The 57,671-nt window shown below is 48.7% G+C and carries 46 protein-coding genes (2 of these 46 only partly in view); 31 read left to right on the plus strand and 15 right to left on the minus strand.

What is annotated here, in order from left to right; translation table 11 throughout:
• The 5 genes from HC229_RS02255 to HC229_RS02275 form a co-directional block, all read left to right on the plus strand.
• Window positions 1–1,827, plus strand: partial view of an Ig-like domain-containing protein gene (locus HC229_RS02255; protein WP_191018807.1) — the 3' portion only. Its footprint begins 5,199 nt before the window's first position; the window shows 1,827 of its 7,026 coding nt (coding positions 5,200–7,026); the start codon falls outside the window, past its left edge; its stop codon occupies window positions 1,825–1,827.
• A gap of 33 nt (window positions 1,828–1,860) precedes the next feature.
• Complete coding sequence (locus tag HC229_RS02260) at window positions 1,861–2,784, plus strand: PorP/SprF family type IX secretion system membrane protein (RefSeq protein ID WP_191018808.1); 924 nt, start codon at window positions 1,861–1,863, stop codon at window positions 2,782–2,784.
• Window positions 2,785–2,795: 11 nt separating this feature from the next.
• Window positions 2,796–4,736 carry an OmpA family protein gene (locus tag HC229_RS16690; RefSeq protein WP_191018809.1) on the plus strand — a complete coding sequence of 647 codons (1,941 nt, stop codon included), beginning with the start codon at window positions 2,796–2,798 and terminating at the stop codon, window positions 4,734–4,736.
• A 217-nt stretch (window positions 4,737–4,953) separates the two neighbouring features.
• Window positions 4,954–6,504: a T9SS type A sorting domain-containing protein gene (locus HC229_RS02270; RefSeq protein ID WP_191018810.1), complete on the plus strand. Its 1,551-nt coding sequence runs from the start codon at window positions 4,954–4,956 to the stop codon at window positions 6,502–6,504.
• 310 nt (window positions 6,505–6,814) lie between these two features.
• Entirely contained in the window at window positions 6,815–7,621 is an 807-nt protein-coding gene (locus HC229_RS02275; RefSeq protein WP_191018811.1) for a hypothetical protein, read from the plus strand.
• Between the two features lie 56 nt (window positions 7,622–7,677).
• Here the strand turns inward: HC229_RS02275 and HC229_RS02280 are convergent, their stop codons facing one another.
• From HC229_RS02280 to HC229_RS02305, 6 genes are all read right to left on the minus strand, one after another.
• Complete coding sequence (locus HC229_RS02280) at window positions 7,678–8,184, minus strand: hypothetical protein (protein WP_191018812.1); 507 nt, start codon at window positions 8,182–8,184, stop codon at window positions 7,678–7,680.
• Window positions 8,185–8,189: 5 nt separating this feature from the next.
• Window positions 8,190–11,798 (minus strand): DUF6443 domain-containing protein, encoded by a 3,609-nt coding sequence (locus HC229_RS02285; RefSeq protein WP_191018813.1) that lies wholly within the window; start codon window positions 11,796–11,798, stop codon window positions 8,190–8,192.
• 9 nt (window positions 11,799–11,807) lie between these two features.
• Window positions 11,808–15,242: a hypothetical protein gene (locus tag HC229_RS02290; protein ID WP_191018814.1), complete on the minus strand. Its 3,435-nt coding sequence runs from the start codon at window positions 15,240–15,242 to the stop codon at window positions 11,808–11,810.
• 12 nt (window positions 15,243–15,254) lie between these two features.
• Window positions 15,255–17,177, minus strand: a complete 1,923-nt coding sequence (locus tag HC229_RS02295; RefSeq protein ID WP_191018815.1) for a T9SS type A sorting domain-containing protein — start codon at window positions 17,175–17,177, stop codon at window positions 15,255–15,257.
• 1,180 nt (window positions 17,178–18,357) lie between these two features.
• Window positions 18,358–19,404, minus strand: coding sequence for an NAD(P)-dependent alcohol dehydrogenase (locus tag HC229_RS02300; protein ID WP_191018816.1), 1,047 nt, complete (start codon window positions 19,402–19,404; stop codon window positions 18,358–18,360).
• Between the two features lie 319 nt (window positions 19,405–19,723).
• The gene (locus HC229_RS02305) at window positions 19,724–20,695 is read right to left on the minus strand and encodes a sugar phosphate isomerase/epimerase family protein (protein WP_191018817.1); all 972 of its coding nucleotides are present in this window, start codon (window positions 20,693–20,695) and stop codon (window positions 19,724–19,726) included.
• An 85-nt stretch (window positions 20,696–20,780) separates the two neighbouring features.
• Here HC229_RS02305 and HC229_RS02310 point away from each other — a divergent pair, with 85 nt between their 5' ends.
• The 8 genes from HC229_RS02310 to HC229_RS02345 all read left to right on the plus strand — a co-directional run bounded on the left by HC229_RS02310 (window position 20,781) and on the right by HC229_RS02345 (window position 27,241).
• Entirely contained in the window at window positions 20,781–20,978 is a 198-nt protein-coding gene (locus HC229_RS02310; protein ID WP_191018818.1) for a hypothetical protein, read from the plus strand.
• Window positions 20,975–21,769, plus strand: coding sequence for a prohibitin family protein (locus HC229_RS02315; RefSeq protein WP_191018819.1), 795 nt, complete (start codon window positions 20,975–20,977; stop codon window positions 21,767–21,769). Before HC229_RS02310 ends, HC229_RS02315 begins: the two co-directional genes overlap by 4 nt.
• A 1-nt stretch (window position 21,770) precedes the next feature.
• On the plus strand, window positions 21,771–22,919 hold the full coding sequence (locus HC229_RS02320) for a DUF1624 domain-containing protein (RefSeq protein WP_191018820.1): 1,149 nt from the start codon (window positions 21,771–21,773) through the stop codon (window positions 22,917–22,919).
• Between the two features lie 85 nt (window positions 22,920–23,004).
• Window positions 23,005–24,096: a sensor histidine kinase gene (locus HC229_RS02325; RefSeq protein ID WP_191018821.1), complete on the plus strand. Its 1,092-nt coding sequence runs from the start codon at window positions 23,005–23,007 to the stop codon at window positions 24,094–24,096.
• Window positions 24,093–24,815 (plus strand): LytR/AlgR family response regulator transcription factor, encoded by a 723-nt coding sequence (locus HC229_RS02330; protein WP_191018822.1) that lies wholly within the window; start codon window positions 24,093–24,095, stop codon window positions 24,813–24,815. The genes HC229_RS02325 and HC229_RS02330 overlap by 4 nt, the downstream gene beginning before the upstream one ends.
• A gap of 18 nt (window positions 24,816–24,833) precedes the next feature.
• Entirely contained in the window at window positions 24,834–25,814 is a 981-nt protein-coding gene (locus tag HC229_RS02335) for a hypothetical protein (RefSeq protein ID WP_191018823.1), read from the plus strand.
• A gap of 4 nt (window positions 25,815–25,818) precedes the next feature.
• Window positions 25,819–26,040, plus strand: a complete 222-nt coding sequence (locus HC229_RS02340) for a hypothetical protein (protein WP_191018824.1) — start codon at window positions 25,819–25,821, stop codon at window positions 26,038–26,040.
• 55 nt (window positions 26,041–26,095) lie between these two features.
• Complete coding sequence (locus HC229_RS02345) at window positions 26,096–27,241, plus strand: DmpA family aminopeptidase (protein ID WP_191018825.1); 1,146 nt, start codon at window positions 26,096–26,098, stop codon at window positions 27,239–27,241.
• Between the two features lie 33 nt (window positions 27,242–27,274).
• On the opposite strand, the gene HC229_RS02350 is transcribed toward HC229_RS02345, so the two are convergent.
• Entirely contained in the window at window positions 27,275–27,739 is a 465-nt protein-coding gene (locus HC229_RS02350; protein WP_191018826.1) for an anthrone oxygenase family protein, read from the minus strand.
• 140 nt (window positions 27,740–27,879) lie between these two features.
• Here HC229_RS02350 and HC229_RS02355 point away from each other — a divergent pair, with 140 nt between their 5' ends.
• From HC229_RS02355 to fabF, 4 genes are read left to right on the plus strand one after another with little or no spacing between them, the layout of a single operon-like run.
• Window positions 27,880–28,464, plus strand: coding sequence for a TetR/AcrR family transcriptional regulator (locus HC229_RS02355; RefSeq protein ID WP_191018827.1), 585 nt, complete (start codon window positions 27,880–27,882; stop codon window positions 28,462–28,464).
• Between the two features lie 48 nt (window positions 28,465–28,512).
• Window positions 28,513–29,256 (plus strand): SDR family oxidoreductase, encoded by a 744-nt coding sequence (locus HC229_RS02360; protein ID WP_191018828.1) that lies wholly within the window; start codon window positions 28,513–28,515, stop codon window positions 29,254–29,256.
• Entirely contained in the window at window positions 29,256–29,690 is a 435-nt protein-coding gene (locus HC229_RS02365; protein ID WP_223845496.1) for a PaaI family thioesterase, read from the plus strand. Before HC229_RS02360 ends, HC229_RS02365 begins: the two co-directional genes overlap by 1 nt.
• Window positions 29,687–30,946: a beta-ketoacyl-ACP synthase II gene (gene fabF, locus HC229_RS02370; protein ID WP_191018829.1), complete on the plus strand. Its 1,260-nt coding sequence runs from the start codon at window positions 29,687–29,689 to the stop codon at window positions 30,944–30,946. The genes HC229_RS02365 and fabF overlap by 4 nt, the downstream gene beginning before the upstream one ends.
• A gap of 142 nt (window positions 30,947–31,088) precedes the next feature.
• On the opposite strand, the gene HC229_RS02375 is transcribed toward fabF, so the two are convergent.
• Window positions 31,089–31,391 carry a hypothetical protein gene (locus tag HC229_RS02375; protein ID WP_191018830.1) on the minus strand — a complete coding sequence of 101 codons (303 nt, stop codon included), beginning with the start codon at window positions 31,389–31,391 and terminating at the stop codon, window positions 31,089–31,091.
• A gap of 33 nt (window positions 31,392–31,424) precedes the next feature.
• A complete protein-coding gene (locus HC229_RS02380) occupies window positions 31,425–31,937 on the minus strand; it encodes an O-acetyl-ADP-ribose deacetylase (protein WP_191018831.1) in 513 nt (170 codons plus the stop codon).
• Between the two features lie 112 nt (window positions 31,938–32,049).
• Here HC229_RS02380 and HC229_RS16705 point away from each other — a divergent pair, with 112 nt between their 5' ends.
• Window positions 32,050–33,174 carry a peptidoglycan DD-metalloendopeptidase family protein gene (locus HC229_RS16705; RefSeq protein ID WP_191018832.1) on the plus strand — a complete coding sequence of 375 codons (1,125 nt, stop codon included), beginning with the start codon at window positions 32,050–32,052 and terminating at the stop codon, window positions 33,172–33,174.
• Window positions 33,175–33,189: 15 nt separating this feature from the next.
• Here HC229_RS16705 and HC229_RS02390 read toward each other — a convergent pair whose 3' ends face one another.
• Complete coding sequence (locus tag HC229_RS02390) at window positions 33,190–33,573, minus strand: VOC family protein (RefSeq protein ID WP_191018833.1); 384 nt, start codon at window positions 33,571–33,573, stop codon at window positions 33,190–33,192.
• Between the two features lie 113 nt (window positions 33,574–33,686).
• On the opposite strand from HC229_RS02390, the gene HC229_RS02395 reads away from it, so the two are divergent.
• Together HC229_RS02395 and HC229_RS02400 are read left to right on the plus strand one after the other, a co-directional pair.
• A complete protein-coding gene (locus tag HC229_RS02395; RefSeq protein ID WP_191018834.1) occupies window positions 33,687–34,655 on the plus strand; it encodes a GlxA family transcriptional regulator in 969 nt (322 codons plus the stop codon).
• Window positions 34,656–34,921: 266 nt separating this feature from the next.
• Window positions 34,922–35,113 (plus strand): cold-shock protein, encoded by a 192-nt coding sequence (locus tag HC229_RS02400; protein WP_191018835.1) that lies wholly within the window; start codon window positions 34,922–34,924, stop codon window positions 35,111–35,113.
• A gap of 51 nt (window positions 35,114–35,164) precedes the next feature.
• Here HC229_RS02400 and HC229_RS02405 read toward each other — a convergent pair whose 3' ends face one another.
• Window positions 35,165–36,142 (minus strand): S66 peptidase family protein, encoded by a 978-nt coding sequence (locus HC229_RS02405; protein ID WP_191018836.1) that lies wholly within the window; start codon window positions 36,140–36,142, stop codon window positions 35,165–35,167.
• A 39-nt stretch (window positions 36,143–36,181) separates the two neighbouring features.
• On the opposite strand from HC229_RS02405, the gene HC229_RS02410 reads away from it, so the two are divergent.
• Complete coding sequence (locus HC229_RS02410) at window positions 36,182–36,664, plus strand: hypothetical protein (RefSeq protein ID WP_191018837.1); 483 nt, start codon at window positions 36,182–36,184, stop codon at window positions 36,662–36,664.
• On the opposite strand, the gene HC229_RS02415 is transcribed toward HC229_RS02410, so the two are convergent.
• The 4 genes from HC229_RS02415 to HC229_RS02430 form a co-directional block, all read right to left on the minus strand.
• On the minus strand, window positions 36,665–37,396 hold the full coding sequence (locus HC229_RS02415; protein WP_191018838.1) for a DNA-formamidopyrimidine glycosylase family protein: 732 nt from the start codon (window positions 37,394–37,396) through the stop codon (window positions 36,665–36,667). It abuts the gene before it with no gap.
• 21 nt (window positions 37,397–37,417) lie between these two features.
• Window positions 37,418–38,188 (minus strand): SDR family NAD(P)-dependent oxidoreductase, encoded by a 771-nt coding sequence (locus HC229_RS02420; RefSeq protein WP_191018839.1) that lies wholly within the window; start codon window positions 38,186–38,188, stop codon window positions 37,418–37,420.
• 66 nt (window positions 38,189–38,254) lie between these two features.
• On the minus strand, window positions 38,255–38,737 hold the full coding sequence (locus HC229_RS02425) for a hypothetical protein (protein WP_191018840.1): 483 nt from the start codon (window positions 38,735–38,737) through the stop codon (window positions 38,255–38,257).
• A 194-nt stretch (window positions 38,738–38,931) separates the two neighbouring features.
• On the minus strand, window positions 38,932–40,464 hold the full coding sequence (locus HC229_RS02430) for a T9SS type A sorting domain-containing protein (RefSeq protein ID WP_191018841.1): 1,533 nt from the start codon (window positions 40,462–40,464) through the stop codon (window positions 38,932–38,934).
• Between the two features lie 246 nt (window positions 40,465–40,710).
• On the opposite strand from HC229_RS02430, the gene HC229_RS02435 reads away from it, so the two are divergent.
• The 10 genes from HC229_RS02435 to tamL form a co-directional block, all read left to right on the plus strand.
• On the plus strand, window positions 40,711–41,829 hold the full coding sequence (locus tag HC229_RS02435) for a ligase-associated DNA damage response exonuclease (RefSeq protein ID WP_191018842.1): 1,119 nt from the start codon (window positions 40,711–40,713) through the stop codon (window positions 41,827–41,829).
• A gap of 172 nt (window positions 41,830–42,001) precedes the next feature.
• The gene (locus HC229_RS02440) at window positions 42,002–43,603 is read left to right on the plus strand and encodes an ATP-dependent DNA ligase (RefSeq protein WP_191018843.1); all 1,602 of its coding nucleotides are present in this window, start codon (window positions 42,002–42,004) and stop codon (window positions 43,601–43,603) included.
• 110 nt (window positions 43,604–43,713) lie between these two features.
• The gene (locus HC229_RS02445) at window positions 43,714–46,200 is read left to right on the plus strand and encodes a ligase-associated DNA damage response DEXH box helicase (RefSeq protein WP_191018844.1); all 2,487 of its coding nucleotides are present in this window, start codon (window positions 43,714–43,716) and stop codon (window positions 46,198–46,200) included.
• Window positions 46,197–46,859 (plus strand): ligase-associated DNA damage response endonuclease PdeM, encoded by a 663-nt coding sequence (pdeM, locus tag HC229_RS02450; RefSeq protein WP_191018845.1) that lies wholly within the window; start codon window positions 46,197–46,199, stop codon window positions 46,857–46,859. Before HC229_RS02445 ends, pdeM begins: the two co-directional genes overlap by 4 nt.
• Window positions 46,860–47,056: 197 nt before the next feature.
• Window positions 47,057–47,836: a HipA family kinase gene (locus tag HC229_RS02455; protein WP_191018846.1), complete on the plus strand. Its 780-nt coding sequence runs from the start codon at window positions 47,057–47,059 to the stop codon at window positions 47,834–47,836.
• The gene (locus HC229_RS02460) at window positions 47,817–48,197 is read left to right on the plus strand and encodes a DUF3037 domain-containing protein (protein WP_191018847.1); all 381 of its coding nucleotides are present in this window, start codon (window positions 47,817–47,819) and stop codon (window positions 48,195–48,197) included. Before HC229_RS02455 ends, HC229_RS02460 begins: the two co-directional genes overlap by 20 nt.
• Window positions 48,198–48,263: 66 nt before the next feature.
• Window positions 48,264–49,811: a sensor histidine kinase gene (locus tag HC229_RS02465; protein WP_191018848.1), complete on the plus strand. Its 1,548-nt coding sequence runs from the start codon at window positions 48,264–48,266 to the stop codon at window positions 49,809–49,811.
• Window positions 49,812–49,870: 59 nt separating this feature from the next.
• Window positions 49,871–50,323 carry a response regulator gene (locus tag HC229_RS02470; RefSeq protein ID WP_191018849.1) on the plus strand — a complete coding sequence of 151 codons (453 nt, stop codon included), beginning with the start codon at window positions 49,871–49,873 and terminating at the stop codon, window positions 50,321–50,323.
• 234 nt (window positions 50,324–50,557) lie between these two features.
• Window positions 50,558–55,672: a translocation/assembly module TamB domain-containing protein gene (locus tag HC229_RS02475; protein ID WP_191018850.1), complete on the plus strand. Its 5,115-nt coding sequence runs from the start codon at window positions 50,558–50,560 to the stop codon at window positions 55,670–55,672.
• Between the two features lie 33 nt (window positions 55,673–55,705).
• Window positions 55,706–57,671 carry the 5' portion of a translocation and assembly module lipoprotein TamL gene (gene tamL, locus HC229_RS02480; protein ID WP_191018851.1) on the plus strand. 410 nt of this gene lie beyond the right edge of the window, so the window shows 1,966 of its 2,376 coding nt (coding positions 1–1,966); its start codon is at window positions 55,706–55,708; its stop codon lies off the right edge, out of view.

Consider the following 57,671-nt stretch of genomic DNA (forward strand, 5'->3'; position numbering starts at 1 on the left):
CCAGGCACGCCGACGACGAACGACGCTACACAAAATTTCTGTGCCTCGGGCAATCCGACGGTAGCCGATATCCAGGTCAACGAAACCGGAGTCGTGTTCTTTGACGCGGCATCTGGCGGCAACCAACTTGATCCGTCGACGCCACTCGTTGCGGGCATTTACTATGCTGCTTTCGGAAACGTGACGTGTTCGAACACGACGCGTCTCGAAGTGACCGTAACCATCGGAAACCCACTTACGCCGACGACAAATTCCGCTTCGCAGACATTCTGTGCTACACAAAATCCGACGGTAGCGAACATTCAGGTCAACGAAACTGGCATTGTGTTCTATACGACGGCAACCGGTGGAACACCTTTGGATACGACCACACCGCTTGTCACGGGAACTTATTTCGCGGCCATTTCAGACGGGGCATGTGAAAGCGGAACCCGTCTTGAAATTGCGGTAACCGTGAGCGATCCGGCTACGCCCACCACGACAGACTCTACCCAGGATTTCTGTCTTTCGGACAATCCAACGGTGGCGGACCTGCAGGTCAACGAGACCGGTGTTGTATTTTTCAGTTCAGCAACCGGGGGAACGCCTCTTGAGGCCTCGACGACTTTAGTGAACGGCGTGTACTACGCCTCGCTTTCCGTCGGTGATTGCCAAAGTGCAATCCGACTCGAAATCGCCGTCAATATCGTCGATCCGGCCACGCCAACGACGACTGACGACACCCAAATGTTCTGCCTGGCCGACAATCCAACAGTGGCAGATATACAGGTCAATGAACTGGACGTCGTCTTCTACACTGAAGCGACCGGAGGCACGCCTCTATCGGCTTCGACGCCTCTTGTAACAGGAACATACTATGTGGCATTGGTCGTGGGAGACTGCGAAAGCGCCGTGAGACTTGCGATCGAGGTCATGGTTTCCGGTTCGGACACCGCGGTAATTACCGGTGGAGGCGACACAACCTGCGTTTCACAATCGGTAACCTATTCCACTACGCCAGGCATGACCAACTATGTCTGGACCGTTACAGGCGGGCAAATCACTGCCGGAGGCGGAACCAACGATAGTTCGGTAACCGTAGAATGGCTGTCAATAGGGACGGGTAACATTTCAGTTGTCTTTACCGATGTGAACTGCGGCAATACGACGTCGGCTTCGCTGAATGTGAACGTCAATGTCTGCTCAGATCTCACGATCTCCAAAGTGGTCGACATCTTCAATCCTACGATTGGCCAGCACGTCACGTTTACCATTACCGTCAATAACGAAGGCATCAGCAACTTTACGGATGTCATCGTAAACGAGATGCTTCCGTCAGGATATACGTTGGTGAATTTCAGCGCTTCGGCCGGAACCTACCTCCCGTTGACCGGATGGTGGACGATCCCGGTCCTGGTAGCAAATGATTCGGCTACGCTTACGATCACGGTCATTGTGAATCCTTCAGGAAATTACCTGAACAGCGTCACGATCGATGATTCCGTGCCGGATGATTCCACGGTGCTCAACAACGGAGCTGAAGCATGGGTAGAACCACTCTGCTTGATTGTCTACAACGAATTCACTCCGAATGGCGATGGCGACAACGAGACGTTCCGCATCGATTGCATCGAGAATTATCCGAACAATATGCTGCAGGTCTTCAACCGATACGGCGTAATGGTGTACAAAACGCGCGGTTACCAGAACAACTGGGACGGTATCGCCAACCAGAATTCACCTATCAACGAAGACAAGATGCTTCCCGCCGGAACCTATTACTACACGCTCGAATTGGGCGATGGTAGCGGTGTTACCAAGTCGGGATGGTTATACATCATGCGATAACCGGAATCAGCCATTAACTAAAACTTTGACGCAATGAAATTCAATATATATGCAATCAGTGTGGCATTTCTCGTGATGTTTTCCATTAGCGGGAATGCCCAACAGGATCCGGGTTACACACAATACATGTACAACCCGCTTGTAATCAATTCCGGATATACCGGCTCGACGGGAGCTCTTGAAGCCGTGCTGATCCACCGCTCCCAATGGGTTGGTATCGAAGGCGCGCCCGAAACCCAGTCATTTACGGTCCACAGCCCGCTTTCAAATGAAAAACTTGGGCTTGGCTTCTCGGCCGTCCAGGACAAATTAGGCCCGTCAAGGGAGATTTACCTCGACGGTAACTTCTCGTACACCATCGATTTGAACTACAATACCAAACTCGCCTTCGGACTCAAAGCCGGGGCGAGAATCCTCAACATCGATTGGTCGAAAGGACGTTTTTACGATGAGGACGATGCGTTGCTGAACCAGAACATCGACAACAAATTCATCCCGCAGATCGGTGCCGGTGCGTATTTGTACGGCGATAAATGGTATGTGGGCGCGTCTGTCCCGAGCTTTATCAAAAGCGATTATTATGACGATATAGCCGAGGAGGTCGATCCCGATCGCCTTCACTTCTACCTTATCGGAGGTTACGTTTTCGATCTTACCGACAACCTGAAATTCAAGCCGGCCGTTTTGGCAAGGGCAGTTTCGGGCGCTCCGGTTGAGTTCGATGTCTCGGCGAACTTTATGTTCATGGAAAAATTCGTGCTCGGGGCCGGATACCGTTTCGACGATTCGGTTTCTGCTTTGGCCGGGTTCCAGATCTCCCGCGATTTCTTCATCGGATACGCTTACGATTTCACTACGAGTGAACTCAACAAGTACAACAACGGTACGCACGAAATACTGTTGCGCTTCCAGATGAACAAGAAAACCAGCCAGATCAAATCACCGCGATTCTTCTAAAACCTCCAAACATGAACAAGTTTTATATCATCATAGCGTGCCTGGTCATTTCGGTGGCCTCGGCACAGACCAAGCTCAAGCGAGCCGAGAAACTTTACAAGCAGTATTCGTTTACCGAAGCTGCCAAACTGTACGACGAAGCGCTTTCCGAAAAGGAAAATCCGGGAGCCGAAATTTTGAAGATGGCCGGGGATTCCCATTACAACATCGGCCAGAAGCGAGAGGCGCTGAAATATTACCAGATGCTTTACGAGGTCCAGGGAAGCACGATGCCCGGCGAGTATTTCATCCGGTACACCGAATCGATAAAGGCGACGCTTGATTACGCCAAAGCAGACAAGGTCACTAAGGAATTCCTCGAGGCAAAAGGCGACAATGCCCTCATGGCCAAATATGCATTGCAGAAAAAGCAAATGGACAGCCTCGCAAAGGAAAAACCGTTGTACACGGTAAAAGTATTGGATGCAAATTCCAACAAGTCCGATTTTGGGACCGCGTTTTACGGACAGAAAATTGTCTATGCTTCGGCAAAGGATACGACGAAGTACAACGAGAAGCTTTACAACTGGAACAAGCAGCCGTTTCTCGATTTGTACGTGGCCGAACGCAATGTTTCGGATGGTTCCCTGATCAACGTCCAACCCTTTTTGCCTCAGGCCATGACGCGCTATCACGATGCGGCGGCCACTTTTAGCCCGGATCTCAAATGGGTCTATTACACGCGCAACATCGTCAAGAACAACAAAAAGCTCGTCAACGACAAGACGGGAACAAACCAGTTCAAGATCGTGCGCGCGCCTCTTCAGGAAGAGTCAAAAATCGGCAAACTCGAAGATCTTCATTTCAACAATAACGCCTATTCTACCGGGCACCCGGCTGTTAGTAGCGACGGCAAATGGTTGTTTTTCGCTTCGGATATGCCCGGCGGACAAGGCGGTTCGGATATCTACGTAGCCGAAATCGACGCGGCAGGAACCGTTGGGCCGGCCAAAAATCTTGGTCCTACGGTCAACACTCCCGGAGAAGACATGTTTCCGTATTTCAGCAACGGTATGTTGTATTTCGCTTCCGACGGCCATTTCGGTTGGGGCGGACTCGACATATACGAAACGAAAATGAGCGAAAACATGGCTTTTTCCGAACCTAAAAACCTCGGATCACCCATCAATTCCAACAAAGACGATTTCGCTTATATCGTGGATGCCGAAGACAAATTCGGGTACTTTTCCTCAAACCGTGAAATGGGAAAAGGCGACGACGACATTTACTACTTTACCAAGGTCAAAGCGCCTTGCGACGAACTGATTTCCGGTAAGGTCACCAACGCGAAGTCGAAGTTGCCGATCGCCGGGGCAACCGTTAGCGTTACCGATTTGATGGACACCGACGTCTCTTCGGCCACGACCGATGGGAACGGCGATTACGTCGTCAAGGTACCTTGTGGCAAAACCTACAAAGTCGCCGCTACCAAAGCCAACCACAGCCGTGAAGAAAAACAGCTTGAGATCGGCAAAAAGAACGGCAACCAGACCAAAGATGTGAATTTCGAACTTACGAACTACGATGATCTAATCACCAAAAAAGACAATGTCGAGAAGATCACCGTGAACCCGATCTATTTCGAATACGACAAATGGGACATCACGGATGTTGCCGCGGTGGAGCTCGACAAAGTGGTCTTCGCGATGACCAAATTCCCTGTCTTAAAAATCAAGATCGAGTCGCATACGGACTCGAGAGGAAAGGACGCTTACAACCTGAAGTTGTCCGACAACCGCGCCAAATCTACCAGAGACTATATCATTTCAAAAGGAATTGATGCCACGCGCATCGAAAGTGCTATCGGATACGGCGAAAGCCGCTTGACGAACCGATGCAGGAACGGCGTCAAATGTACGGAGGCCCAGCATTTGGCCAACCGCCGCTCTGATTTCATCGTGATCGATAAGTAAGTTAGGTTACTTAAGTTTGGGTGTTTTGAAAGCCGTCCGGGGGGGCGGCTTTCTTTGTTACAATCGGTAAGATATCGCGAATTCTAACCGAGGCCGATCCAATTCTCAATTGCGTCAGATCGGAACACACCTCCTTGCGTACATTCGCATCTCATCATCAAATCAACATCCGCACGCTGTCCCGAATGGGGGCGAAAGCTCGAAAAACGCACTGTTTATGCAGAAAATCGTATTCTTTACGTGGCTTGCACTCGCCTTTCAGTGCGTGGCGGCCCAATCATCATTCGAATGGATCAGGACGCCGGCCATCGACCTGAGCTCAAATGGTAACCTGGTGGGTTATTCCGTCGCCTGCGATGCCGTGGGAAATGTATGTTACGCCGGTTATGAATCGGACGGGATCGCGTACGGTTCGGATATTTTTGGAACAGTGTTCATCAAAAAGTATGACGTACAGGGCAATTTGCTGTTTTCAACGAATATCACGGGCCAGGCTGCAATCCGGAATATGGTCTGCGACGGCCAGGGAAACCTTCTGCTTGCGATAGGGTTTCGCCAAAGTATGACGATTGATGGACAGGCGTTTTCCACTTCAAACCAAGGCGTCGAGCCCATGCTCGTAAAATTAGGTGCCGATGGAACGCTGCTGTGGCAAATGATCCCGACTATAGGCGAATCGGTAATAGAACATTTCAACGCAATCGCCGTCGACGCGTCCGGCAACGTCTACATCGGATACGGGAATTACGACGATTCCTATCTCGTCAAACTTTCGCCTTCCGGAACGCATCAGATGACGCTTTTGCAGCACAAGGTCAAGATGCTTACCTCGATAAGCGTTGACAACCTGGGAAATATTTACACGGCCGGGTCATGTGCGGAAAATACGGCCAGTTTCAATGGCATCTCCGCTCCTACCGATCTCACTTATAATGTTTACGTTTCCAAGTATGACGGATCCGGAATCTTCCAGTGGGTGAACTATGTCGAGGACATCACTTGCCCGTTTCCGATCGTAAAGGCTAAAAGTCCGGACGCGATTTACTTTAGTTCTGCCCTTTCGGATGCGTTTGCGCTTGGTAATTTGTCTTCCGAAGGCCCGATTTCGGGTGCCGAGGATTTTTTCGTATCCGAACTGGATTCGGAAGGCATTTTTCAGTGGATAAGAGAAGTTCCGGGAGAAGGACAGGCCGGTCCCGGCAATCGCAATGCGCTGGAACTCGACGAAAATGGTAATGTGTACTTCACAGGAAGCACGCGTGGCGCAATCGCCTGGAGCGGTTCACACCTGACCGAAGCCATGGGCTTTCACGCCGACGCCCTGGTTCTCAAGTACAATTCACAGGGTGAGGTTTTACTGGCCAAAACGGTTTTGGGAGCGTCTGAAAATCGATTTGATGCTGTGGCTGTCAACGGACAGGGCGAGATTTTCCTTAGCGGATTTTCATACGGCTCCGTCTCGCTCGACGACATCCACCACGAATCGGAAGAACGGTTCACCTTCCTTACCAAACTCTCCGGTCCAGGTCTCGGACAGCCTTCTCACCAAACTTCCGAAATCGGCCTATATCCCAATCCTGCAAAGGATTACATACAAGTAAGCGGAATTTCTTCCGACAACAACGCTACTTTTTACAACGCCCTCGGGCAAAAAATCAAAACGGCAACACTTTCTCCCGACGTGAAGTTCCCGGTAGGCGATCTCTCCCAAGGCGTCTATCTGCTAAAGGCGGAAGGCATGCCCACAAAACGGTTCATTAAGCTATAAATGTGAATTTGTTTGAAATTATAAAACCGTCAGCGCTTAACTGGCGGTTTTTTTTTGATGTTTTCGGCTTGTATAATTTCAAGGCTCACGGTATCAGAAGTTTCAAAAAGTGACGGCCCGGACGTAAGTATTGAACATTGATCTGGGATCCTTATAATAGGGTTAAGTCAGTTTTCCGAACATTCAGCTCGAACAGGTCATTGTGTGTATCTAAATAAAGTGACGCTATTACGGTTTTACAAAGGGGTTTGCTGGCGGTTTGCAGTCGCCAGATTCCGTTACCCCGAGAATAAAAAACGGAATATCTAAAATGGAATTCAAATCCTTAAACGATGCTTTTGCTACCAGCTTTATCAAATCACTACCACAACTTACCAGACTTGACCTAACGGGCAACGAAATCAAAATCCTTGAATTGGTCTTATCCTATACGCGGAACGGTCAAAACTTTTATATGAACCACACAACGCTTGCGGATTATCTTGTCATGGGTCAGACCAAGACCAAAGCTAAGTCAGTCGGCAACATAATCGCCAACCTAAAGAAAAAAGGATATGTTTCCACCGTGACCACACCCAACTACAACGGTAAGAACGGTGGCTCATCGACCTCCATTACCGTAAACGAGGCGTTCCTCCAAGCGCAGCTCCACGCCGTCTTTAACACAGAAATGCCGCTCACGGAAAATCCTCCGCAAGCCGCGCCAGTATTGGAATTAGAGGAAAATAATTTACACGGTCAAAACCTAACCGCGCCAGCCTCTACGGATGCAGAAACCTCATCATCCAACACCGAAACCGACGAGGATTTTATAGCCTTCATGCATGCCGACAGCGATGAGCCGAGGCCGATACCAGACTTACCTTGTCTGGCCAAACCCGATAACCTTATCGACGAACCAAACGACGAGCGCAACGAGGAGTTAGAAGGTCTGGCCGAGGTCGCAAATGAAATCGAAAGCGTTGACACGTTCAGGTTCTTTCTCCAAGAGCTGCTAACCCGTAGGCTCATGACCAGAAAGAAAGATAAGTTGCAGTTCATCATAAACCAACAAGGGTATGACTTGGAAAAGATGAAGGGAGCTTTCGAGGCGTTGATATTGCGAGCGGCGGCGTAATGGCTCGTGTGCTTAGATTATAAAAGAAAACCCTCGCCGATCCGGCGAGGGTTTTCTTATTTTGCTTTTTTGATAAAATCCTTTATGTCAACCGCTGGACGAGGTAAAGGCATGTATGGATATGCAAAATCCTGCTTAGTAATAGTCAGTTTACCGAAACTATCTTTTACAGTCCAAATAACAGTCTTACTGTTATCTATCTCACTTCTTTTTAATCCTTTCCTTCGCTTGTCCGTATTATTAAAGTAATGCTCTATGCCTGTATAAACATCAAAAGAAGTTCCATTAGCAGCATCTACCGAATATTGCGACTCCTGATTATTATCCACGTTTTCTTGACCAGTTAACGATTGTTCGCCAACGTAAAGTGTTGTCAAGTACGTATGCGGGTCTTGTTTATCAATATACATTTCATAAGTGCAATCCTTACAGGGATTACTTTTTGCAAAACTATCTAACACTTTAGACATGTCGCTCCGAACAATCATCCTATTGGTTTCGACAGATTTATTGCACGAACAGAATATAATAATTGAAATTACAAAAACAGAACTTACTTTCATCAATCTTAGTTTTTAAGCATTCCTTTCCAATCAACAGACTTTGCAAAATTCCTCAAGCTTGTTTTACCTGTCTGTATATTGTCAGCGTTAATATTCGGCATTGTCTTAGTTAAGTCCATAATTCGATAATTAACGGGAGTTCCCTTTGAATACGCAGAAGCAAAAATAACACTTAATCCGTCGGTACCCTTTTCATTCTGCATAACAAAGACTGGTTTGTTAGGTGTCGCATTGCGAGCAAAATCCAAATCTCCCCAACCATCGCCTGTATATGTTGATGGGCCGAGACCGCTTAAATGAGCATGAACGCTGCCAACAGTATTGAACTGCTTACCAGTCAATGGGTCTTGTAGATTTCCATTCTTGAAAGTATATCCCAAATCTGAAGCATTCCCTTCCGAACCAGAATTTTTATAGTCTGGAAGAACTAAGGCACTCGTCTCGCCTATAACAGCAAGTTGTTCTCTACCTGTGGCCTTTGTATTGTCCATTACTCTTGAATAAGCATCTTGTTCTTTCGAGTACATTATGCTTCCGTCTTTTCTAAAATCTGCTGTTCCGCCGCTCGCTGTTGTTTGCTTGTCGGTTGCGCCTACATACGTTCCCTTATTTCCGAGGTCGGCTTGAGACTTTACATTAGGGTCAAATTGCATAATCCCCTTTTTGTCCTTGTACCAATCCGTTGCGGACATTCCGTCAGGGTCGATAAAGAAGACAGGATTATTCATCGCATAAGTATAAGGCGACCACCGTCTACTTTCTTCCGCCAACGGGTCAATATTCATCCACCGCCCAATTGCAGGGTCGTAATTTCTCGCCCCATAGTCATACAAGTTAAGCCCCAGCTCATCCTGCCACTCCTTCCCATTGTATTTATAATTATACGGCAAAGGGCTTTGGACCGGCGGGAAAACCGGGAAACTTTGTAACAGCGCCACGCTCAAATTCTCCTCCCTGAATTCCAGAACGTCGCTGGAGTAGTTGGCATGTTTAAGTCCAAAAGGGTAATAATGGTTTTCCTCGAGTACCTTGAGCTGGCCATCGTCCGGGTCGAGTGCGTAATTAACGCGTATATTGCCCAGGTGGTCTTTGTATTGGTAAACGTAGTTGAAGTTGTTGATTGAGGTCGGCGTCATTTTCACGTACCCCTCTGCGTGCGGGAAGAATTCGAGTACACCATTCTTGTATTGGAAGCCATTCATGTAACTCACGTTGAAGGAGAATCCGCCGAAAACATCTGGGATGTTCTTTAATATTTTACGTCCAGTCGCATCGTAGACGTACTGGATATAATTACCGGCAGAAAAGTCAATCCTCAAAGGCAGATTTAGATGATTGTAGCTAATATTAGTAATACTTTTGTTCAAGTCCGACTTTAAATTTCCATATGCATCATAGTTATAATCGTCTAACGCGCTGGAATAGTCGCTATCGTTGTAGCCTGAAGGATTCTGTTCGTGGTCGATAACCTTGGTAAGCCTGTTAGAATCTACGGGATAAACGTATTGGAGATCGTCTATCATTATAGCGGCAAGAGGAGCGTCAAGGTCGCCGTACCGTTTTAGCAGCCTTATATTGCCGTTTTTGTCATACTGCAGTTTTTCATCATAGTTGCCGTTAGGCATATTTTCAGAAACTTTTTGGTAATGGGATTCCACCATCCGGTTTAACCCGTCATATGCATAGCCATACTTTCGCCATGCACCTGAACCTTTCCAGTAAGTTTCAGAAATATTTCCGTTGTACAATGGTTTAACATCGCCGTAAATACTGACTGGCTGATCATACTTAATTTCCAAAGCGAAAAGTTCGTTGTCTCCACAATTTATGGTACAGGCATTAGGCGAGTTGATGTTTGTCAACCATCCCCTTACATTATATTTGTACTGTACGTTTTGCAACGGTTGTCCGGTTGGATCCTGCCCGATTTCCTTGCGAAGGACATTACCTAATCCATCATAGAAAATCTTATGGATCCTTTGCGGCGCGCCACCATTGATAGTCGAAGTTGTCATTTCCAACCTTTCTTCTGTGGTATAGGTAAATTCATTGCGGATCACTACTTCCAGATTACTTGAATGATGAGTGGTAACCGTACTTTCGAGTCGGTCATGACGTGCAGCGGCGAAATTATGCTCACTCATCTCATATCCGCCGACATAGTTGCTCGAATAATTTCTCAAGACATGTCCGCTACTGTCATAAAGTATATAAGAATGCGTACCTGCATTACCTGGTGTTAGATGTGTCGGTTCGAGAATCCTTATCCAAGATCCGGTAGCCGCTCCCTTGTTACCCGACCGTACAGCTTGTTGATTGATTTCAGTAGGTAAAGGCAATAGCTCAGACGGTAGAAATCGGTAATTGTCGTAGTAGTTGACAGTCAGCAAATAATAGTTTCTATGAGGTTCACTGGCCGATGTCGAATAATAAAAATTTATTACCTCACCGGGAATAGTAGAGGCTACATTTGTTTGACTTTCAAACGATACTACTTCGCTATCAAGCCGCTGTTGAAACAAGTTACGCGAAGACGATGTAATTTGACCGTCAACTTCGTAACACCAGCCGGTATAGGCAATCCTGCCAAAAGCATCGTACTTGCTAAATAACCAACCTTCCGTACCTTTTTCCTGTTCCGGTCCAAAGGGATTTAATGCGGGCCCGGTAAGGCGGACGCGGTCAAATTTGTCATATATAAGGTAGTCCCAACTTTTTCCGGGTAGTTTTTTTTCCACCAATCGGTTACGCCTGTCATATCGATATTGATAACAAAGTCCGTTGAGCTGGGAATCGTTCCAACTACTAAAGTCAACTTTCGGCGGAAGTACGAAAGAGAGATTCCCGAAATTGTCGTAAACATAATAGGTATCATGTCTGCCTCCTTCGGAAAGAGTCGTCACAACTGATTTTAAAACAATTCTGCCTTCTTTATCTTTATATTCGATAGATGAATTGAGCTCGTTGTCGCCAGGAGACCAGTTTTCGTTTCGAGTAATAGTTTTAGTAAGCGTGTTTGGAGCATAATATTGCGAGACCGACGAAAGTGAAGCAGGATAGGCGCCATTAGTTAGGGTTCCAACTACGGCTTTAATGTTTCGTACTTCATTGCTGACATTGGTTTCGTAAGCAAATCGTGTCGTATGGTCGTCATCAGAAATCGGGTTTGCAGCCCAGGAGTCTCCAGGTGCTGACTGTTTTAGCACGCGGTTAAGCGGTGATGGCTCAAACAATTTTTCGGAATAAAAATAATTTGTTCCTCCATTGTATAAGGAATGAAACGAAGCACTTTGGGTCAAAGCGTCAGATATAAACGCCGCCGAATTTCCTGATGACTCATAACTCAGGAAATCTTTAGATTGTCTTCCGGACGAATCATATTGAATATGAGTAACTAAATTTTTTCCGGAACCGGAAGATTTCCTTAAAATTTGTTGTTTCGGCCTTCCAAGACCATCGAAATAGACTATCTCAGTTGTGATATCCGGAGAATTTTGATCTAATATAGTTAAAGATTTGGCTTTATAGTTATTCTTAATTGTGTAATTTTCGGTTGTTGTCTGCCCCATTAGCATCACGGGAAACGCAAGAAGTATAAAAGCAATTTGTTTCATCGTACTAAATTATGGGTGGAAATATTTGAAACTCGTATCGAATGTTTGCAATATGTTATCCTCGTCATCCAATATTTTATCTAATTGGTTAAGGGAGTTGTACCTATATTTTGTCGACTGACATTTTGGATCTACAATCATATGCAACTGCCCTAAGTTATTGTAATAATAACGAGTTACCAATGCATTGGGATAAGCCTGTTGAGCGGCGCAGTCTTTGGGCGTACCAATGGGGGTGTAGGCACTGTAAGCAACAGGAGCGATTCCAGTCCAGTTCTCCACCTTGAGGACGACTTGATTTCTAGAATTGTAGGCGTACCGAAGATTTGGCCCGCTCCATTGTCGGAGATGCGAAAGATTGCCGTTACCATCGTAGTTGACGAACTCAATCGTGTTCTCAAGTATTCCCGTCCGATTTGCGATTTGCAAATAACCTGGGAGGTAGACGGTCGATGAACCAACTTGAAAGCTTCTGTATATGGTTCGTTGGCGGGACAATAGGGTGCCTCCTTTCCATGATTCGGTTTGTACCGGGGTAGAGATAACATTTCGCTGTAGTAACGCCGAGTAAAAAGTAAGGTTTGACAGGCCAGGCAAGCTACCCGAGGCGGCAGCATTTACATAGAAACTACGGGTTTCTAGATTGATTCCTGAATCACTTGTACTTTGAGTAATTTTTGTAGGTAGTCCTACGAACTCTCCATAGGTATATATCTCAAGATTAGATATTTTTCTGTAACCTGTCTCATCGGTTGCGGTTAAAGGTACGGGATCAATATATTGTAAAGTTTCTTTTGATGCAAGCTCCGCCCTGATTGATTCCACCGGATAAGCTGCGGTTGCATAATTTGATATGGTGTTTCCCATATTGGTTCCGGTAGCCATGAACGTCAAATTGAAAATTTGCTTTGCGATAAAATTTATCACGCGGAAATCTTCCTGATAAGTGTAGGTATTTCGAATCTCGCTGATTTTTGCGAGAACTCCATCTTGTTTTCGGAAAACTTTTTCCGCGAGTAGCGAGCCGTTCCTCGCATTGGGAATACTGACATCGTGACTGATATGAGATTCCATTAGACTTCTGTAAAGGTTAAAAGTAGATGAAATTGCCGCTACGGGTATATTTATGTCGCCGTAATTGGAAAAAAAGGAGAATGTTTTTTCAGTCCCGCCATTTTCAAAATTATCTCCCCCATAACTTGTCGTAACAACAGGAAAAAAGTCCAGATTTGTATTTCCTGATGAATCTACAAAGTCAGAGCTGAGATTATAGAAAACTGTATAAAATTCAAGCATATTAATTGCCGTAGTGCTATAGCAGCACGAATTTCCATTACAGATATAATTATATATCTCTTTACTAATCTTCTGGTATCTTTCAGGTTTCCAAATAGGCAACTCTGCTAGGGAAGGGGTAATTTGATTTATGGCTCCGTAATAGTAACGCTTTATGTTTTCCGGCTGGTTAGTACTTGCGTAATCTGTTTGACGCTCGAGATATACACCAACATCATCTACCGCAACGTAACCATCAAAATTATCAAAGTGAACATATGCTTCCAGTGGCAACGGGTTTATCGTCTGATCATCATTAATGGTGATTTCTGCACGATACGCGACACCCTGCTGGCACGGATAGGTCGCGGAAGTTTCTTGTATGATCGGGTTTTCCGAATTCATCGGAACAGGATTAGGCAAATGAATTGAAGTTGTAAACAGTACTTGATTAGTTACCATATCACGCAGGCGAAACGTAGCATAATCCCTATTTATATATGAGGTATAACCATGTCCGACCAATTTTATAAAAAATGTGATAGGGCTAGTTTCAAAAACCTGTATCGGTACATCTGGCTCCTCACCAATTTCGGAAGGGTGGGGATATGTATCTGATAAGATATTGGGTTGTACGATTTCGGGATAGACCTCATCCATGTTTCTAATCGCATACATGTGCTTTCTAGAATATACTTTTTTTCTTGCTTTTTTAGCTTGGTAGTCAAAGTGAGTGCTGCCTCCCGTTGGATAATAAATGTCTGTAAGGGCACCAATCGAAGCATATTCAAAATCGGGACTTCTATCTGCAAGATTGTGGACATCAAAGGGATTCATTGAGTTAGAATCTGGGATTAATGTATTGTTGCTTTTACCATTGTAGTAACCAGCGTAATCTTGCGAATAGGAAAATCGCGCAGGCAAGGATGAAGGATTTTTATACTCAAATTTGAACAATTGATTTCTCCTACCTGTTACCGAGTCAGGAATATCCATTCCTTTATCAAATTCGACGTTTTTTAGGAAAAATCTTGAGTCACTATTAGCTGTATACGAAAAATGAATAGTTTTAAAGATTTGGCCGCTTCTTGAAACTTCAATATTCAGCAATCGTCTTTTAAAATAAGGGCTGTTGACACTTTCTGAAATAAAGGTCGCTGTTTCGCTATTGTCTAAGCTGATAATCTTAGAAAGGTATTTTGCGCCCGTTATTTTAGTGGTCACCCAAGTGGTGGTAAAAGTATCGTGTCCACTGGACGAATTCAAGCACTGGGGCGCACATGCGCCGCCGTCTCCAGTACACGCCTGATTTCCCCCATCATAAAGCATGCGTTTTCTTAAGTTTTGTATTTGCTGTGTCTTTATATTGGTTTCTGTTCCAATACTGATGTACTCAAATTGTAAGGTTCCCTTTATTGGATGAATGGCGTATTTTAAGTAAAATGCACTTACCCCTTCGCTCGGACCCGCTGAAAAACTTGGCCCGCTGTCATAAATTCGGCGTGTAGACTCAATATAGTTTAGTCCACCAAAAACATACCTAATCCCCTCAGGTGTAGTAATAGTAATTTCGTGAGTTTGTGCAAAGGGGGCGGTAGCCTCGATTTTTAAATGACTTTGTTTATTCAATACTTGGGGATTCCATTGAGCATCAAAGAAAAAGCTGCCAGAATATCCAGGAAATGAAAACTGGAAGATATCTACCTCAGAATCATACTGAGAGCCGTACGCTAAATCTTGCAATTCATCTGCTTTCGTAGAGCCGTCCTCAATGATTCCATCCAAGGTATAACCCTCTAAAACAGCATCGTTCCAAACAACTCTAAATGTCGCCATTTCGTCAGGCTTGTCTTTAACAGCTCTTGTTATGACGCCGCCGGCTTCCAGTGTCCAGTTAATCCCAACCCAAGTCGGCGTGTCGTTGACCTTGACACCTGCTCCCGAATAATTAAGACCAATAGGAAGCTTTAAGTGTGACGCTTGAACGGTATATAGTGGTAGATTATAGTTGACCTTTCCTGAAAATTCATTGGGAGTCAGGTCTGCATATTTTGTCATGGCTGCAGCCTCAGGAGATGGCGGTGTGTAGTCAGGCAGTTCGCCGATACCATCTTGTGAATACAACAAACTAACTGAAAAAATACTAAGCATAATTAATATGTGCTTCATCAGAATATCATTTTACTTATTAATAGTTTTCATCACCTTAACTGAATCGTCAGATCTATTAGTCTTGATGTTGACGATGTATATGCCCTCTGGCAGACCGTTCAGGCTTACTGGAACGGTGCGTTCAGAAATAGGAAACGACTGGAGTTGCCGGCCGGAGATATCAAAAATGGTAGCCGTTCCTTTTTCAAACTCGTAGCTCACTACAACGTTCGTAAAGTCATTAGCAGGATTCGGGAACGCCTCGATGTGTCGTCGTGCTTTCTCCTTTTTATCTTTGTCCTTAAGTTTTACGACCCAAAAGTCATTTCGCCCCAGATTATTTGCCTTTTGTCTTGACGCAGGCGATTTTTTAGCCGACGTATCGTTGGAATTCCTGTTTTGTCCATTTCCGGCTCCGAATAAATTTCTGTTTCCCGCATCGCCTTGTTGCAACAAATCTCCGGGTGCGTTTACTCCAAATTTCAATGGGCCTTCCTTCTGGCCTACTGCGTCATTAGCCGCATCAGTCACGGTAGTGGATTGTTCTTTGTAATAATCGTTTGCGGCATCGCGCGCATCGTTTACATAACTGTCCATATTTTGTTGGGCGGTATTGGCGATGGCCATATTGCCGTCATCGCCAATATTGGAAAGGCTATCTTTATTTTTATTAGACCTTTTCTTCGTCTTGACTGCCTGTGGGTTGGACGTGCCTGCAAGTAGGTAACCGCCGTCGCGAGTTTCGATCAACTTGTACAGGATGTCCTCCCCGTCGCTCCCAAAGGTTTTGTTCCAGATTTCGGTGCCGTCGGCTTTAATTTTCAAGGCAATGTAGTCGTTGGTTCCTTCAGGATCGGATGCGCGGTTCGGCTCGGATTTGGCGTGTCCGCCAATAAGCAACGTTCCGTCGTTATTTTCGATGACAGAAGTCAGGATGTCGTATTTGCCAAAGTTGTACGATTCCTGCCAAAGACCGTTTCCGTCCACATCCATTTTTATTACCCAAAAGTCGCTCCCGTGGCGGCTCGACGTCGCTTTGCTGAAGCCGGAACCCGAAACGGAGTTGCCAGCTGCAATATAATGGCCATCCGACGTTTGGATCACGACTTTTAACTGGTCGTCTTTTGCCCCTCCATAGGTTTTCTGCCAAACCATTTCGCCTGCATCGTCAAGTTTTAATATCCAGAAATCGCCTGCACCGTTACATTTTGAAATCTTGTCCCCGGATTCCGAAGAAAAAGAATACGCTCCCAAAAGGAAACCGCCGTCAACCGATTGGATCATGCTGCGGAGTTCGTCTTCATGGCGTCCCCCATAGGTTCTTTGCCATTTGATAATACCCGAATTGTCGAGGCGTACCAGCCAAATGTCTGTCGCGCCTTTTGATTTGGCTGATTTGTCGCCATTCGCGTCGGATGATGAAGTGCCGCCCAAAAGAACGCCACCGTCCTTTGTTTGTATGGCACTAATCAGCACGTCCGAACCAAATCCGCCGATTGTACGTTGCCATTGTTCGCCTCCACCTGCATCGAGCTTGATCACCCAATAGTCGTTGTCGCCTTTGCAGTCTTCTTTTTTGTCGTCGCTTTTAGGGCTGTTGGATGTTCCCGCGAGCAAGAATCCGCCATCGGTGGTCAGTTTGATGCTTTGCAGCAAGTCGATGCCCGATCCGCCAAAAGATTTTTGCCAAACCAATTCTCCGTGCTCGTCCATCTTCCAGACCCAATAATCCAGGTTGCCTTTGTTGACAGACGTCTTATTACCGGTTTTATCTGAAAGCGAACTTCCGGCGAGGATAAAGCCATAATCAGCCGTTGGTACGGCGTCGAAAAGATAATCAGCATGTTTGCCTCCGTACGATTTCTCCCATTGAATATCTTGGGAAAGCGCGGAAGGCGACAGAAGCAGACCGAGCAATAGTAGCAAGATCCGCGAGTTGCGAAAAAGTTTCATGAAGCGAAATTTGTTTATTTATCGTTGACATTTGGATGTAAACATTTTAGACGGGTTGGTGGCCCGTCGGCAATAAATTCAGATTTCTTAGAGTCGGATGGTTAGGCCGTTTGTTTTCGTGTGGACTAAGTTATCGGTTTGCTCGAATGAAGAAACCTTCGGCAGAAAATTTATTAAAAACATAATCATTTAATTAAATTTCGATACGATCGTAGTATTATAGTGAATTTTGACTACACTTCACTATAATATTAACATTTTACACAAATCGGCACACACTGGAGTTTGAAAGTTTCGGTCGTTAGTTTGTGTCAAAACCGTTGCAAAATTAAAATTGACACAAAAGCTGTGTCAATTTTTTTTTCGAATTCATTTTGACACGAAATGGGCATCGGGCTTCCTCTGCAAGTATTCAGGACAACAATACGAAAAAATGGATTTCAAGATTTTCGTACTAGAAACTTCAACACGAATTTGATACCGACGACGATCACAGAAAAACCACGATTGCGGTTACAAAAACCGAGAGACGATTGTCAGAAGTCCAAAAAGTCCTTCTAAAAACTGTACGCTATCTTTATCCTCATAACTTCATGCGGAGGCCCTTTATCCGCAGCGCAGCGGAGGATAAACAACAAGCCCATTCCGCTTAGTCGCGGCGTTTAACCACGCAGGCGGGCCCCTGAGGTTCCGAAATTTCGCAGAAATGAAAAGCTGTCTGAGCCTACACGGTTTCGAAACCATGACAAAACCCTAAGGCGAGTTCTTTTCATTTCCGAAATGAGGAACTGTCAGGTCGCCGAGCGGTCCCGCCGCTCCCGCATTTTTGCTACTTTTTCTGCGAGGAAAAAGTCGGCCCCGCCGGCAGGCGACCCGCGGTAGCGAAACTCGACAGCGCAGCTGGCGCAAAAGATTAAGTATCATAAAAACTATAAAACGCCAGCAAGCGACCCGCGGTAGCGCCCCCGACAGCGCAGCGGGTGCAAAAGAATTCCGCAAAGTAAGTCCACCAACACGACCTGCGGTAGCGCCACTCGACTGCACCTAACTGCGTTTTTTTTATGGTTCGGTCCCTCCAAATCCGCAAAAAAAAATCCAATCCCCGAACACTGCCGAAGATTGGAACCTTAACTTAAACTTTAAACCTAAAACTTTAAACCTTAAACCTTAAACTTTAAACCTACAACGTCCCCATATCAATCACAAAACGATACCTAACATCCCCTTTGGCCATGCGCTCGAATGCATTCTCTATGTCTTTGATGTCGATCATCTCGATCTCGGAAACGACGTTGTGGTCGGCGCAAAAGTCGAGCATTTCCTGGGTTTCGGCCAATCCGCCGATCATGGAACCGGCGAGCACCTTGCTTCCGGCGACCAAACTGAATGCGTGCAATTGATAAGGCGTCGGCGGGATTCCGACACAAACCATGACGCCTTTCGGCTTCAATAACCCGAGGTAAGCGTTGAGATCGTGGGGAGCCGATACGGTATCGAGTATAAAATCAAAATATCCGGCAACCGACTTCATCTGCTCGGCGTCTTTGGTCACGACAAACTTGTGGGCGCCCAGTTTTTTGGCGTCTTCTTCTTTGTTCGGGGACGTACTCATCACCGTCACTTCTGCCCCGAAAGCTACCGCGAACTTCACGCCCATATGGCCCAATCCGCCAAGACCGACAACGGCGACTTTTTGGCCCTTGCCCACTTTCCATTGGCGCAGCGGCGAGTAGGTGGTGATTCCGGCACAGAGCAACGGTGCGGTCGCGGCCAGGTCGAGCTTGTCGGAAATGCGCAGCGTAAAGTCTTCGTGCACGACGATTGTGTTGGAATATCCGCCTTGGGTAAGCGTTTTTTTATCCTGTTCGTATCCGTTATAGGTAAACGACGGGCCGTTTTCGCAGAACTGCTCCAAACCGTGCTGGCAGCTGTTGCACTCGCGGCACGAGTCGACAAGGCAACCTGTCCCGGCCAGATCCCCGACTTTGAACTTCTTGACGCTGCTTCCTACTGCGACCACGCGGCCTACGATTTCGTGACCCGGAACCATCGGAAACACCTCGTTGCCCCATTCGCCTCGCGCCTGGTGAAGATCCGAATGGCAAACGCCACAATATAGGATATCGAACTGCACATCGTGCGGGTTCAGGTCGCGCCTTTCGAATTCCCATGGTGCAAGCGGCGTCTTGGCGCTCTGGGCTGCGTATGCTTTTGCAATTGTTGTCATAATAGTTTGATTTGTTTAGAATGTTGGACGAATTTACGTATATGGGTCGTATCTGCTTTGGGAAAATGATGAGTTGAATTGGTCAGTGGGAGGTTTAAAGTTTAAGGTTGGAAGTTGGCAGTTGGCAGTTGGTGTACTGGATTTTGGATTTGTGTTATAAATGCGATTTTTAAGATTTTGTACATTTTTTCTGTATGGCGGATATTTGAATTACGTTTAGCTTTACGGGTGGGTGGTGGCGGCTTTATATTCAATTGATTATGTAGCTATTATCTGACGAAACTTCCAAACGTTTCAAAATTGCTATCGGAAAACCTCACTAAACATTCGCATGCTTCAGCAACAACGCCTTTGTCGCCATCAGGCCATCGACTTCACTTAACCGCGTCCCTTCGTATTCGACGCCGATGAATCCTCTATAACCTGAAGCCTTGACCAATTGCAACATCTTTTTATAGTCGATCGTGGTTTCCTCTCCCGCCATATTGAAATCATACGACTTCGCACTGACGCCTTTTGCGAACGGCAACAATTCCTGCATGCCTTTATACCTATCGTATTCCTCGATACATTTGCCAGAAAAGCGCTCGCTTCCTTCGCGTTTGAGGCAGAAATTCCCAAAATCCGGTAAGGTTCCGCAATTCTTCATATTGACGTTTTGGATTATTTTGGCCACTTTGGCTGCATCCGAAGACAGCAACTGATGGTTTTCCACGATCACATTGATCTTGCTCTTAGCCGCAGTTTCGCACAGTTTGCGCAAACTTTCCGCCGATTTTTCCATCCAGACCTGGGGCGTTTTCTCCGTTTCCCCTCCAAACAGGTTCACGCGGATGGAGTGACAGCCTAAGCCCGCGGCCGCGTCGATCCATTTGTGATGGGCATCGATGGTCGCTTGCCTTACTGCATTGTCGGCGGTGGAAAGGTCGCCTTCGTCCACCATGATGAGTACGTTTTCAAGACCGTGATCGTCGCTTCGTTTTTTGAGTTCGGATACGGTCCTGACCAATTCCGATTCCTTCCCTTTTTCCGGCAAATAAAACGAGCTCACGTACTCCAGGCCTTCAAATCCGAATTCTTTGGCGACCTTTGCGAATTCCATAGTAGGCAATACCTTGCTATTAAAGGCATTGTGAAGCGACCATTGCGCGAGCGAAAGTTTGAAGAAAGGCTTGGTATCGGGAGTCAGCCAATCCATATCGTCGCCCAGGATCACAGGTAATACAAGATGTGAAAGCGACGTGGCCAATCCGAACTGGCCCGTGCGTTTGATAAAAAGACGTCTGTCCATAAGTTGGTTCGATTTAGGTTTAAAGTTAGGATTTTATTCGTCAGATGAGACGCAAATCCCTACTTTTGAAACAACCGAACACCAAATGACCAACAAAAAAATCTACGCCGTCGTAGCCGTTCCCTTGGTGGTGGCTTTTCTATTTTGGCTGTTTACCGAAGCCTTCAACCTGATCAGCGCACCGTCCGACACCTCGCTGCTGATTGGGATACTGCTGGCGAGCGCCGGTTTGTTCATATTGCTCAAACTCATACAATTCCTGTTAAAAACTTTTCTCAGATGAATAGAAGACTATTTTACGCCATCGCCGCTTTGGGCGTTTTTATCTTTATCCTGATTTCGTTCAATTCGTGCAATGAGCGCATCGACGCGGGTTACGAAGGTATCCTGGTCAAACTTTACGGAAGTGACAAAGGCGTCCAGGATGTAAGTCTCGTCACCGGACGCGTCTGGTACAATCCGTTTACCGAAAATGTGTACGAATTTCCGACGTATGTGCAGACCATCAATTACACCGCTTTTACCGTGAATGCGAAAGACGGCTCGGTCTTTACCGTAGATCCGACGCTGTCGTTCAAAGTACGCGACGGACAAAGCCCGGTCATCTTCAAAAAGTACCGCAAGGACATTCGGGAGATCACAGAAACGACATTGTTCAATTACATCAAGGATGCTTTCCGCATAGAATTCAACAAATATTCGACCGACAGCATCATATCCAATCGCGAAAAATTCGAGAACTCCATCCAGACCAACATGGGCCAATTGCTCAAGAAAGAAGGTTTCATCCTCGAGCAGATGACCTCGGGCATCCAATATCCGGAAACCATTACCGAAGCGATCAACGCCAAGAATGCCGCCGTCCAGCAAGCCATGCGCGTCGAGAACGAACTCAAGGTTTCCCAGGCCCAGGCGCGAAAACTGATCGTCCAGGCCGAAGCCGAGGCAAAAGCCAACGAATTGCGCAAGCAGTCGCTCAACCCTTTGTTGATCCAACAGCAATTCATCGAGAAATGGGACGGAAAAACACCTATCTACGGCAATGCTCCCGCGTTTTTCAAAAACGTGCAGTGACGTGAAGCGCGTGGAAAGCATCGACGTCGTGCGTGGGTTGGCCATGGTCGTCATGGCGCTCGACCACACGCGCGACCTGTTCCACATCCCGGGTCTCGATCAAAACCCTACCGATCTCGCCACAACGAGCCCGGCCATTTTCTTTACGCGCTTTTTCACGCATTTTTGTGCGCCCACGTTCGTTTTCCTCGCGGGCACATCCGCTTTCTTATCACTGAAAAAAACCGGTGATATCCGGGCCAACCGCCTTTTTTTGATCAAGCGCGGCCTCTGGCTCCTTCTGCTTGAATTTACCGTCGTCACGTTCGGTATCTGGTTCGACGTTGGGTTCCACACCTTTTTGTTCCAGGTGATTGCAGCCATTGGGTTCGGGTTCATCTTGCTGGGTTTCTGCCTGAGACTTTCGCCGGGAATAATCGCCTCTATCGGCTTCAGCCTGATTTTGATTCAGACAATTCTGCCGTTTGTTCCCGTTCCGGAAGGCCCGCTGAAGACCTCGATCGGCCTGCTTTTTTTCCCGAATTTCTTTGCCCTGGGTTCGCACTCCCTGGTTTACGCCTACCCGATTTTGTCCTGGACGGCCATCCTGTTCCTGGGTTTCGGCACTGCGAGACTGTTTACCAATCCAGGTTACCAAAGTCGTTTGCTTGGTATCGGCTCGGCTTTGCTGGCGGCCTTTGTGCTGTTGCGGTTTTTTGACATTGGTGATATCGCAGCTTGGTCGTTACAAAAAGACGTTGTTTTTACCGCAATGTCGTTTTTGAACGTGACGAAATATCCGCCGACGCTGTCGTTTTGCCTGCTCACTTTAGGCGTGATGTTCGTGCTGCTCTGGCTGGCCGAAAAAGCCAACGGAAGCGTGACCTCGGTGTTCCGAACGTTCGGGAAAGTGCCGCTGTTTTATTATCTGGTCCACTGGTACGTCATCCATATCGCGCTCCTCTCGCTGCTGTTTGTCCAGGGCGTTCCGCTAGAGCGGATGGACTTCACCGGAATGCGCTTCGGCCGGCCCGTCGCTATGCAGAGCGGCGTGTCTTTGGTTTGGGTATATGTCATTTGGATTGCGGTCGTGGCCCTGCTCTATCTTCCGTGTAAGCGATATGCGGCTCACAAGGCCTCTCGTTCCAGCGGCTGGCTTCGGTATTTGTGATTTGGTAGAAAAAAAACGTGGTTTGGTATAATTCCCGAACCTAAATTTGCCAATTGTGTTTACTTCGCAACGCAAACCGTAAACCATGGACGCCTGCTTCGCAAAATCCTGTTCCCAAAACCGTTTCATCGACTTTCTGATCGAGGGCCGCTTTCGTTTCTGGCGGCATTTCATCGTGTGGTGCTATATGTTGGGAACGTTCGTCATCTCGCGCTTCGGCGAAGATTCGGGCCAACCGCTGGCCATCGCCAAAAGCGTGATATGGAACGCCTATTTTCTTTCGATGTTCTACCTGAACATGTATGTGCTGATCCCGCGGTTGCTCTACAAGGAAAAATACCTGACCTATCTTTTTTCGCTTTTCGTGGTGATCATCGGCGGTTACCTCTCGCTTGCTTTCCTTTCGGATTTATATCTCGACGGCTACTCGTTTACCAGAAGCGGGCGCACTTCCGAACTCCGGGGCGCGATGCATCAATATTTCATCGCGATCCACATGATTGTGCTGATGGTATTCGCTTCCACATCGATCAAACTTTTCCAAAGATGGGCGCGCGATACCAAACGCATATCCGAACTCGAAACCCATTCGCTACAGATGGAGCTGCGCGAACTTCGCAACCAGGTCAACCCGCATTTTTTGTTTAACATGCTCAACAATGTCAATGTGCTGATCCGTAAAAATCCCGACCAGGCCATTGCCACGGTGCACAAATTATCGGACTTTTTGCGCTACCAGTTGTACGAAAACAACGCCCAGGCAGTGCTGCTGAAGCCCGAAATCCATTTTTTGCAGGATTTGCTCGCGCTCGAAAAAATGCGCCGTGACGATTTTACGTTTTCGCTCGATGTAGACAATACCATTCCCGATCTCGAAAAAGCGGACAATCTTATGCTTCCGCCTAACCTGTTCATCAGTTTTGTGGAGAACGCGATCAAACACAGCGCAGACTCGGAACATCCTAGTTCTATTGACGTGCATTTTACGATTTCCGATACGCACCTGTTCTTTAAGTGCAAAAACACGAAACCATTAGAAAAACGACAGGAGAATCAAGGTGGCCTCGGACTGACGAACGCCAAACGACGCCTCGAACTGCTTTACGGAGAAACCTACGACTTGCGCATTTCCGAATCGAAAACGCAATACGAACTAACCCTGACCATCCCGATATGAACTGCATCATCGTAGACGACGAACCGCTGGCGCGCGAAGGCATGTTGCTTTTGCTTGGGGAAATTGATGCGCTTTCCGTCGCGGGAAGTTTCGGGAGCGCCAAAAAAGCGCTGGACTTCATAAGGGAAAATACCGTCGATCTGGTATTTCTTGACATTCAGATGCCAGGATTGACGGGACTCGAATTGGCGGGGATGATTCCTGAGGAAACGCTTGTGATTTTTACGACGGCTTTTTCCGAATATGCGCTTGAGAGTTATGACGTGGACGCCGTGGACTATATCGTCAAGCCTATTTTGAAGGAACGTCTCGAAAAAGCGGTGAAAAAAGCGTTTTCGTATCACGAACTCCTTGTCGGGAAAGACAGCAAGACGACCGTGGAAAGCGCTTCGGAGGAATTCATCCTGGTGAAATCCGACAGGAAATTCCACAAGATTGCGTTCGATGACATCCGCTTTGTCGAAGGCCTGAAAGACTATGTGGTGATCCATTGCAGAAGCGGCAAGCTGATCACGGCCATGAACCTTCGCACGATTTCAAGACTGCTTCCGCCGGGCGATTTCGTCCGCGTAAGCAAATCGTATATCGTCAACACCAAACACATCACGGCATTCGACAACCACAGCGTGAACCTAGAGACTGTCGAAGTGCCGATTGGGGAAGTGTACCGAAAAGAATTCCTAAAACTGTACCTCGGGAACAACAATACGCTGCTTTAACCTTTAACATCATCGATCATGAAAACGCATTTTTCAATGCTCATGGGCTTGCTATGCCTATGCGCGACTGCCCAGGAAAAACAGCAAGTCCAGGATTCGGTACGCAAAATTATAACCGACAAGTTCCCGCGCACGCGCACGTTCGACTTGCAATACCGGGCGTACGCACCGTCTGATTTCGAATCTGAATTGTTCGACCAAAAATACGTCCGGGGCCGCATCACCGATCACCAGCAATGGAAAGCCGCGATGAATTTCACGCTTTTACGGAAACAGCGCTGGAACCTGTCGGCTAATGTAGATTACCGTTACGAAAGTTTCAATATCGACAATCCGGAAATAGTATCGGACGCCCTCGGGCCGTTCTCACAAAACGAAGGCTATCACTACATCGGAGCCACGATAGGCGCGATGTATTACGCAAGTTTATTCAAGAAGCCCATCATCTATATCGCCGCCTTGACCGCCGACGGTTCCCAAAGAGAAGTAGAGCGGCTCAAGGGAACCATTGGCGCCACTTTATTGCTCAAGCGCACCGAGCGCACGGTAATCGGCCTGGGATTTGTGATCTTGCTCGATCCGGCCTCTCCGGTTCCGGCGGCTCCGGTTTTTACCGTCGATCACAAGTTCAAAAATTCGGCTTGGTCGCTCGACCTGATTTTGCCTCAGCGGCTTATGCTCAAACGCCCTGTGTTTTCCGATGGGCGCGTTTCAATCGGGACCGAATTGTCCGGAGACGGCTTTTATATGTATGCCGACAATCCCGGTTATGCCGACGTCTACGATTTTCGCCAACTCGAATTGCGATCGGGACTGACCTACGAACATAGCATCGCTAACGGATTTGTCGCCTACGCCAAGACCGGAATCGCCAACATGTTCAATATGCGCGTCTCCGAGCGGGCCGTCAATACCAACGACTACATACTGTCGGCCCATCAGGATGCCACGGGCTATTTGTCATTCGGGCTTTCGTATAATCTTCCGTCATCAAAATAATCCTATGAAAAATCGCATCATTTCCGTATTCAAAACCTCGGTCACATCCCAAAAGAAGGCACTTTTGTTGCGTCCGTATCTCGATGGGCTACGCAATATCAGTCAGTGGAATTTCGATCTCGAAGACCGCGACAAAATATTGCGCATCGACAGCGAATCCCCGGTTTCGGTTTATGTGATCGGCATTTTGAACCGAAAAGGCTTCGACTGCATCGAGTTGGAATGAACTTGTAACATTTCGGCGATTTTCGTTACTTAGAGTCATCATCAATCACTCTAAAATGAAAATCACATCTTTTCTGGCCGTTGTCCTCATGGGGATGTTGGTCGTACAGGCACAAAAAAAAGAACGCGCCCGCGACTTTGGGATATCTTTCGACGGAAAACCCGGGACTTACAATGCCATTACCGATGTTTCCGGCGTACTCGTCGGGTATAAGACGAACATTTCGGGAAGCGGCAAAAAGGCCGTGAGAACGGGTGTAACCGTGATTCTTCCGACCGGTCAAAACGACAATTCAGCTTATCCTGCCGGATATTTTAGCCTCAACGGAGACGGAGAGATGACGGGAACGACCGTGATCGACGAGTACGGATTGGGTTACGGCCCTATCGGGATTACCAACACGAACAGCGTCGGCGTGGTACGCGATGCTATTGGCGAATGGAGCTCCAGAAAGTTTTCAAAAGGCGAACTCGTCGATTTTTCGTTCGGATTGCCAGTCTCGGCCGAAACTTTCGATGGCATGCTCAACGACATAAATGGCCTTCACATAAAGAAAGAGGACGTTTTCGAAGCGTTGGACAATGCCGCGTCAGGCCAGGTCGCAGAAGGAAACGTAGGAGGCGGGACCGGAATGTCACTGTTCCATTTCAAAGGCGGAAGCGGCACTTCTTCCCGCGTTTTCAAGATCGACGGAAAGGAATACACCGTAGGCGCCTTCGTACAGGGAAATTTCGGAGGACGCAAAGACCTGCTGATTTCAGGCGTTCCGGTCGGGAAGGAAATCACCGAAGCGATGCCGAAATTCAACAGCCAAAAAGAAAAGGACGGTTCCATCATCGTGATTCTCGCTACCGATGCGCCGCTTTTGCCGTCCCAGCTCAAGCAGATGGCCAAGCGTGCATCCATAGGTGTAGCGCGGACGGGCGGGTTTGGATATAACAGTTCGGGCGACATTTTTCTGGCCTTCAGCACTGCGGCTCCCAAAACGAATGACAAAGGGACTTTACAAACCTGGACGGCGCTTCCGAAAGAGTTGCTCGATCCCGTTTACCGTTCGGCGGCGCTGGCGACCGAAGAGTCCATCATAAACGCCCTGATGGCGGCCGAAACCATGGAAGGCTACAACGGCAATATTATCTACGAAATTCCAAAGGATAAACTTAAGGATGTTTTAAAGCGATACAACAGGTTGGGAAAATAGCCGATTCCGATGCAAAGTTAGTTGCACTGTCTTTCATTTTTTGGTCAAGCCGACGATAAGCAGCCCGATCGTTGCAACCGACGCAATAGCCCGGATGATATTCCAACGGTTCCAGGCGGCCTCGAAAGCATCCCTGAGCGTTTTAAGATTTTGGGAAGAAAGATCCTGGGCGTCGAGCATGTTGTTGAGCGGCACGTTCGCGAAAACCGTTACGCCCATCACGCCTGTCCAATAAAACACGGAGGCCGGGACGATCCACCAGAATATCGGATTGCCATATTGTTGGTAAGCAGATATCGGAAGTAGAATTGCCGCACCAAAAAAAACAGCGAAAAAAACAGGATTTTGTATCTCGCGATTCATCGACTGCATAGCCGAAAGATAATGGGCGTCAGAAAGTTTTGACAGTCCGGGAACCACTGTGACGGCCCAGCTGAAAAACACACCTCCGGAAAGGACGGTCGCCAAAGTACACGCAACCAAGATAAAGTCTGGCATCGGGAATTTCATGTTTTCTTTCAAAAATAGGAAATTCACATTTGCAAAAATCGACCGCCGATTTCGTCATAGAAAAAAACAATGACAAAACCCAACCAGAATATACCAATTGGTATAAATTTGCGTCAGAAAACTGACCAATGGGAAAAGCGGAAGTCACGAGGCAATTCATTATCGAGAAAAGCGCGCCAATTTTTAATAAATTCGGGTACGCCGGAACCTCGATGCAAGACTTGACGCGAGCCACCGGACTGACCAAAGGCAGCATTTACGGGAACTTTGCGAACAAAGACGAAGTGGCGCTCGAAGCCTTCAAGCACAATGTTGGGAAGATGTCGGCTTTTTTTGAATCAGAAATGAGCCAAGTAAACGGATACAGGGAAAAACTATTGGTTTACCCAAAGACGTACGACGCTTTTTTTACCGGTAATTTCATCGAAGGCGGCTGCCCGGTGTTGAACACTTCAGTAGAATCGGACGACACGCATCCCGCACTCAAAGCCCAGGCGAGGAAAGCGTTTTTGAATTGGAAACAGTCCATCGCGAACCTAATTGAACTGGGAAAAGAAAAAGGTGAGTTCGAATCTTCCGTCAACGCGGAATCGGCTGCCTTTACAATACTCGCACTCATCGAAGGCGGAACGATGATCGCAAAACTAACTGAGAAAGAGGTACATATGCAGATGATTACATCCCATCTGACACACTTCATCGAAACACTCTAATTTTTTTTAAACCAAAATATACCGAACGGTATAAAAAGCGATTTACATATGAAAATTTCAAAAAACACAATCCTGATTACCGGCGGAGGTTCCGGAATAGGCTTCGAACTCGCCAAATTACTGACCGGGCAAGGCAATAAAGTCATCATTACCGGCAGGAACAAAGCCAAACTGGAAAATGCCGTCGCTGCACTCAAAAGCGCCAATTACATCCACGCCGATATCACCGATGCCCATGATGTGAACCGACTCGTCCAGACGTTGAACATCAACTTCCCTTCGCTCAACATACTTATCAACAATGCCGGGACGGCTCAATATTACCGCCTTACTGATGATGGCGCCGACACTTTTGACAAGGCCGGCGACGAAATCCTGACGAACTATCTATCGGTGGCGCGCCTTACGGAAAAATTGCTGCCGCTGCTGCGCAAGAATGGTCCGGCCGCGATCGCGAACGTTTCATCGATCGTGGGCTTCGTTCCGACAGTGCACCTTCCGACATACTCGGCAAGCAAGGCCGCGCTCCACTCCTACACCCGGGTGTTACGTCATACCTTGGCTGCCAGCAACGAGGATGTCAAAGTGTTCGAACTCATGCCGCCGTTGGTCAACACGGAATTTTCAAAGGCGATCGGAGGCGAAAAAGGAATGGATCCAAAAGATGTCGCACAAGCGCTCGTAAGCGGAATGGAGCACGACCTTTTCGAAATCCACCCGGGTATGACCGCGGACCTCTACCAACTCTATCTTTCCTCTCCTGAAGCTGCCATGGCCGCAATCAATAACTGATGGAACCGGGAGCATTTGAATTTCTGCGCGGACAGATCGGCTTGGAAGTGACGGCCTCACCTTCGGCATTCATGAACTGGCTGCGGCCCGAGATGCGCCTCGTCGAAAAAGGCCACCTCGAATTTGCCTACACCGTGCGCCCGGAAATGACCAATCCGTTCGGTACGCTTCACGGAGGCGTGATCGCCGCGATTATGGACGACGCCATCGGAGCGACACTGATTGCGTTTGAAGAACCTTTTTTCTATGTATCGATCAATCTCGCCGTCGATTATTTCGCTTCCGCCAAAGTCGCGGACGTCGTGGTTGCGGTCACGTCGGTCAACAAAAAAGGGAAAACCGTCGTAAACGCACAATGCGAGTTGTGGACGGCGGACAAGTCAAGATTGCTCGCAAAAGGCTATACGAACTTACTAAAAACACATCCAAAATGAAACGAGTCGTCATTACAGGTTTGGGCGCCATCACGCCCCTTGGGAATTCCGTTGCCGAATTCTGGCAGAATATCATAAAAGGAAAAAGCGGTGCCGGCCCCATAACCAAATTCGATGCTTCCCTTTTCAAGACGAGATTCGCGCACGAAGTCAGGAATTTCGACGCCGAACGCTATTTCGAACGCAAGGAAATCAGAAAATACGACCTGTTCACCCAATACGCGGTGGCAGCGTCGGACGAAGCACTTGCAGACAGCGGCCTCGATCTTGGAGCGCTTACCGATGCCCAACGTGCCGAGATCGGCGTGATTTGGGCATCCGGTAATGGAGGGATTTCGACATTCGAGCAACAACTTGAAGAATTTTATGAAGGAGATGGAACGCCACGCTTCAATCCTTTTTTCATACCAAAGATGATCGTGGACATTGCCGCCGGCGTTATTTCGATCCGGCATCGGTTTTACGGCCCGAATTATGCGACGGTTTCGGCCTGCGCCTCATCGAACACGGCCATCATCAGCGCCTTTGACACGATTCGGATGGGAAAAGCCGAGATCATGGTAACCGGCGGTTCTGAAGCGGCGATCACCAAATCGTCTATCGGAGGCTTCGGGGCATCGCAGGCGCTCTCCAAAAACAACGAAAATCCTGAGAAAGCCTCACGCCCGTTCGACCGCGACCGCGACGGATTCGTGGCCGGCGAAGGAGCCGGAGCATTGGTACTCGAGGAACTGGAGCACGCAAAAGCCAGGGGCGCGAAAATTTATGCCGAGATTGCAGGAGGCGGAATGGCCGCCGATGCCTATCATCTCACGGGAACGCCGGCGGACGGGCACGGCGCCAGGCTCGGAATGGAAAAAGCGTTGAAAGATGCGGGAATCGCAGCCAATAAGATCGGAAGCGTAAATGCCCATGCCACCTCGACACCACAAGGCGACCTGAGCGAACTCAACGCCGTCCAATCTGTTTTTGGCGATCATCCCGTACTGATAACCGCAACCAAATCGATGACGGGACACTTGCTTGGTGCGGCGGGCGCGATCGAAAGCATCATCAGCGCATTGTCGGTCAATACCGGAATCGTCCCGGCCACCATAAACCTTGAAAATCTCGATGCCAATGCGCCCCAAGGCCTCCAAATCGTGACGGGAAATTCCGTAAAAACAAGCCAGGAATTCGTCATGAACAATACCTTCGGATTTGGCGGACACACCGCCACGACGATTTTCAGGAAGTTCAGCGACACGTCCGATTAATTTGCCGGGCACGGTTTACGGCCAGGATACAACCGCGATCCGTCAATGTGTCGCAAAAAACGGAGCCGATTTGCATTTCCTGGATCGGTCTCCACCATCCTGCGGTTTCACGCACAAATGATTTAAAGTGGGAATCGGATAGTCAGAACCAATAACTGACCACAATGTTTTCAAGTCCGAAAAGCAGCAACATGATCCAGACCGGAATGAAGACGAAACAAATGGTCGTTCTTCGTTTGTACATCAGGTAAGCCGTCCAGATTCCGGAGATGGCCATGCTCGCGTTTCCTAAGTGTTTTTCGAGGCCAAATCCGAGTAGTGCATTGACGATCAGCAAGGCTAAAAACGGGGCGAACACCAAAAGTACGATGACGAATGTACCGACGAAAGGCGTTTGGGCGATGTCGAGAAGCGTCTCGTTGTCGGTCTCGATGCTGATGAGCATGGCGATGGTGTTTTTCCGATGTAAATATAGCAATTACACCTTGAGCAATGCCTTAAGCAGCATTTCGTTCTCCTTGTCGAAACAGACGAAAGTTACACTGATCTCACGTTCCCCTGTCGAGAGGAATTCCCGAACCGCATCTACAGAAATCTTGGCGGCCTCGGCCTTCGGATAACCATAGATTCCCGTACTGATATTCGGGAACGCCACGCTTTTGCAGCCGTTTTCAAGGGCCAGTTCCAATGACTTTCGGTAGCAGCTCGCCAGCTTTGATGCCTCGTTTCGATGCCCGCCGTTCCAAACCGGGCCAACGGTGTGGATCACGAATTTTGCCGGTAGCCTGCCCGCTGTGGTGATTACGGCCTCTCCTGTTTTGCAGCCGCCCTGTCGCGCGACGATATCGCGGCAGGCATTGAGTATCTCTGGCCCGCCCGCCCGGTGAATTGCGCCGTCTACTCCTCCTCCTCCTCCCAAAAGTGAAGTATTGGCTGCGTTTACGATGGCGTCGGCAACGAACTTCGTGATATCGCCCTGCACTACTTCCATAACTTTTTATTGGAAAGTTACGCTTTGTTCGACAAATCCCAAAATCCGGTTAATAGATCGTTTTGAGGAAATTCGGGGATTTTCTGGCACAATTACTGCGCAACGACGCCCTGTGAAAAAGAACGTTTTAACCTACACCGTCTTGGCGGCCATAGCCGTTTTTGTTTGTGGATGTTCCGGGATTACGCGCCTTACAGATGCGATAGTGAGTCCTGACGCCCGAAAAGTTTACTTACGTGACCTCTCCGATGAAAAACGGCGCGTGTCATGGCAGGCTGCTTACGAATCTGCGTTTTCGGACAGTCTTAGCGTCCCTCTTCCGTATGGAGAGAAAGGCCGCTTCCAGCCGGAACTCGATGTTGTGTACAGCTACAATGTTGGTTTGGAAGAGGGCCAGGTACTCCAGGTAGAGATTGCCCAGGAAAACACGGCGCAGCGCCTGTTTATCGACATTTTGCAAAGCGACGGAAACACGTATCGATCCCTGGCCAAATCGCAACCCGGAGCAACTAAGCTCGAAGCAGCAGCGGTGTTTTCAGGCATTTTCAAGGTGATCGTCCAGGCCGAGGCCGGAGCCACCGGAAATTTTTTCATCAGCCTCAACAAAAAGCCGATGTATGCGTTTCCTGTCGCCGGAAAAGGCAATGCGGCCATCCAGAGTTTTTGGGGAGCCGTCCGCGACGGAGGCAAACGCAGCCATGAAGGCGTCGACATCTTTGCCAAAAAAGGAACACCCGTGATTGCCGTATCTGACGGAACGATCACGCGTGCCGGCGAATATGGGATCGGCGGCAAACAGGTTTGGCTGCGAACGAGTATTTTCGGGAAATCGATATATTACGCACATCTCGATAAAATTGCCGTCGAAAGCGGAAATTCGGTCAAAACCGGCGATACGGTCGGCTTTGTCGGCAATACCGGAAACGCCAAAGGTGGCGCCCATCATTTGCACTTCGGGATCTACTCAGCCATGGGTGCCGTGAATCCGTTGCCTTTTATCTTCCGCACCCAGGAAATCGGACAGCAGGACTACGCAAGACGTTTCGATACGACGGCATTGCGTATCCGGGAAGCAAGAGCAACTTTGCGACTCGGGCCCGCGACAAGTTTCGAAAAGATAGGCGAAGCGGCACCGGGACAAACCGTGACCTTGCTCGGCCAGCACAATGCGTGGCTCCACGTACGCACGATCTCGGGCGTCAGGGCATTCGTACACGCATCACTTGTAAAAGTCTAGTCACGTTTTAATCCGTCAGAAGTTGAACAACCACTCGACACCAAACGGGTCGATCGTCGCCGCTGTTTCGCCTGGCTCCGGATCTGCCGTTTCCGTTCCCGACAACTTCCTGAAGACGCGTTTGCGTATTTCCCGATCGCCGCTCTCCAGAACCAACGCGATACGTCCCGGCGCAGTGGTTTGCCCTAAATCAGAAGCCAGGAGCGTGAAGAAGGAAGTCGTCAGTTTGGCGCGTAACACGATATCGCGCATGTTTTCGGGAAGTTGGCTTTTCACATCATCAGATAAACCTTGCACGTCGAGCGTTCCGCCAAAGCATTCGCGATAGAACTCCATCGCTTGTCGGCAATTTCCGCTAAAGGCAATCATAGGACGCAACGTCATCGCAGTGGTTTGCATGATGCTAAATTCGGCCAATCATATTGAGTGCGCACTGTGTTTTTGCGACACGTTCAAGGGTAGATCGCGACACCGGATTTCGCTATATTTGTGTAAATCCGATGGCGATCAGCATGAAAAAAATATCGATCTACGTTCCCAAAAGCGCGGTCATGGAAGCCGTGACACCCGCCTACCGCTTGTTCAACACCGCCAATCGCTTTCTGGAAGCTTCGGGAAAGGAGGCGTTTTTCGACGTGGAATTCGTTGGGCTCGAGCGTCACATTCAGGCCCAGGATGGCGAATACACGATTGCAACCTCCAGGCTGCTTTCTGATGTAAAACGCACCGATATGGTCATCATTCCGGCACTGTACGGGGATCTCGACCACGCCTTGCAACTCAACAAGGACGCCATCGAATGGATCGTAAGTATGCACGAAGGCGGTGCCGAAGTCGCTTCGTTATGCCTGGGTGCTTACTTACTTGCCGATACCGGGCTCATCGATGGCAAGCGTTGCTCGACGCATTGGGCCTATTGCGACGATTTTCGAAAACGATTCCCGAACGTCGAGGTCGTAGACGGGGCGATAATTACGGATGAAGGCCGTATTTACAGCAGCGGAGGCGCGAACTCCATCTGGAATATGCTGCTCTACGTGTTGGAAAAGCACACGAGCCGTGACATCGCGATCCTTGCAGCCAAATATTTCGCTATCGATATCGACCGCGACAACCAAAATGCCTTTACGATATTCCGCGCACAAAAGGATCATCGCGACAATGAGATCCTCAGAGCCCAGCATTTCATAGAGGAAAATTTCATCGATCGCATCACCATCGATGTCCTTGCCGATAAGGTCAACGTAAGCCGCCGCAGTTTCGAGAGGCGTTTCAAGAGTGCGACCAACAACACCGTGAGCGAATACATACAGCGCGTGCGCATCGAGTCGGCCAAACGGACCTTCGAGGCCTCGCTCAAGAATGTCAACGAAGTCATGTTCGATGTCGGCTATACCGATACCAAATCGTTCCGGGAAGTCTTCAAGCGGATAACGGGTTTGACTCCCGTGGAATACCGAAATAAGTACAGTAAGAATTGAATAACGCAGCGCGGCCGATGTCGGTTTTTTGCATCGCCCTTTCAAGATATCGTCGTTTCGCCTCTTGACTTCCGGACCGTTTGGTATCGAACGAACAATCCAAAAACCGGAATTGGACAGCCTTAACTTGGATGAATGCACGCCAATCGCAATAAGGGCAGGCATTCGTGCAAATTCTGAAGTATTTTTAAAAAAATCTTAAAAAAATATTTTGCCTGCAATAATTAAATTTTACCTTTGGCACATAACCAGTTATTTCATTTAAAATGAACGAAGGAACCATCAAATTTTTCAACGAGACCAAAGGTTTCGGATTCATCACCCCAAGAGATGGAGGTGCTGACCTGTTCGTACACGTTACAGGATTAAATGGCCGTGTTCGTGAGAACGACAAAGTTACTTACGAAGTACAACAGGGAAAAAGAGGACCAAGCGCAGTAAACGTTACCGTTATCTAAGATATCCCAGTACCTGTAAATTGCTAGAGCTGCCTTATTAGGCGGCTTTTTTTATATTTTGTATTCGAGCGTCAATTCCATGTCGGTCATGGCCAGGTTGGCCGTTCGCCCGAAATTGAGCGCAATGTTCCGGTCCGGCCGGTGTCCGATCGGCAATCCGAAAACAATCGGGAAATCGTATTCGGCAAAGAAATTGAGCAACATAATTCTAAAGGCCTTTTCAATTGTGTGTTCGTCGGGTTCCGGAAATTCAGCTACCATGCAATTGCTCGTCTCATTGTCCTTTATCGGAATGATGAAATCGCCGACCAAAAGCGCCTTGAGTTTGTCGAATTTGCCCGACCGTTTCATCGCATAAAGCATCCGTTCGATACTCATGAGGTTTTCGTATGTATCTTCGATGAACAGTATTTTCCCGTATGTCTCCAAATCCGAACGCGTACCGATTACGGTATGTAAAATTGAAAGGTTCCCGCCGACAATCTCACCTTTCACGTCGGCAATTTTGTGGTTTTCGAGGCCGCCGAACGTAAATTCAGAAGTCGGCTCAAAGAGCAATTTTCGCATGCTCCGGAGATCGGCGGGGCTTGCCGTCTGGAATCCGAAAAGCATCGTTCCATGAAGGGTTTCTATGCCGAAATTCCGATTGATGTGGGCATGCAGGTAGGTGATGTCGCTGAATCCGACAAGCCATTTCGGATGATCCGTAAACCTGGAAAAATTTAGTTTGTCGAGAATTTGTACGGTTCCGTAACCGCCACGGAGGAAAAAAATTGCCTTGATGCGATCGTCGTCCAATGCGTTTTGGAGATCGCGCAGGCGAACTTCCGAACTCGCCGAAAATTGGCAAAAACCGCCATCGGAAATCGTTTCCCCGACAATTGTCCGCAGTCCCCAATCGTCGAATGTGCGCGTAACGAATTCGGTATTGTAAACGCCTTTTCGCGCAATGTTCAGCAAATAGACGGTATCGCCTTTCTTGAGATGGGCCGGACGCTTCATAAAATAGGTTTGCACAAATGTAGCCAATGATCGCTAATTTTTTTAACTTTAGTCAAAATCAGCATTATGAGAAGGTTTGTACTTCTTGTCGCTGCGGCGCTCGCGCAGACGGGATTCGCACAGGAAATCGAAACGGTTTTTCACACGGCTCCAAAAATCGAAACTCCCGACGAATTGGTAATAGTGCAACCCAATCTGATGCCGAACTTTACCAATCTTGCTCAGAAAGGCGACGCCTATGCCAATTTCAGGCTGCCGGAACAACAGTTCGGGCGTAGTGCGGATCTGTTGAAGAAAAACACACTTTATTTTGCAGATGGACTCGGTGGTTACCGCAGCTATGATATTTACGATTCGTGGATGAAGCCAGGCCGAAACTACCAGACGTTTTTCGATTTTTCCCAGCCCTGCCCTACCGGTTTATCGCCACAAGGGCCTTATGATGCGTTCGATGTCTCGAGTACCGTCGCGTTAGGCGTGCTTTTCGAGGCGCTCGATCTACCCCAGCAGGTGAAGATTGGCAAGCGCGTCAAGATTTGTCTTTGGTAATCAATACTTGATCTGGCAATTCGTACAGAAAAAGCTTCTCCGCTTTCCCTTGCCTGTTTCCTTTTTGACAATCGGCAAATCGCAACGTTCACACTTCTTCTTCGTGTAAACTTGCCAGTTGCGCTTGAGCTGGCCCTTCTTTTTAAGGCGGAGAAATTCCTGGGCATAAGCCACGACCTCCTCAAGTAATTTTTTCTTTTTGGCAGATGGAATCTTGCCAGTTTGCGATTCCGGATGGATGCGCGCGCGATACAACACTTCGCATTTGATGATATTTCCGATGCCTGCGAAGATTTCCTGGTCGAGCAGCGCATCGCAAATCATGTTTTCGGGAGCGACACGCAGCTTTTTTCGCGCTTTGTTCTCATCCCACTTTGCATTCATGACGTCGGCTGTGAAATCGTAATCTTCGGAAATCGTTCCTTCGACAAGCTTTACGTGCGATGCGTAAAAGTTGAGCTCCCCGTTTGAAAACCGGAGCCCGAGCCTGATCAGTCGTTTTTCTTTTCGATGGTCTACCGAATAGGATCCGAACATCAAAAAGTGGACACGCACATAAAATCCATCGAACGACATCAGGAAATGTTTTCCCCAGGTTTTGAGCGAAATTACTTTCTTGCCGTTAAGCCTGTCGATGTCGATTTTCGCATTTCCGATAGCTTCAAGCACCTTATGCCCTTCGAAATGGGCGGTTTCTTCGTGAAGTATTTTTAGCGTAGGACCTTCTGGCATTTTGTTTTTGGTTTACATAAGTTAGGCGCCGTGGCCGAGGCGAAGCGAAAGTCCGCCATCGATCGTATAGGTCGTTCCGGTAACATAGTCTGAGTCGGTTGACGCCAGAAACACTGCCAGCCTGGCAATTTCAATGGGTTCGCCCGGGCGATGCAGCGGAATGTTCCCGGACTTTTCTTCTCGAATCGATTTGCTATCCACTGCCAATTGGTTCATCGGTGTCAGGATCATGCCTGGCGCGATATTGTTGACCGTGATTCCGAATGGCGCCAACTCTAGTGCCATGGAACGCGTGAACATCCGCAAGGCGCCTTTGCTCGAGTTATAATCGGTATTGCCCGGTGTGGCAATGTCTTCGTGTATCGAAGAGATGTTGATTATTTTCGAACCGCGACTCGATCCGGCTCTGCGTGCGAGCCAGCGCGTAGCGAAAAACACGCTGTAAAGGTTGGTCTTCATCACTGTGTCGAATTGCTCCAATTTCATATCGGCCAATGCCACATTCGAGCCGTTCACGGCAGCATTATTGACGATGATGTCTACTTTTCCGAAGGTTGCAACAACTTTGTCTAAAGCGTTTTCGACCTGTTTTTCCTTGGACACGTCAATCTTTAGAACGAGTGCCCGACGACCAGTTTTTTTGACGATCGTTTCCGTTTCCAATATCCCTTTGCGATCGGTATGATAGCAAATCGCGACATCCGCCCCTTCCGAAGCGAACGCCAACGCTATTGCCTGCCCTATTCCGGAATCGGCACCGGTCACAAACGCAATCTTGCCTTCTAATTTCATGGTATACGATTAAAAAAGGGAGCAGGAACTTTCGCTCCTCTCCCATTGTTTACAGCATTGCGCTACTCATTTTTTTTGTGCCGATGCCTGCTTGAGCTGATTGTCCGCATTGGCGATCTGTGCGTCGTAGTTCGCACTGTTGCTCATACCCTTTGCACGGGTGTAGGCGTCTTTCGCTTTTTGATAGTGTTTCGAAGCTTCGCCAAAGTTCTTGTTGTCGAAGTGAAGTTTTGCCAGTCCGGCTTCTGCATCACCCATCATTTTGACGGTCGGTTCGGCATTGTCGCCCTTGCGCATGAGGTATTCCAAATCGGTAATCGCAGTGAGGTAGTGAGCCGACGACGGTTCCATCTGCATCGCAGCCTCGACGCGGGTACGACGGCATGGAGCATCCGGATTTTTGGCCAAAGCACGTCCGGCAGTTCTCATGGCGGTCGCGAAATCTCCAGTCTTTTGGGCCGATTGCGCCTGCTGGCAAAGGTCGGTATCCGTTTGGGAATATCCCGCTCCGGCAACGGTAAGCATGGCGAGAAGAAGTAATTTTTTCATGATTTGTGTTTTTGTTATTCACTTAAAGTTAGGTGTTTTAGGCGGCGACGTAGTGCAAAATGACAAATCCTTAACATTTTATTGCGATGAGACCACCTAACAGATATGTCCAATGCGGCAGCGCGTGACTTGCGAGAAAAAAAAACCGCCCCTCGGTAAAAGGGACGGTCTGGAAAAAAAACTAAAAGATAAATTTATTTCTTGACAAGGCGCTGGCTCGAAGTTCCTTGGTCAGTTGCCAATTTCACGATGTAAACTCCCGCCGCAAGGGTCTGGACGTTCATAGTGTTCTGAGCGTTTGCGACAAATGTCTGTTGCATTACTTTTTGTCCTGTAACATTGTAGATTTCTACTGTGTTCAGCGTCGCTCCGGAGGCTACTTCGATATTCAGGACGTCCTGGGCAGGGTTCGGGTAGATCCCAACGATTCCTTTATCGAATTCTCCTGTTGCAAGGTCGTTTGTGACATTGATGAGGTAATCTTCCATCTCTCCAAAAAAGGATTCAGGATCAAGCGGGCCGCAAGCGTATTCCCATGTAAAGTTCGCCGCTACTGCTGCCGCCACGACAACCCTCATTCTTGTAGGTCCGTCCAAGGCGGTTGTCGGGATGGCAATATTTCCCGTTACCACGTATCCGTCGGTAGCGTTTCCGGTCCCGATATAGGTAAACTCGTCTTCACTGAAGATATAATCTTGGTTGTAATCGATCCACACGCCTACCGATTCCGACGAAAAGCCGTTGCCTGTAGTGACGGAAATCGGATAAGACTCACCAGCTTCTGCTTCCAATGCGGCAATTGTTCCCGTGAAATCACTGTAGCCGTAATCAGTATCGCCACATTCCGAATCATTGTTGATTGAACCGATGGTCACATTCAAAATCAAGTCGCCATCATTACAGTCGAAAGGATTGCTTTCGTTTGAAGTACAAAGGCAGTCCGCGCCGTCATTTTGGGCGACACTGATTGGAGTGGACGAAGCACTGAGGCCACTGTCAGTACACGTTACCGTTACGCGATAGGAAGTCGCAGCTGCTTGACCGGTAACTTCGAAAACTCCGGTAGATTGGGCGTCCCCGACGTCATTCCAGGTCTCTCCTCCATCAGTAGAAGATTGCAATTGGTAAGAAAAACCGATCGACGTTCCGGACACACTGGCGCTTACAGTAAAGGTCGTCGAACCGCAAACCGAGGTTTCTGTAGCGGTTGCATCCGAGATCGTCGGAGTTCCGTCGCATGGCGTTCCAGCGGTTACATTGATAGTGTAATCTTCGGTTTCCGAATAGGACGGCTCGCCGAATTCGTCCAAGCCCGTGACGTCGACACAAGAGCCATCGCCGAAATCGAGGTAAAGCGTCTCGGGATCATCGCCCCAAATGTTGTAAAACGTCCTGATACGCATACGGGTGGAACCGGCAAGAGCAGACGCCGGTATCGCGATCGAAGTAGTCAACGTGCCGCTCGGAGTCGTGCCGACGTAAAAGAATTCGGTCTCTTCGAACAGCTGGTTTTGGTTGAAATCGATATACGCGCCTACCACTTCGTCACCGCCGTCTCCAACGGTTACCGAGAGCGTATAAGTAGATCCTGATACCACGCTTGCTGCGGTCCCGGCAGTGAAGTCCGAATAACCTTCTGCGCTATCGCAGCCGCTGTCGTTGTTGATTCCCGCGAATGAAACATTCTGGATTTGGTCCCCGTCCGAACAATCACTGACAGGTGGCATACAGTATTGGCTGTATCCCGCCGCCGACACGGTCAAAAAAAGTGCAAGAAAAGATTTCTTTACACCGCTAAGAGTAATTTTAATATCAAATTATTTAGAATTTTAGTTGAAAAACATCGTATATCTCAAAGTTATGGCTTTAGCCTAACGGACAGTGCTGGAATTCTCTTATAAAAAAGTTAAAGTTGAAATAACGTAACGAATGAAGCTGTGGCCAATGCGTAATTTTAAGAAAAACGGGAAGCCATGGCCGATAAGTCAAAACCGCTGCTTTGCTTTAACGATTACGGAATTTACTGCGAGGTGGCCAACGTCTATCTCGACCCTTGGCGTCCAGTTGAAAACGCCATCATTACCCACGGCCATTCCGACCATTCGCGTTGGGGACATAAAAATTATATCACACACCACCATAACGTTCCTATAATAAAGCACCGCCTTGGCAATATCAATGTGGCCGGTGTCGAATGGGGCGAAACCTTTAGCGTCAATGGCGTGACCTTTTCGCTTTTTCCGGCGGGACATATCGTGGGAAGCTCGCAGGTGAGAGTCGAATACAAAGGCGAAATCTGGGTGTTTACCGGAGACTATAAAACCCAGGACGACGGGCTTTCCCAACCCTATGAAGTCGTCAAATGCCACACGTTCATTACCGAATGCACGTTCGGGTTGCCGGCGTTCAACTGGCTGCCCCAAGACGAGGTTTTTGGCGAAGTCAACAACTGGTGGGCCGAGAACCAGGCGGAGAAAAAAACCTCGATCATTTTCGGATACACATTGGGAAAGGCACAGAACATCATCAAACACCTCGATACGTCAATCGGGAAAATTTACACCCACGGCGCTGTCGAGAACATGACACAGGTGGTTCGCCAGATCGTAGATTTGCCGCCTACCGAACTTATTACGCGCGACACCAAAAAAGAAGACCTTTTGGGGAACATCGTAGTGGCACCTCCAAGCGCCCACGGGTCGATATGGCTCAGGAAGATGTCGCCTTTCGTGACGGCCACGGCTTCCGGCTGGATGGCATTTCGCGGTGCGCGTGCAAGGCGAGCGATCGACAAAGGTTTCGTATTGTCAGATCATTGCGATTGGTATGGGCTGCTCGACTCGATAAAGGCAACGGGTTGCGAAAAGGTGATCGCCACCCATGGCTATTCCGATATTTTTTCGCGTTACCTGAGAGAAGAACTCGGATATGACGCGCGCACGGCCAAGACACAATACGAAGGTGAATCGGCGGAAATGGGCGCAAGCCACGAAGGTGACGAATCACTCGAAAAAGAAATGGAAAACGCCAGTGAGATAACGGTGGATAAAAACGTCAAACTCGAAAAAAGCATCAGGACGCTGCTCAAGTGATAAAGTAGTGTGTCCGACGCCCGCGTTAGGGATAGCAGCGGCATCCTTTTGGGCGGCGCCCCAGCAGCCGGACAAAAGATAAAGCGGATAGCCCGGCGCCGCCACAATGCCGGCCTGAAACCAAAAACCGTATCGGCGCAACGCCCAAAATCAAGGCTCCGCCACTTAAAAAATGAAAAACTTCGCCAATCTCATAAAAGCGCTCGATTCGTCAAACAAGACGTCTGTAAAGGTGGACGCGCTTGCGAATTATTTTGCCGATGCGTCGGATCAGGACAAGGTTTGGACGATCGCCATTTTATCGCACCGTCGCCCGCCCCGGCCCGTCAACACCACGTTGCTGCGGCTTTGGGCAAACGAGCTGGCCAATATCCCGATGTGGCTCTTCGAGGAAAGCTATCACATCGTGGGCGACCTTGCCGAAACGATAGCGCTCGTGATTCCGGTAACACGCGAACACTCGGACAAGTCGCTTACCGAATACATGAGGGAAATGATCGCGCTCAAAAAGAAATCGGACGAAGAAAAACGCGCCTATCTTCACGAAAACTGGCTCGCGCTCAACTTTTACGAACGCCTTGTCTTTACCAAACTCATCACGGGGAGCTTTCGCATAGGCGTCAGCCAAAAACTCATGACGCGGGCCCTATCCAAAGCCGTCTCGGTCGATGAGGACCTGATCGCGCACAAGCTCATGGGAGAATGGAATCCTGACGCGGTTTCGTTCCAGGAGCTGATCCTGGAGGAAAAGAGCTCGGATTTCCTTTCGAAACCGTACCCGTTCTACCTCGCCTATGCGATCGAAGCCAATGTTTCCGATCTCGGGAATGCGCGCGATTGGAGCATCGAACACAAGTGGGACGGCATCCGTTCCCAATCGATCGTACGCGAGGGCAACCTCTACATTTGGTCGCGGGGCGAGGAGCTGGTTACCGATAAATATCCGGAGTTCGGCGCTTTCGCGGATGCAATTCCCGATGGAACCGTTATCGACGGGGAAATTCTTCCGTATCCGGACGGACAGATCGGCACGTTCAACGATTTACAGACGAGGATCGGACGCAAAACGGTTTCGGCCGCGCTGCTCAAATCGACGCCCTGCATCATCAAAGCCTACGATTTGCTCGAATGGGATGGACAGGATATCCGACAAAAACCGTATGTCGAAAGGCGTAAATTGCTCGAAACCTTGCTTGCCGGAATTCCGCAAGGGACGATCCCGCTGCACCTGTCAGAGCGTATTTCGCTGGATTCGTGGGACGATGTCACCAGGGAACGGGAGCGCGCCAGGGAGCTGCATTCCGAAGGATTGATGATAAAAAAGAACGATTCTCCTTACCAGGTCGGGCGCAAAAAGGGCGACTGGTGGAAATGGAAAATCGAGCCGCTCGCGATCGATGCTGTATTGACCTATGCCATGCGCGGTCACGGCCGCCGCTCGAATCTCTTTACCGATTATACGTTTGCGCTTTGGCAGGACAAGGAAGATGGCGAACGCGAACTCGTAACATTCGCAAAAGCCTATTCCGGCTTGACCGATGCCGAATTCCGACAGGTCGACAATTGGATACAACGCAACACGATTGAACGGTTCGGGCCGGTGCGCAGCGTGACACCGGAGCTGGTTTTCGAGATCGGTTTCGAGGGAATCGCGCTGTCGAAACGGCATAAAAGTGGCGTGGCAACCCGGTTCCCAAGGATTTTAAGATGGAGGCACGACAAGAAAATCGACGACGCGAATTCCATTGAGGACCTGAAGGCTCTCATTTGTTGAATTCGTACGAGATGTGAAGTCTAACGTCGTACCGTCAACTTTAAACCTTAAACTTTAAACCTTAAACTTTAAACCTTAAACTTTAAACCTTAAACTTTAAACCTAAACCCTTGAACCGAACACAGCTTTTCCAAACCGCCGAATCCTGGTTCGAATCCCAGGGTTGGCAGCCATTCCCGTTTCAAAAAGAAACCTGGACAGCATTCCTGCAAGGCAAACACGGCTTGCTGAATGCGCCCACGGGAAGCGGAAAGACGTATGCGCTTTGGATGCCGATACTGCTCGACTACATCAAAAAGAACCCAGCGATATCGAAACAAAGCGGCGCCCAACGGAGTTTAATAAAACCGGGATTGAAAGCGGTTTGGATCACGCCGTTACGCGCGTTGTCGGTCGAGATCAAACAAGCCGCGGAACGACTCGTGGAAGGTTTGGGCATCCCGTTCGAGGTGGCGATCCGTTCGGGCGATACCTCGGCAGCCGAACGGGCAAAGCAAGCCAAAAAAATGCCGGATTTGCTCATCACGACGCCTGAAAGCCTGCAACTGCTGCTCGCTTCGAAAGACTATCCGAATACGTTCAAAAATTGTACGGCTATCGTCGTCGATGAATGGCACGAACTGCTTGGAACCAAACGAGGCGTCCAGATGGAATTGGGTTTGTCGCGCCTCAAGTCCGTCGCTCCGAACCTGCGCATTTGGGGCATTTCTGCTACAATCGGGAATCTTGAACAGGCGCGCCAGGTTTTGCTTGGGCCGGATTCGGAAGCTTACGAAAACTCCGTATTGGTAAAGGCGGTCCTGCACAAAAAAACCAAGGTGATTTCCATTATCCCGACCAAAATGGAGAGTTATCCGTGGCGGGGCCACATGGGCTTCCATCTCATAGACGACGTGGCGCGGATCGTAAAGGAGAGCCGCACTACACTCATCTTCACCAATGTAAGATCGGCCTGCGAACTTTGGTACCAGCGGCTTTTGGACAAATATCCGGAATTTGCCGGCGAAATCGCGATGCACCACGGCAGTATCGACCGCGACGTCCGCATTTGGGTAGAAAATGCCATACGCGATGAAAAGTTGAAAGCCGTCGTATGCACTTCCAGCCTCGATTTGGGTGTCGATTTTGCGCCCGTGGAAACCATCATCCAGATAGGCGGGCCGAAGGGTGTCGCCCGGTTCATGCAACGCGCGGGCCGCTCGAATCACAAGCCGGGTAAGGAATCGCTGATTTATTTCCTGGCGACGCACGCCATAGAACTCGTCGAGGCATCGGCACTAAAGAAAGCGGTCGAGAACAATGTCGTGGAAGACAGGATTCCCTACCTCAATTCCTGGGATGTGCTGATCCAATACCTGAATACGCTGGCGGTTTCCGACGGATTTCTCCCGGACGAAATCTTCAACGAGGTCAAATCGACTTTCTGCTACCAGGCCATGGAGCGCGAACAATTCCAGTGGTGCCTCAATTTCATCGTGCACGGCAGCCAGAGTTTGCAGGCCTACGACGAATACAAAAAGGTCGAGATCGAAGCCGACGGGCGCTATAAAATCAACAAGCGATCGACGGCGACACAACATCGAATGTCGATCGGGACGATCGTAAGCGATGCGGTCATGCAGGTAAAATTCTTTTCAGGCGGCTTTATCGGCTCGATAGAAGAATGGTTCGTTTCTAAATTAAAACCCGGTGATGTCTTTCAATTCGCGGGCCGTCAATTGGAATTGTACCGGATCAAGAACATGCAGGTTCTTGTAAAATCGGCAACGCGAAAGCCGACGCGATTTGCAAGTTGGATGGGCGGCCGGCTGGCACTATCGGCACAAATGTCCGAACTGTTGCGACAGGAACTCTATTCGGCCAACCACGGCAAGAAATCGCCTGAATTACAGGCAATGGAACCGGTCTTCAAACGACAGCGAAACGAATCGATCGTTCCTGAAGCCGACCAGTTCCTCATCGAAACCTTTAAAACGCGCGAAGGGTATCACGCCATTTTTTATCCGTTTGAAGGCAGGTTCGTCCATGAGGCCCTGGCGTCGCTGCTTGCCTATCGCATCTCGCTGCTGGAACCGATCACGTTTTCGCTTGCCTATAACGATTACGGGTTCGAATTGCTTTCCGATAAGGAAATCGACATGCAATCGGTTATCGACAACGACCTGTTTACCGCGCGTTTTGTGCACCAGGATTTGCAGACAAGCCTCAATGCCACCGAGATGGCGCGACGCAAATTCCGCGATATTTCGGTCATCGCCGGCATGGTGTTTTCAGGATATCCGGGCAAAATCGTCAAGGCCAAACACCTCCAAAGCTCAACGCAACTTTTGTTCGAAGTTTTTCGCGATTATGAGCCCGATAACTTACTTTTGCAGCAAGCTTACCGGGAAACGTTCGAACACCAATTGGAAGAGGGCCGACTGATCCAGTCTTTGGAGCGCATTGAGTCGCAAACCATCGTCTGGAAACAGTGCGAACGGCCGACGCCATTCAGTTTCCCGATCATTACCGACCGTTTGCGCGAACGCCTCTCAAGCGAGACATTGGCCGAGCGCATCGCCAAAATGACGGCTTCTTACATGAAAGGGATAGAATGATTCAGGAGATTACGATTCACGGGAACCACTTTGTTTTGCACGCTTCGGGCGCCGTGTTCTGGAAAGAAAGAAACATGCTTTTGATTTCGGATGTGCATTTGGGAAAGGTTTCCCATTTCCGGAAGCACGGCATTGCGTTGCCAAAAGCCGCATTTACGGGAAATTTCGAACGGTTGACGGCAGTGGCTGATTATTTCCAGGCGGAAATCGTTTGTTTTTTAGGCGATCTTTTTCACAGCAGCCTTAACAGCGAATGGGATGTTTTTTCCGATTGGGTGAATTCCCGTCCGGAAAATTTCCTGCTGATCATAGGCAACCACGACATTCTCCAACCTGAAAAATACGAATCGATCGGGATGGCGATCGCCTCCGAGTTGAAAGTTGGAAATTTCCTGTTCACGCACGAGCCTGAAGAACAGGATGGATATTTCACGTTTTGCGGACACATACATCCTGGCATCAACCTGCGTGGGGCAGGCAGGCAATCGATGGATCTGCCGTGTTTTTTCCAGTCGAAAAACCAGATGATACTGCCGGCATTTGGCGAATTTACCGGCAAATGGATCATGGAGCCGTGCCAGGGTGACCTGATTTACGGCATCGCGGGCAACGAGATATTTGCAGTTCCGGTCAGGGAAAGGAAAAGGCGTTTTTCGTAATTCAATTTCGCGCCGCGTCTCCAGATATAACAGATTTTTAAAAATCTGTTATATCTACCAAATTTAACCACTTCCACAACTCGGCAATTACAGTTTTTCTGTACTTTTTCCCAAACTTTCCAATTCCCCCAACTCTTCCCTGAAACCAATTACTTACCGTATTACCGATAAAACGATTCATTTTGTACTTTTAAGCCATGCAACTACGAACCATAAACGTTACCCGCTACATTCTTCCGTTAAGGGAAGGCGGCTCACTGCCGGCATTGGCGGAGGGAGACGACGATTTCAAATACGTACTCAAGTTCCGCGGGGCGGGACACGGCGTGAAAATGCTTATCGGCGAGCTCATCGGAGGTGAAATTGCGCGAGCCCTTGGCTTCAGGACGCCGGAGCTCGTTTTCGCCTTTCTCGACGAGGCTTTCGGACAGTCCGAAGCGGATGAAGAAATCCAGGACTTGCTCAAGTTTTCTCAGGGCCTGAACCTGGCCATGCACTATCTTTCGGGCTCGATTACATTCGATCCGGTGGTGACAGACGTAGATGCCCGGCTCGCTTCCCAAATCGTTTGGCTCGACGCTTTTCTGACAAATGTCGACCGCACGTTCCGCAACACCAATATGCTGATGTGGCACCAGGAATTGTGGCTTATCGACCACGGCGCCTCATTGTATTTCCATCACGCGTTCACCGATCCCGAGAGCCATGCCAAAAGCCCTTTTGCCATGATCAAAGACCATGTTTTGCTGAGGCAGGCGAGTGAACTCGAGTCGGTAGATGCGCAATTCAAGGCAATGCTTTCGGATGAGACGCTGTCAAAAATCGTCAATCTCATTCCCGACGATTGGTTGCATTGGGAAGAATCGGACTTATTGCCGGACGAGATCCGGAAGGTTTATGTCGACTTCCTGAAAGTAAGGCGCGACAATTCCCAACTATTCATCAAACAGGCCAACGATGCAAGAGCAGCTCTATGAATTTGCCGTGATTCGCGTCGTGCCGAAGGTCGAACGAGAAGAATTCATCAACGCAGGCATTATTTTGTTCTGCAAGCGCAAAAAGTTCCTTAAAGCGGTTTGCCTGTTGAGCGAATCGAAATTGCGGGCGTTTTGCCACGAGACCGATTCCGCACAGGTGATTGCCAATCTTTCATCACTGGAGCGCATCGCCTCGGGCAGCAAAGATTCCGGCCAGATCGGGCAAATGGAGACGGCGGAACGTTTTCGCTGGCTGACGGCCATCCGCAGTACGGTCATCCAAACTTCGCGACCGCATCCTGGATTTACTTCAGACCCTGAGGCGACGCTGCAACGGCTTCTTTCCGAACTTGTTTTATAAATTCTTTAAGAGTGACGGATTTCCAAAAGAGTATATTTGTTACGAATACCGCTCACTCAATTGCGAATGTCCAATCCCGAATACCCGAAAAATGTGCTCTTAGACGACCGTTTCCGCACCATTGCGGACGCGGCTCCCGTAATGATTTGGATGTCAGGCGCCGATAAAAACCTGCATTTTTTCAATAAAGGCTGGCTCGACTTTACCGGCCGCACTCTCGAACAGGAATCGGGACAAGGATGGACACAAGGCGTTCATCCCGAAGATTACGAGCGCTGTGTTGGAAGTTACGTTGCCCGATTTGACGCACATGAGCCTTTCGAGATCGAATATCGCCTGAGGCGGCACGACGGTAATTACCGATGGATTCGCGACAAAGGCGTCCCGAGATACGAAACCGACGGAAGTTTTGCAGGCTATATCGGGAGTTGCATGGACGTGCACGATTCGCGGACGCTGAACGAGCTTCTCGAGGAAAAAGTCGCGTTCCGCACCGAAAAACTGCGGGAACAAAAAGAATTTTCAGACACGGTTTTCAACGCTTCGATCGACGTCATGATCGTCTACGGAAAACATCTGGAGTTTTTGGCCCTCAACGACGCCGCCAAGAAGATGTACCGCATTACCGATGATGTGATCGGCAAAAAGGTCGTCGATGTGTTTCCGAAAGCAAAAGATTCCCAAGGCATTGCCGAAGTGGCGCGCGCGCTCAAAGGCGAGACGATCCACAATGAGATGTACTTTTCCGAAATTGCCAGCGTCTATTATGAAAATTTCATGATCCCACTTAAAAAAGCGGGTGAGGTTTACGCGGTTCTCGTGATCGCGCGTGACATTTCCAACCGCATCAAATCGGAAAACAAATTAAAACAGCTCAACGAGAAACTGACGTCCCAAAACAGCGATTTGCAATCGAGCAATGAAGATTTGGAGTCGTTCAACTACATTGCGTCCCACGACTTGCAGGAACCGTTGCGCAAAGTCAACATGTTCGCGGGCAGAATCCTCGACAAAGACGGGAATAACCTGTCGGATCAGTCAAAAGATTACTTTGACAGACTGACATCGGCCACCACACGCATGCAAGCCTTGATCCAGTCGCTTCTCGAGTATTCGCGCATGAATTCGGACGATATAAAGTTCGTCAAAACCAACCTTAACAAGACGCTTAAAGAAGTCAGGTCAGGGCTCGACGAAGTCATCAAAGAAAAAAACGCGACGATCGAATCGGGCGATTTGCCTTCGATCTCGGTAGTGCCGTTGCAGTTCCAGCAATTGCTGCACAACCTGGTTTCCAACGCATTGAAATACTCAAAGCAGGACCTTGCGCCCGTCATCAGGATTTCGGCAGAAAAAGTCACGCTCCCGGAGAAAGGGTCTCGTGAGTTTTGGAAGATTTCGGTATCCGATAATGGCATCGGCTTCGACCCGGAATACAAACACAAGATTTTCGAGCTTTTCCAGCGGCTTCACGGCAAGATGGAATACGAGGGAACGGGCATCGGACTGGCCATTTGCCGCAAGATCGCCAATATTCATCACGGCTTTATCACCGCCGATGGCAAGCCAGGAGAAGGTTCTGTTTTCAATGTTCATATCCCTGTTAAAATTTAAGCTGCATTTAAGATTAGCCAACCTATAAATCATTACTTTTACACCTTATAACCCACTCTATGATCCACGACAAAAATATCGTTGAAATCCTATTGGTCGACGATGACCAAGATGACAGAAGCATTTTCAGCGACGCTTTGAGCGAACTCAAGATCGAATCGAACCTGAATATGCTCGAAGACGGTCGTGAACTTGTGAATTATCTTGAAAACACGAAAAACAAACGTCCGGACATTATTTTCCTCGATTTGAACATGCCGTACAAGTCCGGTGTGGAATGTTTGAAGGAAATTCGGTTGATCGAGAAGTTCCGCGATCTTTCGGTGGCGATTTATTCGACTTCGAATTCCGAAAAAGACATGGAAGATACGTTCATCAACGGGGCCAATATCTACATCCGCAAGCCAAACGATTTTACACAGCTCAAAAAAGTGCTTACGGAAGTCTTAAGCATCAATTGGCAGTTTCATACTTCGGCATTGAACAAAGAAACGTTTTTGCTCAATATTTGAGTTCCCCTTTAAAGTATCGCGCCTCCCAATCGGGAGGTTTTTTTTTGGAAGAAATCCGCCACGTCAATGAGGATTTTGAAAGGACATCTGTAAATAATATAATATCCCAACCTTTCCTTATAAACGAAAAAGCGCGATTGTTCCGCATTTTTGTAAGTGATTTCATTGTATTATTTTCCAGGCAAACATTGATTTCCCGGCGGCTTGCCTTACCTTTAAAGAAAGCATCTCGAATTGAATAAATATGTACGCAAAAGTCTGAAAATTACAGCCTGGACGGTTGGTTCCGTCATTGGCCTGTTCCTGCTTTTGGTGTTGCTGATCCAGGTGCCCGCCGTACAGAATTACCTGCGCGGGAAAGCCGTGACCTATCTCGAGAAAAAAATCGGGACGCCGGTGCGCATCGACCGCATTGAGATCGGGCTTCCGAAAAAAGTCATCATCGAAGGGATTTTCCTCAGGGACCAAAAAGGCGACACCTTGATATTGGGCGAAAAGATCGCCGTGGACATCAGCCTTTTCAAGCTTATGTCGAATGAGGTCGAGATCAATTCGGTAGACCTGAAAGGCATCAATGCCAACGTGATCCGAAACAAGGATTCCGTATTCAACTTCGATTACATCATCAAGGCTTTCGACTCTGGCCAACCGTCGGACCCGAACGCCAAGCCAATGAAAATTTCGGTTAAAAACGTAAATCTCGACCGTATCAAAGTTCGGTTCGACGACGCGATTTCAAAGAATGACCTCGAAGTTTCCCTTCATCATTTCGACACCAAAATCAAGAAATTCGATATTGACAAATCTGATTTTGAAGTGCCCAAGATCACAATGGACGGCCTCAGACTCAAATTGGCCCAAGGTGAACTGGTACGCGAAATCGGCGAAAAGACAGCCGAAGTCGCCGATTCGCTTGCCCAAAACCCGAGTTTTACCTTAAAGTTAGGCGAGATCGATTTTACGCGCATCGCCATTGGTTACGACAATGCAGGGACGAACCTCAATTCTGGCCTCACGCTCAAAAAACTAAGGATGAAGTTCGACAAGACCGACATCCAAGGCCAGACATTGGCTGTTTCGTCTATGGAAATGAACGGCCTCAAAGGCGGGTTTACGTTAGGAAAGGCCAAGCAGCAAAAAATCAAACGCGAGATAGCACTCGAATCAAAAGCTGCCACGACGGGCTGGAACGTCACGCTCGGCCAGGCAGCGCTTACCGATATCGACTTTCGCTTTGACGACGAGAACGCCCAGCGCGTCAAAAAGGGAATCGATTACAAACACCTCGCCCTTTCCGGATTTGAGCTTAAGGCAACCAATGTGAGCTATAGTCCCGACGTAATTTCAGGGAACGTAAAATCGTTGAAGATGCGCGACAAGAGCGGCGTGGTGATCGAAAAACTGCAAGCGGAATTTTATTACGGGCCCAAACAAGCCTATGCGAAAAACCTGTATCTCAAAACGCCCAAAACCGAAATCAGGGACAGGCTTGTGGCGGGTTATCCGTCTCTGGAGTCACTGTCGGATGCGCCGGGCGAACTTTTGCTCGACGCCGACCTCAAAAACAGCAGGATCGCGTTTGAGGATATTTTACTCTTCGTCCCGACGCTCGAAGACACCAATCCGTTCAAGGACAACCCAAAAGCGGTCGTGTTCATAAACGGCCAGTTGAAAGGCAAGCTCAAAGACCTGTCGATCCCGAATCTTGAAGTGAGCGGCATCGGCAACACGCGCATAGCGGCAAGCGGGCGGATTACGGGTCTACCCGATGCCAAAACCGCTCGCTTCGATCTCAATATCAGGCAAGTCCAAACGACGGCAAAAGACATTTACGGCTTTGTTCCCAAAGGCACGATCCCCGACAACATCCAACTTCCGGCGAAGATAAACCTGGCGGGAACTTTCAAAGGCTCGGCCGATAACCTCGTCGCGAATCTCGATGCGAAGACGAGTTTCGGAAATGCCAAAGTCAAGGGCTTTTTCGACGGTCGCGCCAAAAACCGGGAGAAATATGATGCCGATGTGGTTCTCGACAATTTCGACCTCGGAAAACTCATCAAAAACGATTCTATCGGAACCATCAGCCTCAAAACGAAAGTCGTCGGCACGGGACTCGATCCCAAAACCGCCGTGGCCCAACTCAACGGACGACTCCAAAAAGCGGAATTCAACGGTTATACGTACCGCAACCTGAACCTCAAAGGCGATATCAAAAACGGTCAATTCAACGCCGTCGCGGATATGAGCGACCCGAACCTGACCTTCGACTTGGTAACGAGCGGCAATTTCAGGGACAAGTATCCGTCGGTAAAACTATTGCTCAACGTCGATATCGCCGATCTTGAAAAACTCAACCTGCACGCTGGCCCGATGAAACTCAAAGGAAAGGTAGATGCCGATATGGCCTCCACGAATCCCGACATGCTCAACGGGAAAGTGAGCGCGTATCATTTGGTGATCGCCAATGCCGAAGAACAATTCCAGCTCGATTCGATTACCGCGACGGCAGCATCTACCGCAGATTCCACCAAACTCAACGTAAAGTCCCAATTCCTCAAAGCCGATATGCAAGGCCGGTTCAAGCTGACCAAAGTCGGGGCCGCCATTACCCAGACGGTTTCCAAATTCTACAATCTCAGACCGAATGCGGAAGCGCGGAAGGAAGACCTCGGAGAGCAATCGTTCGAACTCAGGGCCGACGTCCACAACGATCCCGTGCTGCAAAAACTGGTTCCGAAACTGACGCGCCTGGAACCCGTGCATCTCGAGGCGAAATACAATTCGGCAGGTGACAGCCTTTCGGTTTTAGGGACGATCCCGAGATTGGTTTACGCCGAGAATACCATCAGCGGCGGCGCGATAAACATTCGCACCGAAGGCGATTCGCTCGTGTACAACATCAACATCGACAACATCGAAAACAAAAGTTTCCAAATTCCCGATACCAACCTCGGCGGAAGCGTCAAGGACAACACGATCGCCTATAACCTCGTGGTGCGCGACCTCGAAGGCAAGGAACATTACACGATTGCTGGGGATTTGAAAGCGATCGAACAACTCAACGAAATCCATTTGGATCCGAACGGACTCACACTCAATTACGATCCGTGGAACATCGATCCGGCGAACAGGATCCGATTGGGAAATGGAGGCGTGAACGCCCAAAATTTCAAGCTCGAGCGCGAGGGAAGCAGCATCGCATTGCAATCTGCCGGGGACGATATGAACGCTCCTATCGACGTAACTTTTACCGATTTCAAGATCGAGACCATTACCAAGATAATCGCCAAGGAAACCAAGGACGGCTTCTCGGTCGCCGGCAACCTCAACGGAACGGCCAACCTTAAAGACTTGCAGACGAATCCTGTCTTTACTTCCGATCTGACCATAGAAAACCTGATGGTAAGCAAGGACACCGTCGGAAACGTCAATATCAAGGTAGACAATGCCGTTGCCAACACGTATCGCGCCGACGTCGAAATTTCCGGCAACGACAACCAGGTCAACCTAAACGGAAACTATCGCAGCGACTCCAAGACGTTCGATCTCGACCTTGACATGCAACGTCTGCAAATGACGAGCGTCCAAGCTTTTACCCAAGGCCAGATCAGGAAAAGCAGCGGATTTTTGTCGGGGAAACTCAAGATTACAGGCAATGCGGACGATCCCAACATCAACGGGGAAGTAGTTTTCAACGACGCCAGATTCACCGTTACCGAACTCAATTCCGCCCTGAGCGTCCAAAAAGAGCGCATTTTGTTTACCGACGAAGGCATCATTTTCAACTCGTTTTCATTCGAGGATGAAGAAAAAAACCGACTCAACCTCAACGGGAAGATCCTGACGTCGAATTATCGGGATTTCGCCTTCGACATGAAGATTCGCGCCAACGATTTCCGCGCCGTGAATTCTACCGAAAAAGACAACGACCTGTTTTACGGAAAACTGTATTTCGATACCAATCTCGACATCAGCGGCAACCTCAACCAACCCGTAGTGACGGGCTCGCTCAAAATCAACGACAATACGGATTTTACGGTCGTTTTACCTCAATCCGATCCCGGAATCGCCGACCGCGAAGGCATTATTGAATTCATAGACGTCGACAATCCGCAACTTACCGAGAAACTCATGACAGAGGCCGATTCGCTCAAAACATCGGTATTCAAAGGAATGGATGTTGACGTCAACATCGAGATCAACAAAGAGGCGAAGCTTTCGCTGGTGATCGACAAAGGGAACGGCGATTACCTCGAGCTTAAAGGAGAAGCCAGGCTCAACGGCGGCATCGATCCGTCGGGCAAAACCAATTTGACCGGTCGTTACGAGTTATCGGAAGGGTTCTACCAGATGTCGTTCAACCTCATCAAGCGAAAATTCGAGATCGCGGACGGCAGCTACCTCCTGTGGACGGGCGATCCCACGACGGCCGACATCAACATCACAGCCGTTTATACCGCCAACACCGCTCCTATCGATCTTGTCGGAAACCAATTGGGCGCCGTCTCGAATTCGATACGGAACACTTACAAGCAACGTCTCCCGTTCCAGGCCAAGCTCATGATGAAAGGCCAATTGCTCAAGCCCGAAATTTCGTTCGACATTGACCTTCCGGACAAAAATTACGGTGTTTCGTCCGATATCGTCGATGCGGCCCGCACCAAACTGGCGGAATTGCGACAGGACCCGGCAGAGCTCAACAAACAGGTTTTTGCGCTGTTGCTCCTGAACCGGTTCATAGGAGAAAACCCGTTTGCGAGCCAGGCTGGCGGCATGTCGGGAGAAACTTTTGCTAGACAGTCCGTAAGCAAAATATTGTCGCAGCAGTTGAACAACCTCGCTGCCGAACTCGTGAGCGGCTTTGAAGTCAATTTCGACCTGGAATCATCGGAAGATTACACCACCGGGGCACGCGAAAACCGCACGGACCTGAATGTCGCCGTTTCCAAAACGTTGCTAAACGATAGGCTCAAAGTTACGGTCGGCAGCAATTTCGGACTGGAAGGCCCGCAGCAGGCAAACGAGCAGACGAATAATATAGCGGGTGACCTTTCAGCGGAATACCAGCTGACGCGCGATGGCCGTTACGCCGTGCGCGCCTACCGCAAGAACGAATACCAAATGGCTTTGCAGGGACAAGTGATAGAAACCGGCGTGGCCTTCATCATCACCATGGATTACAACCAATTCCGGGAATTGTTTCACCGAAGTGACGAGGAAAAGAAAATGATACGGGACGAAAAGCGTGCGAAACGCGACAAAAAAGAAGCCGAAGCACGCAAAAAAGCCGCCAACGACGCCAAACTACAAGAGATTCAGGAAACCGAACCGGAAACCGACGAAGACTGATTCGCGTCGAAGTAATATGAAATAACGACTTGAATGAAGATCGAGAACAGACATCGCGACAATATAAAAACGATCCCAGAAAAAAATCGCATCCCATCCGCATTGAGGAAAATTGCGCTAAGCTTTGCGTTGCTTTTCGTCATTTCGTGCTCCAACACCAAATACCTCAAGGAGGGCGAATTGCTGTATTTGGGTGCGGAAGTGGACATCAAGGAAGATTCCATGCCGAAAAAGAACAAAAAGGCGCTCAAAAAAGAACTCGAGGGATTGACGCGTCCGCGACCGAACAAAGCCATTTTGGGATTGCGCCCCAAGCTCTACATCTGGAACCTCGCCGGCGAACCTAAAAAAGAGAAAGGCTTTCGCAACTGGCTTCGGACCAAAGTAGGAGAAGAACCCGTGCTGTTTCACCAGGTCGACCTTGACTACAATGCGGAAGTACTCCAAAGCTACGCTCAGAACAAAGGCTATTTCAAGGCGATAGTCTCCGCCGATTCTACGCGCCGCGGCAAAAAAGCCAAAGCGAAATACACCATAACGCCGGGCCCGAGATACACAATCAAAAGCGTTACGTTTCCTGAGGATTCCGTAGACTCCGACCTCGATTCCACCATCGCCCGCACCAAAAGGAGATCGTTGCTCAAAGTAGGCGAAGGTTTTGACCTCGATATCGTAAAGGATGAACGCGATCGCATTGACGGAAGACTGAAACAAAAAGGCTATTTCTTTTTCAGCCCCGATTACCTGAAGGTCCAGGTCGACAGCACCATAGGCGAGCACAAAGTCGATCTGTTCCTGCGCGTCAAAGACGAGACGCCGGCCGAGGCCAAAAAAATTTATAAGATCAACGACGTTTTTATCTATCCGAATTTCAACGTTCGCAAAGACACCATCGGGATCGATTCCACGGATGTCACGTATTACAACGACTTTGTCATCATCGACAAGCAAAACCTGTTCAAGCCGCGCATTTTCGACCGCACGATGTATTTCAAAAAAGGAGACGTCTACAGCCGCACCGCCCATAACCTCACCTTAAGCCGATTGACCAACCTGGGTGTCTTCAAATTCGTCAAGAACGACTTCAAGGTCGTCGACGATGAAGAAGGCAACAAACTTGACGCATTTTATTACCTGACGCCACTTCCCAAAAAATCGATCCGCATCGAAGTGCTCGGGAAAACCAATTCCGCTAATTACACCGGTAGCGAACTCAACGTGAACTGGAGCAACCGCAACACGTTCAAAGGTGCCGAATTGCTCCAGATCACCGCATTCGGCGGGCTTGAAGTACAGGTTTCGGGCCAAAACAAAGGGTTCAACGTCTACCGCGTCGGAGGAGAAGCCAACCTTGTCTGGCCGCGTTTCATCAGTCCGTTCAAGCTCGAATCCCCAAGCGGCTTCATGCCAAGGACACGCGCTTCCCTCGGGTATGAATACCAGATGCGGCAGCAATTGTACTCACTGAATTCGTTCAAAGGCTCTTTCGGCTATTTGTGGAAGGAAAACGCCAGGCGGGAACACGAGCTGAAAGTCTCGGAAGTCACCTACGTCAATCCCGGCAACGTCACCGACCTCTACCGGGAGCGCATCCGCCAGGACAGCACCGGAACGCTCGAGAAAGTCATTCGCAAACAATTGATCTTCGGGCCGGTTTATACTTATACTTACACGAACACGATGCGGCAGCGCCTCAAGCACACGATTTACTTCAAAGGCATGCTTGACGTGGCCGGGACCATTGCGGGATTAGCCACCGGAGCCAACGTCCGCAAAGGCGATACTACGAATGTTTTTGGCGTTCCGTTCAGCCAATACGTAAAAATGGAAGCGGATTTCAGGCACTATTGGAAATTCGGCGAAAATACCCAACTCGCCAGCCGCATCATCGCCGGTTACGGACACGCTTACGGAAATTCATACGACTTGCCGTTCATCAAACAATTTTTCATCGGAGGAACCAACAGCATAAGGGCATTTCGGGCCAGGTCGCTCGGGC

This window comes from Flavobacterium selenitireducens, assembly GCF_014748335.1.
Classification (GTDB): Bacteria; Bacteroidota; Bacteroidia; order Flavobacteriales; family Flavobacteriaceae; genus Flavobacterium; species Flavobacterium selenitireducens.

Bases quoted from the DNA above. Each gene is read 5' to 3' on its own strand.
- HC229_RS02440 (WP_191018843.1), top strand. From the start codon at position 42,002: ATGAAAAACTTCGCCAATCTCATAAAAGCGCTCGATTCGTCAAACAAG.
- HC229_RS02340 (WP_191018824.1), top strand. From the start codon at position 25,819: ATGAAAAATCGCATCATTTCCGTATTCAAAACCTCGGTCACATCCCAA.
- HC229_RS02355 (WP_191018827.1), top strand. From the start codon at position 27,880: ATGGGAAAAGCGGAAGTCACGAGGCAATTCATTATCGAGAAAAGCGCG.
- HC229_RS02330 (WP_191018822.1), top strand. From the start codon at position 24,093: ATGAACTGCATCATCGTAGACGACGAACCGCTGGCGCGCGAAGGCATG.
- HC229_RS02435 (WP_191018842.1), top strand. From the start codon at position 40,711: ATGGCCGATAAGTCAAAACCGCTGCTTTGCTTTAACGATTACGGAATT.
- HC229_RS02410 (WP_191018837.1), top strand. From the start codon at position 36,182: ATGAGAAGGTTTGTACTTCTTGTCGCTGCGGCGCTCGCGCAGACGGGA.
- HC229_RS02455 (WP_191018846.1), top strand. From the start codon at position 47,057: ATGCAACTACGAACCATAAACGTTACCCGCTACATTCTTCCGTTAAGG.
- HC229_RS02350 (WP_191018826.1), bottom strand. From the start codon at position 27,739: ATGCCAGACTTTATCTTGGTTGCGTGTACTTTGGCGACCGTCCTTTCC.
- HC229_RS02460 (WP_191018847.1), top strand. From the start codon at position 47,817: ATGCAAGAGCAGCTCTATGAATTTGCCGTGATTCGCGTCGTGCCGAAG.
- fabF (WP_191018829.1), top strand. From the start codon at position 29,687: ATGAAACGAGTCGTCATTACAGGTTTGGGCGCCATCACGCCCCTTGGG.
- HC229_RS16690 (WP_191018809.1), top strand. From the start codon at position 2,796: ATGAACAAGTTTTATATCATCATAGCGTGCCTGGTCATTTCGGTGGCC.
- HC229_RS02275 (WP_191018811.1), top strand. From the start codon at position 6,815: ATGGAATTCAAATCCTTAAACGATGCTTTTGCTACCAGCTTTATCAAA.
- HC229_RS02300 (WP_191018816.1), bottom strand. From the start codon at position 19,404: ATGACAACAATTGCAAAAGCATACGCAGCCCAGAGCGCCAAGACGCCG.
- HC229_RS02315 (WP_191018819.1), top strand. From the start codon at position 20,975: ATGAATAGAAGACTATTTTACGCCATCGCCGCTTTGGGCGTTTTTATC.
- pdeM (WP_191018845.1), top strand. From the start codon at position 46,197: ATGATTCAGGAGATTACGATTCACGGGAACCACTTTGTTTTGCACGCT.
- HC229_RS02270 (WP_191018810.1), top strand. From the start codon at position 4,954: ATGCAGAAAATCGTATTCTTTACGTGGCTTGCACTCGCCTTTCAGTGC.
- HC229_RS02415 (WP_191018838.1), bottom strand. From the start codon at position 37,396: ATGCCAGAAGGTCCTACGCTAAAAATACTTCACGAAGAAACCGCCCAT.
- HC229_RS02260 (WP_191018808.1), top strand. From the start codon at position 1,861: ATGAAATTCAATATATATGCAATCAGTGTGGCATTTCTCGTGATGTTT.
- HC229_RS02335 (WP_191018823.1), top strand. From the start codon at position 24,834: ATGAAAACGCATTTTTCAATGCTCATGGGCTTGCTATGCCTATGCGCG.
- HC229_RS02425 (WP_191018840.1), bottom strand. From the start codon at position 38,737: ATGAAAAAATTACTTCTTCTCGCCATGCTTACCGTTGCCGGAGCGGGA.
- HC229_RS02465 (WP_191018848.1), top strand. From the start codon at position 48,264: ATGTCCAATCCCGAATACCCGAAAAATGTGCTCTTAGACGACCGTTTC.
- HC229_RS02365 (WP_223845496.1), top strand. From the start codon at position 29,256: ATGGAACCGGGAGCATTTGAATTTCTGCGCGGACAGATCGGCTTGGAA.
- HC229_RS02420 (WP_191018839.1), bottom strand. From the start codon at position 38,188: ATGAAATTAGAAGGCAAGATTGCGTTTGTGACCGGTGCCGATTCCGGA.
- HC229_RS02285 (WP_191018813.1), bottom strand. From the start codon at position 11,798: ATGAAACAAATTGCTTTTATACTTCTTGCGTTTCCCGTGATGCTAATG.
- HC229_RS02380 (WP_191018831.1), bottom strand. From the start codon at position 31,937: ATGGAAGTAGTGCAGGGCGATATCACGAAGTTCGTTGCCGACGCCATC.
- HC229_RS02310 (WP_191018818.1), top strand. From the start codon at position 20,781: ATGACCAACAAAAAAATCTACGCCGTCGTAGCCGTTCCCTTGGTGGTG.
- HC229_RS02280 (WP_191018812.1), bottom strand. From the start codon at position 8,184: ATGAAAGTAAGTTCTGTTTTTGTAATTTCAATTATTATATTCTGTTCG.
- HC229_RS02400 (WP_191018835.1), top strand. From the start codon at position 34,922: ATGAACGAAGGAACCATCAAATTTTTCAACGAGACCAAAGGTTTCGGA.
- HC229_RS02325 (WP_191018821.1), top strand. From the start codon at position 23,005: ATGGACGCCTGCTTCGCAAAATCCTGTTCCCAAAACCGTTTCATCGAC.
- HC229_RS02375 (WP_191018830.1), bottom strand. From the start codon at position 31,391: ATGCTCATCAGCATCGAGACCGACAACGAGACGCTTCTCGACATCGCC.
- HC229_RS02290 (WP_191018814.1), bottom strand. From the start codon at position 15,242: ATGAAGCACATATTAATTATGCTTAGTATTTTTTCAGTTAGTTTGTTG.
- HC229_RS02395 (WP_191018834.1), top strand. From the start codon at position 33,687: ATGAAAAAAATATCGATCTACGTTCCCAAAAGCGCGGTCATGGAAGCC.
- HC229_RS02470 (WP_191018849.1), top strand. From the start codon at position 49,871: ATGATCCACGACAAAAATATCGTTGAAATCCTATTGGTCGACGATGAC.
- HC229_RS02430 (WP_191018841.1), bottom strand. From the start codon at position 40,464: ATGCCACCTGTCAGTGATTGTTCGGACGGGGACCAAATCCAGAATGTT.
- HC229_RS02305 (WP_191018817.1), bottom strand. From the start codon at position 20,695: ATGGACAGACGTCTTTTTATCAAACGCACGGGCCAGTTCGGATTGGCC.
- HC229_RS02360 (WP_191018828.1), top strand. From the start codon at position 28,513: ATGAAAATTTCAAAAAACACAATCCTGATTACCGGCGGAGGTTCCGGA.
- HC229_RS02295 (WP_191018815.1), bottom strand. From the start codon at position 17,177: ATGAAACTTTTTCGCAACTCGCGGATCTTGCTACTATTGCTCGGTCTG.
- HC229_RS02390 (WP_191018833.1), bottom strand. From the start codon at position 33,573: ATGCAAACCACTGCGATGACGTTGCGTCCTATGATTGCCTTTAGCGGA.
- HC229_RS02345 (WP_191018825.1), top strand. From the start codon at position 26,096: ATGAAAATCACATCTTTTCTGGCCGTTGTCCTCATGGGGATGTTGGTC.